Below are 56749 nucleotides of genomic sequence, written 5' to 3'. Positions count from 1 at the left end.
TAGTCATCGAAGAATTCCTCGATGGCCCAGAAGTTTCGCTGTTTGTTATTTGTGATGGCAAGCATGCCGTTCCGCTCTCACCTGCCCAGGACTTCAAGCGCATCTTCGATAATGATGAAGGTCCCAACACCGGCGGAATGGGTGCCTACTCACCGCTTGAGTGGCTCCCAGAGAACTTTGTCGAAGAAGTCATGGATCGTGTCGCCTACCCAACCCTGCGCGAAATGGAAAAGCGCGGCACCCCATTCACCGGTGTGCTGTACTGCGGCTTGGCGGTCACCAAGCGTGGTATTCGAGTTATTGAATTCAATGCTCGCTTTGGTGATCCAGAAACCCAGGCAGTACTGGCTCGACTCAAGACCCCATTGGGTGGCATTTTGCTGGCTGCTGCTAAGGGGCAGCTGGATGATGCAGAACAGCTGAATTGGTCGCCACAGACCGCAGTGGATGTAGTCATCGCCGCTGAGAACTACCCAGACACCCCAGTGAAGGGCGCGGTGATCTCCGGGTTGGAGGCAGCGAACGCACTGGAAGGCGTTCACGTGATGCACGCTGGCACCTCAGCCGATGCTGAGGGCAACGTGATCGTTTCTGGCGGACGAGTGTTGGCTGTGGTTGGTCTGGGAGATGACCTCGCAGCAGCTCGCAAGGCCGCCTACGCCGGTGTCGCCGAGATCAGCTGGGATGGTGCACAGTCGCGCACCGACATCGCGTTGAAGGCCGAACGCGGCGAAATTGTCGTCGCTGACCAAAGCAAGTAGAGGACGAAATAGTTATGGCAGGATTCCAGACCGAAGTACTCGACCTTGAAGGTTGGGACCACTTCTACTCCGGCAAGGTTCGTGACCTCTACGTGCCAGCAGGCACGAGCTTCGAGGAAACCGACAGAGTACTTGTTGTCGCTTCGGACCGCATTAGCGCCTTCGACTTTGTGCTCACCAGCGAGATTCCGGACAAGGGTAAGGTTCTCACCCAGCTGAGCCTGTGGTGGTTTGAACAGCTTGGCGACTTCGCCAATCACGTGATCTCCACCGACGTTCCAGCAGCCGTGGCCGGCCGTGCGATGGTCTGCAAGAAGCTGGAAATGTACCCGATTGAGTGCATCGCTCGTGGTTACCTCACCGGCTCTGGCTTGGCCGAATACAAGGTTTCCAAGACCGTATGCAGCCTGCCATTGCCCGACGGCTTGGTAGATGGTTCCCGCCTAGAACCAGCGTTGTTCACCCCCTCGGCTAAGGCCGAGGTAGGGGAGCACGACGAGAACATCACCTACGAGCAGACCGTTGAGCGCGTTGGCAATGATGTGGCTGAAGCCCTCCGGGAGAAGACCGTCGCTCTTTATGAGCAGGCAGAACATATTGCTCGTGCTCGCGGCATCATTCTGGCCGACACCAAGGTTGAATTCGGTGCTGATCCTGTCACCGGCGAAATCACCCTAGGCGATGAGGTACTGACCCCAGACTCTTCACGCTTCTGGGACGCCGCTGCTTATGAGCCAGGACAGGCCCAGCCAAGCTTCGACAAGCAGTTTGTGCGTGACTGGTTGACCAGTGACGCCTCGGGCTGGGATAAGAACTCTGGCGAGCAGCCTCCACAGCTACCAGCCGAGATCGTAGAGAAGACTCGCGCACGGTACATCGAAGCTTATGAGCGTCTCACCGGTCTAAGCTTCAGCGCGTAAAACTCTCTGGTAGTGACACAACTGCCCCTGTTGACTCAAGAAATTCTTGAGTCAACAGGGGCAGTTGTGTTTTTGTGGTGCCTAGACCAAGGAGTCTTTCCACGCCTTGTGCAAGGCAGCGAAGCGACCATCGCTGGCAATCAGTTGTTGTGGTGTCCCATCCTCAGTGATCTTGCCATCATGGACTACCAATACTCGGTCAGCGATCTGAACTGTCGATAGACGGTGGGCGATGATCAGCGCCGTACGGTTACCTAACAAGGTCTGCAATCCACGCTGAACCGCGCGTTCTGACGGGATATCCAGGGAGCTGGTCGCCTCATCCAGAATCAGTACCGCCGGATCCGCTAAGAATGCGCGGGCAAAGGAGATCAACTGCCGCTGTCCAGCGGAGACTCGACCGCCGCGTTTGTTGACGTCGGTGTCGTAGCCCTCGGGCAGGTTCAGAATGAACTCGTGGGCTCCTACCGCACGAGCAGCCTCCTGAATTTGTTCAAGGGAGGCGCCAGGCCTTCCCAGTGCAATGTTCTCGGCCACTGATCCGGAGAAGAGGAACGCCTCCTGGGTGACCATGACTACGTGCCGACGTAGTTCCTTATTCGAAAGCTCATTGATGGGCACAGAATCCAGTGTCAACGTTCCCGAACGTAGATCATAGAATCTGGCAATGAGCTTGGCCAATGTCGACTTACCTGCTCCGGTTTGCCCCACAACGGCTACCGTCTGTCCTGCTGGAATGTGCAGATCAAACTTATCCATGATGACCGGACCATCACCATAACCAAAGACAGCGTCCTTGAATTCCAGGTCACCAGCGACCTTTGTGATGCTCTGAGGCTGTCCTGGCTCGCGGACGGTGGGTTCTTCTTCAAGCAGTCCTGAAACCTTCTCCAAGGCCGCGGTTGCTGACTGTAGCGAGGAATAGAACATGGCAATATGCTCAACTGGCTGGAAGAGTCGCTTGGAAGCCAAGAGGATGGCCACCATGGCACCGACCTCCATAGAACCGTTGATGATGCGGAAACCGCCGTAGGCCAGCAGAGCAGCCACTGTCAGGTTGCCAATGAGAACAAGCCCGGGTTGCAAGATGCCAAAGAGATTGAACGAGCGCACCGAGTTATCTCGATATTTCTCGGCGATTTGTTGGTAGTTTTCGTCGTTGGCGCGTTCACGACGGAACGCCTTCACCGCACGAATGCCGGTCATGGTTTCTACGAAAGTCGAGATGACCTTGGCCGAGACAACGCGAGATTCTCGATACAAAACTTCAGAACGGCGTTGATACCAGAAGAAGAGCACCGCTACCGGTATGGCTGCGAGGCAGACGACGAGCCCGCTTTGCCAGTCCAAGAAGAAAATCGAAATCAACGTGAAAATGATGAAAACGCAGGAGGAAGCTAGCTCAGAGACACCCTGATCCAAGAGTTCTCGAAGGGTTTCCAGATCCGAAGTCTGTCGGGAAATGATGCGACCAGAGGTGTAGTTCTCATGGAATTCTAGACTCAGGCGCTGGGTATGACGGAAAACTTGTTGGCGAAGATCTAACAGCATTGCTTGGGATATTTTTGCCGCGGAGTTGATGTACCAAGCCAGTAAAACACCGCTGAGAATTGCACAAACAATGTAGCCGGCACCAGTCAGCCCGAGGGCCGCCCAGTTTCCTTCGCGAACCTGCGGCAAGGTCCAATCGATGGCGAACGCAATGATCACTGGCAACATCACTCGGGCAGCGTTCGAGACTAAAACTAGTACAACCGTGAGGATGAAGAGTTTTTTCTGTGGCAAGGCGAGGGCCGCCAACAGCCGGAAGGAGCGTTGACGTACGACCTTGCGTTCAGCGCCTGAGAGCTTGATGGAGTCCTCGTTGGCAACACCTAATGGTTTACTCATCGTGAGGCCTCCCCGGCGGTTGTAAGTTCCTCGTCATCCAGGCTGGCAATGACAAAACGGTAGTGCTCGTTTGTGCTCAGTAAGTGCGTGTGACTACCTACCGCATCGATACGTCCATCGCGTAATAGGGCTACTCGGTCTGCCAGCATCACCGTGGATGGTCTGTGTGCCACAATCAATGTGGTGGTTCCCGTTAGTACTTCCCGAAGCTTTTCGGTCACTAGTTCTTCGGTGCGAACGTCCAGTGCGGAGAGCGGGTCATCAAGTACTAACACGCTGGGCCGAGCTGCGATGGCTCGGGCCAGAGCAATGCGCTGTCGCTGACCGCCTGAGAGGGAGAGTCCTTCCTCGCCGATGAGCGTATCTACGCCCTGTGGTAGCGAATATGCGAAGTGCGCCTGGGCCACATCTAGCGCTTCGTCCAGCAAGGCTTGCCGTTCATCTTCAGTGAGGGATGCGGGCGCACCGAGCAAGACATTGTCTCGGATGGTCGTGGAGAACAAGGTGGTGTCTTCAAAAGCGACGGCAATTTCCGTGCGTAACTGATCAAGATCCCAATCTTTGACGTTCTGTCCATGCACTAAAACTTCTCCTGCGGTGGTTTCGTGCAGGCGTGGAATGAGGTTGAGAAGTGTTGATTTTCCTGAACCAGTGATACCGACTAAAGCCATAGTTTCACCGGGTCGAATCTGAAGATTGATATCGGCGAGGATCGGTCGGTGCGTTCCAGCGGTGTCGGGATAGGCAAAGCGGACATGATGCAGTTCTACGCTGCCATCGCGATGTTCTGGGCTGCTTGGATCTTCGGGGGAGACGATGTCATTGGTCGCGTCCATGACCTCAAAATGACGGTCTAGGGCGGTCTTGGTACTTAGGGTCATGCCCAACAGCATGCCCATTCCTTCGACCGGCCCAGCAATCACTGCGGCAATCGCGAAGTAGGCAACTAAAGCTCCGACGCTGAGAGTCCCGTTGGCGACTTGCGCGATGCCGATAATTAGACCAAGGCCCAAAATTGTTTCTGGCACAGCGACCACAGTGAGCAAGAAACTGGCCAGCGTCTTAGCCTTGGCGATTTCGGTTTCCTGCAAGGACTTAGCCTGGGAATTAAAACCTTCGTAAATATGTGGCCCGCGACCAAACGCCTTGATCACGCGGATGCCATGTACGGATTCTTCAACGGCGGTGGCCAAGTCGCCGGCTTGATCTTGGCTGAGTCGGCTGGCTGCGCGGTATTCATTGCGGAATCGGTAGGCCTTAATGGCAATGGGGATGGAGCCCAAAAAGTACAGCAGGCCTAAGATCCACGAATGCGTGAACATGAGGACTAAACCAGTGATGACGGTAACGGTCTCAACCACGAGCATCATGGCGCCGAAGGCCAGCCAACGCCGTAGCAACGAGAGATCTGACATGGAGCGGGAGAGTAGCTGGCCGGAGCCCCAACGTTCGTGGAAGGCGACTGGCAGGCGCTGAAGATGCTTATAGAACCGGATGCGCATCTTGGTTTCTAGCCCGGCAGCGGGGGTGAGTACAAATTGTCGACGCATGAAGATTAAGAATGCTTCAACGAATCCCAACGCAGCCACGATGGCAACGGAAATCCAGACCTCGGATGAGACACCGTCGCGGTGTAGTACGGAGTTCACTAGCCAGGCCAAAACCTGTGGGATGACTAGAGCTACGATGCCAGCACCAAGGGCGCACAAAAAACCGCAGAACAGTCGGGGGAGAATCGGCTTCACAAACGGATATAGCCGTTTCAACGTTGCGGAAAGCGGAACAGGATCTTTGGAATCGACCTTTTGTGCTTGCGCCACGGTACCCCGCATTCATCCAGAAGTTAGACAGAGCTTCAGCTTACCGTTAGTGGTTGAGAGAATTCAATCGATTTTCGGATATGGGAAAGAAATGCTTCAGATGAGGTTAAAGTGAATCCCGGTATCTCACGAGGATTCGTGAGATACCGGGATTCAAAAGGTGAGAGAGCGAACCTAGTTGCGTCCGGTTAGTGTCACCAAGATGGCTTCTGGTGGGCAAGCAAAGCGGATAGGTGCAAAACGCGATGTGCCTAAACCGGCCGATACGTTCAGCGGCACAGAGTTTCCAGCGTATTCCCAATCGCTAAGTCCGCGGGCACGCCAGTTTGGTAGGTCACAGTTTGAGACCAGCGCGCCGTAGCCAGGGATGCACACCTGCCCACCATGGGTGTGGCCAGCAAAGATGACATCTGCCTTCGCTTCTGTGAACTGGTCCAGCACGCGCTGGTACGGAGCATGGGTCAGGGCAATACGGACGTGCGGGGCCTGATTGCTGGTTGAAGAGCCACGTGGCCAGCCCGCGAAATGATCCCGGTCAATGTGCGGATCATCCACGCCGGTCAAGTCCAAGCGGAGTCCATTGAGCACCGTGGAATGCGAGCGGTTAGACATGTTGACCCAACCGGCAGCACCGAAAGCCCTGTGCATGTCTTCAAAAGCGAGTAGATCCCGCGAGGCAGGATTTGGAATGCCATTGGTGCGCCCAAAGTACTTGAACGGATTCTTGAGTCTTGGCGCGTAATAGCAGTTAGAACCTGGAACGAATGCACCAGGGAAAGCCATCAGTGGTTTTAAGGCTCTCAGGAGCGGAGGGATCCCATCGCGATGGCTGAGGTTATCTCCGGTGTTGATAACAAAATCAGGCTTCAGGTCAGCAAGCTCGCGCAGCCATTGGATCTTTACTTCTTGGCCAGGAATCATGTGGATATCCGAAAGGTGCAGCACCTTAATATCGGCTGCGCCTCGAGGCAGAATGTTCAAGGTTTCGCGACGAAGTCCAAATTTCTGCGTCTCAAGCATGCCGTAGCCAACTAACGCACCGCCAAGGGCTAATGCACCACCGGCAGCGAGAGCAGTAGTGCCAGCCGCATGACGCAGTGCTGCAGCAAATGTTTTGTGTTCAACCATGACCTGTCTGCCATCGTCCTTTCATGCCCTGAAGCAATCATTGGTGAAGTCCGCTATTGCCAATCTAGACCGAAGGCCGCGTTCAACCAAAGTTGAACGCGGCCTTCGTTGGAACTTAACTAGCCGTCGGATTTCTTTCCGTTGCCATTACCGTTCCCGTTACCGTTTCCGTTGTTCTTATTCGAATCGCTGCTATTGCTGCTCTTCGAGTCAGACTTTTGGTCGGTTGATTCCTTAGTGGAAGTAGTTGACTCACTCTTGGAATCTGATTCCTTCTTCGAATCCTCCGAATCGGACTTTGAATCAGACTTTGAGTCGCTGGACGAGGAAGAAGAGGATTCCTTGGTGGTCTCCTTCTTGACTACTGGTTTGCTGCGAGCAGAGCCGAAGCTGCTGCGATCGTATTCGAGCACTGCTTCTTCCATGAAGTCCACCCAGAGTGGAGCTGCATAGGTCGAAGAGTCAACCATCGCTGGAGCCTGCTTGTCGTTGATGATGGCTCCGTGCAAGGTGGTTTCTTCGTTACCGGTCTTGCCGTTCAGACGGCCAACCCAGGTAGCGGTGGAAATGCCGGTGGTGTAACCAACGAACCAGGTAGAGGTGGCGTAGTTGTTCGTTCCGGTCTTACCCGCGATAGGACCTGCAACTCTTCCCTTAGAAACTCGTTTGGTCGCGATTTTCTTTAGAGTGCCATTGAGGTCGGCGACATAGGTCGGGTCAATTTCTTGTGAGCACGATTCCTGAGGAACCTTGTACTCATTGCCGTCCTTATCCGAAACGCTGGTCATCGCACGTGGCTGGCAGAACTCGCCCTTGTTAGCGAAGGTTGCAAAAGCTGCAGCCTGCGATAGTGGGGTGATGTTGGCCGAACCAATGATGAACGATGGGTTCGCTGGGCTGATTGGACCAGGCTGACCATTATCGGCGTCCTGATCCAATACTCCTAGACGCTTGGTGTAATCAGCGATGGTGCACAAGTCAGTCTTGTAAGCTTCCTGAACTGTTGCCGAGTTAATGGACCAGTACAAACCGGTATCAACGGTCATGCGACGGTAGAAACCAGCCGAAGCGTTCTTCGGTTCCCACTTGGAGGTGTAAGTTGTTCCACCTGGCAAACAGGAAGCACGCCATTTATTCGCAGAGGTGAAGTTCTGCTTCTTCGCGTTGATGGTGTCGTACATGTGGTTGCCCTCGGTGAGCCAGGCAAGCGTGGTGTACGGCTTCATGGTCGAACCGCCCTGGAAGCCACCGGCGCCACCCTTCGAACGTTCAACAGCGAAGTTGTAGTACGTACTTGCGCCAGAGTCTTTGCTCTCTGGACCGTAAGTGGTGTTCTGCGCCATGGTCAGGATGTTTCCGGTACCTGGCTCCACGGAGACGACCGAAGAGTAGATGTCCTTGTTGGACTTAGCGTTTGGATCAATAGCGTTGCGAGCGTCGGCGGCAGCCTTCTTGTTCAGCGTGCTATTCAGCGTGGTCTTAATGGTCAGTCCGCCGCGGTACAGCAGGCCTTCGCGATCTTCCTTGGTTTTGCCGAAGGTATCATCGCTGAGAATCAGGTTAGTGACGTAGTCGCAGAAGTACGCGTTGTCACCAGCAGCCGAGCAGCCCGATGGGGAAGTGCTTGGCTTGAGTTCGAGGTCCGACTTAACTGCGGTGTCGTATTCCTTCTTCGTAATCGCGCCGGTGCGGTACATGTTGCCCAGCACCTTGTTGCGTCGATCAAGAGAACGTTCTGGGTTATTGATTGGGTTATAAACGTTCGGCAACTGAACCATGCCAGCAAGCATGGCAGACTGCTGGACGTTCAAGTCCTTAGCATCAATCGAATAGAAGCGCTGGGCCGCGGCCTGGACTCCGTACTCACGACCGGAGAAGAGCACCAGGTTCAGGTAGCCTTCAAGGATTTCGTCCTTGGACATTTCCTTTTCGATAGCTACCGCGTACTTCAGCTCGCGGATCTTTGCCGCATAATCCTTTTGACCCGAAATGGTCGATTCCTCAGAACCGGTCAGTTCCTGATTGTTCACCAGCAAGTTGTTCACGTACTGCTGAGTCAAGGTTGATGCACCGGAACGCGAGGTGGAGGTCAAGTTGCCCACGATGGCTCGTGCGATGCCCTTAGGGTCGACACCGTTGTGCTCGTAGAAGCGTTCATCTTCCACGGAGACGATGGCCTTACGCATATACGGCGAGATGTCATCAAGTTTCACGGGTTCGCGATTTTGTTGATAGAAAGTCGCGATGGTTTTTCCGTCGGCATCGAGGATCGTTGAAGGCTCCGAAATGGGGAGCTTTTCAAACGAGCTTGGGAGCGCGCTGACAATGTTGTTACCGGTGGTCAAACCGGTTTTAGCGATTGCAGCGACGGGCACAAGCATGCCTGCTGCGAGCACACCACACAGGGCGCTGATTCCGAAGAATGCAACGACTTTTCCCAGGGTGGTGGCGGTATCAAAAAAGGGGGACTTCTTGGCTGCCATACCCACTAGTTTACAAGGACGCGATAACGTATCCAGTATGACTAAATGGGAATACGCCACTTTGCCACTCTTGATCCACGCAACAAAGCAGATTTTGGACCAATGGGGGGATGATGGTTGGGAGCTTGTCACCGTAGTTCCTGGCCCTAACGGTTCATCGCCAGTGGCCTACATGAAGCGTCCAAAAGAGTAAACAAAACACACTTCCTTAAGGAGAGAAAGCCCATGCAAGAAGCGACTTCCTCGCGTGTCGAAGCACGTCTGAACGAACTGGGTTTCACCCTGCCAGGCGTAGCAAAGCCCGTCGCTGCCTACCTGCCAGCGGTCACCACCGGCAACTATGTTTACACCTCAGGTCAGCTTCCGCTGATTAATGGTGAACTCTCAGTTGTGGGAAAGGTCGGTGCAGAGGTTTCGGCCGAGGACGCTAAGGCTCAGGCGCAGGTTGCTGCGCTGAACGCCCTGGCTGCCATCAAAGCTGAAATTGGTGACCTAGATCGCATTAAGAGAATTGTGAAGGTCGTCGGATTCGTGTCGTCGGCACCTGAGTTCACCGGACAGCCTGGAGTCATCAACGGCGCCTCCGAATTCTTCGGTGAAGTACTCGGGGATGCCGGGCTGCATTCGCGTTCAGCAGTCGGCGTTGCCGTGCTGCCCTTGAATGCACCGGTTGAGGTTGAGGTCATCGCCGAATTTGAGTAGTTCATTTCAGCGGTCTTCTGCGCGGCCCGCAAAAGCTTTTCCTTGCGGGCCACGCAGTGGCATGGTGCGCAGAATCTTTGATCTGCCACCGCACCAGATCCCTACGGCCGAAAATTGGTTCAGTTTTGGTTCCCGCACTCCGCGAAGCCCACGCCGCGCCTCCTCAGTGTGCCTCGTAAGGGACTGTTCCAAAGGCGTGGAGACATACCTGACCTTTCGGCCCGGCGGCTCGCCACTAGGCAACGTAGCCTTTCCTGGTGGAAGCCATGAGGCCAGCGACCGAGATACCTACCAATGGTTTGGTCCTAGCCTGTCCCAATGGTCCAAACGCATGGACGTGCTTGACCAGCAGTTGGTCCAGGCACATATTGTTTGTGCCATTCGTGAGCTCTTTGAAGAAACCGGGATCTTACTGGCTGGCACCGATGAACAATCAATCATTGAAATGGCTGATCCTGAAGAGTGGATGAGCGCTCGCGAAGCGATTGCCGGTCAAGACCTTTCCTTCGACGAGTTTCTACGCCGTCGAGGTCTGGGGCTGCGCACCGATCTATTACGTCCTGTTGCGCACTGGCTCAATCCGAACTTTGCACTACGCAGGTTTGATACCTGGTACTTCGCCGCGACCGTCCCCAACCGTCAGGAAGCCTCGCTACTTCGCGGCAAAGGCAAGTGGGGACGCTGGCAAGTAGCCAGTCAGGTGCTGGCCCAACGCAATACCAGCGAACTAGGCGACCTTGTGGGGCAGCCAAATACCGTCGGACTCAACCTGTCACGCATTAGTTATCCGGCAGTGGAAATGATGTTGGAAGCCATGGCAGATGCCAATGGGGTCGTAGCATATTTGTCCCGGTCGCGTTCTTTGGATTTGAAACATCCTGACTTATTAGTGCGTGACGGTATTTATTATTTGGAAGTTTTGGGCTCAATGAGCGCCGAATCATCTCGACCGTGGCAAGCAACCGCTGGACATTAAAATACTGAGCTAATAATTACTGAGCTAAAACAACTTAAAAATAGTGTGGGCCGAATATCCAATTGGATATTCGGCCCACACTCTTTTGCTTGGGTTAGCGTGAACGCTGACGCAGACGCTGGATGTCTAGGATCACGACGGCGCGTGCTTCCAGACGTAGCCAGCCGCGCTGAACGAATTCAGCCAAAGCCTTGTTTACGGTTTCACGCGATGCGCCAACCAGCTGAGCTAGCTCTTCCTGAGTCAGCTCGTGAGCTACCAGGATGCCATCGGTTGCTGGGCGGCCGAAGCGGTCAGCAAGATCAAGCAGAGCCTTAGCAACACGGCCAGGAACATCGGAGAAGACCAAGTCCGCGAGGGACTCGTTGGTGCGACGCAGACGGGCAGCCAGAGCCTGTAGCAACTGGATCGAGACCTCAGGGGAGTTCAGGATCGCCTTGCGCATGTTCTCGTGGCTCAAGCCTGCCAGTCGGGTTTCCGACACAGCGGTGGCCGTCGCGTTACGTGGGTGTGGATCGAATAGGGCCATCTCGCCAAACAGTTCGCCTGGGCCAAGAACAGCAATCAGGTTTTCGCGACCATCCGAGGAGGTGCGACCCAGCTTAATCTTGCCCGAAACGATGAAGTACAGACGGTCGCCCTGATCGCCTTCACGGAACACCGATGCACCGCGGGACAGATCAACCTCGGTCAATTCTTCGGTGAGCGCGGCGAATACTTCATCACCAAGCGACGCAAACAGTGGCGCGCGACGCAGTACCTCGATATCCATTAAATCTCCTGTCAACAGTAGTAGGCGCTTACTTCATTGTGCCGTATTCAGTAACAATGTGACAGTTTCCACACGTGGTTTTACCGAGAAAATGTTGAACGTCACGCTCATTCGGCCAAAACTCGCGAATATGCTCGCAGAAATCCATCAGCTTCTAAGGGTACCTTGGGTTAATACAAAGTACTTGAACGCATTGGAGTCTTGGTGCTCGGAATTTTCAGCTGGCTCGACGTAGTCATCTGCGCTGTTTTGCTGACCTTTTTCATCATCGGGCTTCGACGCGGTTTTCTTTTGACCGTCGGCGACATGGTGGGTCTCATCCTTGGGGGCATTGCCGCGTTCTTTGCCATCCCGTTGGTTTCCACCTTCGCGAATAATCCGTGGTGGCGTGTCGCGCTGATGGTCGCCACCGCGGCGGTGCTGATCATCCTGGGCCAAGCTCTTGGACGAGTCATCGCCACCCGCATTCGTCACTGGATGAACGTCGACTTTTTACGCTCGGCAGACCGTATCGCCGGTGGTGTTCTATCGGTCCTGATTAGCGCCACAATCATTGGCGCGCTGGCGTTTTCGACCTCCAGCATGGGTATTCCACGACTGTCCTTGGAGATTGGTAAGTCCACCATGATCCAAGCAATTCGTAACGCGACCCCATCCTTCGTGAACTCAGCAATTTCTACGGCACGTTCGAAGGTCATCGCCGAAACCCTCCCGGCCTTCTTGGAGCCTTTTGCTCCTTCCGTGGACCAGCCGGTGGACACCGATTGGGAGGCCACCGACCTGCAACGCGCCGCCGCCCAGTCAGCAGCAAAAGTCTCTGGCACCGCGGTCCAATGCGGCGTTAACCTCACCGGTTCCGGGTTCGTGGTGGCACCAGAAATGGTGATGACTAATGCCCACGTGGTGGCCGGTTTAGGGTCCGCCACCATAGAGACCGGTCGTGATGAAGTTCACCGCGGAAAAGTGGTTTACTTCGATCCCGAGACCGATATCGCCCTGCTGTACGTCGAGGGCTTAGAGACTCCGGCCATTGAACTTGCCGACCATGACCTGACCCGCGGCGACGCCGCAGCGTTCATTGGTTACCCAGCCGGCGGACCACAACAAATTCGCAGTGCCTTGATTGCTTCGCGAGCCAATGTCTCGATTGCCAATATCTATGGCACTGACCCATCACGAATTTCCGTCTATCAGCTCACCGCCGAGGTCGCTCAAGGTAACTCCGGGGGACCATTGTTGGACGAGAGCGGCGAGGCCGTCGGGCTGATTTTTGCTAAGTCCCGCAGCGATGATCAGGTCGGATTCGCCCTGAGCCTCGAAGAAATGGAGCATGCCTTGGAGCTCGGCGGTTCGCAGCGCACCTCGGTGAAGACCGGGGACTGTATCGCCGACTAGCCGGGAACGCGGGCTACTTATTGAGCAGGTAGGCGAGTTGTTCTACCGCTAGTTTGTACCCGTTCACTCCGGCACCGACGATGATCGAGCTGGCCACCGGAGAAATGTACGAGTGGTGACGGAACGCTTCACGTTGGTGCACGTTGGAGATGTGAACTTCAATCAATGGCAATTGCACACCGCTGGCTGCATCAGCTAATGCGACCGAGGTGTGGGTGAAGGCCCCGGGATTCATCACGATGCCCACCGCGTTGGTGCGGGCCTCATGAATCGCATCGATGAGCACACCCTCATGGTTGGACTGAAGGGCGCGTAGCTCAAAACCGTGGGCCGTGGCGGTGTCGCGGGCGAGCTGTTCAACATCGGCCAAGGTGTCATGACCATAAATCTGCGGCTCCCGGGTTCCCAAGAGATTCAGGTTTGGGCCGTTCAGGAGCAAAATTGTGCGTGATGAGTTCTCAGTCATGGACTCAAATCTAGTGCAAAGCATCGGTAAGACTCGGGATTCTTTATTGATGAACGAGAAAACGCTGCCGTGGGGCAGAACGCTTTTAGCGTTCTGCCCCACGGCAGCCTCGTGAACTCAGCGAGAAGACTACTTGCCCATGGACTGAGCGATCTGGCTCATCACCGTTGAATCCGAGAGTGTGGTTGCGTCACCAACTTCTCGTCCTTCGGCCACATCCTTGAGCAGACGGCGCATGATCTTGCCCGAACGGGTCTTAGGCAGTTCGGGAACCACCAGCACATGCTTTGGCTTGGCGATTGGACCGATGTCCTTACCCACGTGGTTGCGCAGGGTCGCAATGACATCCTCGCCTTCTGCAGGCTCGCTCTGCAAGATGACGAAGGCGACCACCGCTTCACCGGTGGTTTCATCCTTGGCACCGACCACGGCGGCCTCGGCCACGTACGGGTGCGCCACTAGGGAGGACTCAATTTCGGTGGTGGACAGGCGGTGACCTGACACGTTCATCACGTCATCAACGCGGCCCAACAGCCACAGGTCACCATCGGCGTCCTTCTTCGCACCGTCACCGGCGAAGTACATATTATCGAAGCGCGACCAGTAGGTTTCCTTGTAGCGTTCCATGTCGCCCCAGATGCCGCGTAGCATGGCAGGCCATGGATCGCGGATGACCAAGAAGCCACCCTCGCCATCGGCCACCGAATTGCCAGCCTCGTCGACCACATCCACGCTGATACCTGGCACGGCGACCTGCGCCGAGCCTGGCTTGGTGTGGGTGACACCAGGTAGCGGAGCGATCATATGTGCGCCGGTTTCCGTCTGCCACCAGGTGTCAACAATCGGGGTCGGGTTCTCTTTACGTTCCCCGTTTTTGCCATTGTTGGTGCCGATAACATCGCGGTACCACATCCATGCCTCAGGGTTGATGGGTTCACCCACGGAGCCCAACACGCGCAGGCTGGACAGGTCGTAGCCATCGGGGATCTGCCGACCCCACTTCATGAAGGTACGGATGGCGGTAGGGGCGGTGTACAAAATGGAGACACCGTACTTTTCCACCAGTTCCCACCAGCGACCCTGATGTGGGGTATCCGGGGTGCCTTCGTACATCAGCTGGGTGGCACCGTTGATCAACGGTGCATAGGTGACGTACGAGTGACCGGTAATCCAGCCAATGTCGGCGGTGCACCAGTACACGTCGGTTTCTGGGTGCAGGTCGAAGGTATCGCGGTGGGTCACCGCACCCTGGGTGAGGAAGCCACCGGTGGTGTGCACGATGCCCTTAGGCTTTCCGGTGGTGCCCGAGGTGTACAGCACAAAGAGTGGGTGTTCAGAGTCGTGAGCGACTGCGGTGTGCTCGGTGGAAGCGTCGTCCACTACCTCGTGCCACCACTTATCCAAAGGACCGAATTCCACTGGCTGGGCGTTGCGCTTGACGACCAAAACATTCTCGACGGTGTGACCCGGTGCCGCCAGAGCTTCATCCACGGCAGCCTTCAGTGGTGACGGCTTGCCACGGCGCCAGGTGCCGTCGGCGGTGACCACAAGCTTGGCATCAGCGTCATCAATGCGGCTACGCAACGCATCGGCGGAGAAACCACCGAAGACTACCGAATGGATCGCTCCGATGCGGGCGCAGGCGAGCATGGTGATGACTGCTTCTGGGATCATTGGCAGGTAGACGGCCACGCGGTCACCCTTGGCTACACCCAGGGATTCGAAGGAATTGGCTGCCTTCTTAACCTCTTCGGTGAGCTGAGCATAGGTGTAGGAACGTGAATCGCCTGGTTCGCCTTCGAAGTAGATCGCAACGCGATCACCCAGCCCGTTTTCAACGTGTCGATCTAGCGCGTTATAAGCTGCGTTGAGTTTTCCGCCGACAAACCACTTTGAAACCGGTGCCTGCGACCAATCCAAGGTCTCGGTGAAATCGGTATCCCAGGTCAGTACCTTGCGGGCCTGATCTGCCCAGTATCCCAACCGGTCAGCCGCAGCTGCTTCGTAGCTGGCTGCGCTAGCGACGGCCTGGTCGCTGAATTCCTTGCTCGGGGCAAAGGAACGGGTTTCATTCGACAGGTTATCTAAGGTCTTCGAATCGCTCACGGGCTTCGCGTCCTTCCGCGTAGTCACAAATACTCTCTGTGATCAAAGTTACATGCTTTGCCGTCGCTGATTGTGGTTTGTGTCACGGGCAATGGGGATTTAGGGTAAATTCTGCGCCCAACGGTCAGCTCGCTGCGACGAATAGCATTCAATGCTGGTGTCTGAAGATGAAAAGTGAGCGTACCCATGACACGATCAATGCGTGGCGAATAAAGCAAAACTGGAAACCGAACTGGGTCTGAAGAGACGGGCCCGCAAGATCAATAGGGTACTGTCCGAAACCTATCCCTATGCGGTTCCCGAACTAGATTTTGAGAACCCTTTTGAGCTGCTGGTTGCCACGGTGCTCTCTGCACAGACGACCGACGTGCGGGTCAACGCGATCACCCCGGCACTCTTCGCCCGATTCCCCGATGCGCTAGCGATGAGCCAAGGCGAACGCAGCGAGATAGAAGAACTCATTCGTCCTACTGGATTCTTTCGCGCCAAAACCGACTCCTTGCTCGGACTTTCCGCCGCCCTGGTGGAACGTCATGACGGGCAAGTCCCGCCAAAACTAGAAGAACTGGTCAAACTCCCTGGCGTAGGACGCAAAACAGCCAACGTGGTGCTAGGCAATGCCTTTGGGGTTCCCGGCATCACCGTTGACACACACTTTGGGCGCCTAGCGAACCGCTTTGGATGGACCGATGAAACCGACCCGGTGAAAATCGAACATGCGGTGGGGGAGCTCTTTGAAAAGCGGGATTGGACGATGCTCAGTCATCGCGTGGTCTTCCACGGACGGAGGATCTGTCACGCCCGCAAACCGGCGTGTGGCGTCTGCCCGGTAGCTAAGCTCTGCCCCTCGAATGGAATCGGCGAGGAAATACCTGCCAAGGCAAAACAGTTACTTAAGTATGAGCTTGCTCCCGGGCGAGAAGAACTACTGGCAAAAATGCAGGCCGGTGCGACCCGGAGGCAACTGAGAGCCGAAGGGTATGGATTAGACGCATGAGCGCACGCAGCCAGTTGCAACAGGTGATTGCCAAACATCGGGTGAGCGCCGGGGCAACCCAGAAACTGCCCAATGAGTGGATCAGCATGAACGTGGAATCTAATGCTGTGCGTAAGGCGGCGGTGCTGATCCTCTTTGGTTCGGCCAGGGACACTGCGCTCGCCGATGGCGCTCAGGCTCAAGACCTTGACCTGCTCTTCGTCGAACGAGCCACCACCTTGCGCAAGCATGCCGGACAAATCGCATTCCCCGGCGGTGGCATTGATGAAGAAGACTCTAGCGTGGCTGCGGCTGCGTTGCGTGAAGCTTGGGAAGAAACCGGGGTAGATACCAACGGCATCGAAGTGCTCGGGCATTTGAGTGAAACCGAATTGCCGGTATCCAATTTCTTGGTCACCCCAGTCTTGGGCTGGTGGCATACCGAATCGAAGGTCCATGCCGTTGACCCGGCCGAAAGCGCCGGGGTGTTTCGTGCACCGGTAGCGCAACTACTGGATCCCAAGAATCGACTGACCGGGGTAGTACAGCGTAATCAGCAGAAGTTCACCTCGCCAGCCTTCGAATTTGAAGACCGAATCATTTGGGGCTTTACCGCGATTGTGCTTGACCGGCTTTTCACTGAGCTTGGCTGGACCCGACCATGGAACACTCACCGGGAACTGCAAATGGCCTAAGGCCCATGTTCCTATTTAGCGTCGGCATAATTTGAGGAAATGGCGACGCTCACCGGGAAGTGTGGTGAAGCAGCGCCAAAGAGGGTCCGGCCGGCAAGCAACGCCGCGTGCGCGATGAGTCGTTGAAGTTGATCGGCTAATTCGTTGGGGCATTCAAAGACAATTTCGTCATGCACAAAAAATACCTGCCGGCATACCTCACTCCACCCGGCCTGATGGATCAGGTGGCGGGCATGGCCCATCCATACCAAAGCCCATTCGGCAGCCGTAGACTGCACGACAAAATTCCGGGTGAAACGCCCGCGCGCCCGAGCAGCAGCATCGGCAGCTCGCTGGCTTGCCTCATCCGCGGTATCCCGTTGAGCTCTCATCCACTGCTCGTCAGCAGGAGGACAACCTCGTCCTAGGAAACTTCGAACTCCTTCTCCCTGTTGTCCCGCTGTTGCTGCCTGCTCCACAAAACGCATCGCCGTAGGAAAACTCTTGGTCAGTGCCGCTCCCACCGCACCACTGGCACCACCTCCGCCGCCATAAATCACGGAGAGCATACCCAGCTTGGCTTCTTGCCTGGTCGATACCAACTTGGCGTCCAAGAGCCACTGGTACAGGTCATCCTGCGCTCCGGCTTGCTGCAACTGCTGATCATTGGAAATTGCGGCAAGAATTCGTGGTTCCAGCTGTCGCCCATCGGCCACGACAAAGGTTCGGCCAGGCCCGGTTCGCACCACCTGGCGGATGGCATGAGGTAACTGCAAGGCGCCACCACCTGAGGCTGCCCAGCGTCCAGAGACCACCGTGCCCAAAACATAATGAGGGTGGAAACGAGAATTTTTCACCCATTGATCCAGCCACACATCGCCATGTGCGCTGGCAAGACGAGAGAGTTTCTTATACTCCAAAATTTGTTCAATGAGCGGATGCTTGATCTGTTCTAGCTCCCAGGCACGCACCGAACGCACTGCAAAACCTGCCTTATGTAAGGCCTTGAGCAGTTCCTGCGGGGAATCGGGATTCAAGCCAGGTGTCTTCAAAGCTAAAGCCAGCTCTTGAGCTTTGAGCGCCAACTTTGGAGGCCGTGCATACTCTGAGACTCGTTCACCGAGCTGCTCTCGGAGCAAGGCCCGATGCCCAGCTTCATCCCATGAAAGACCTGCATGTTCCATTTCGCAGGCGATCAGCGCACCCACCGATTCGGCGTGAATCAGTAATTCAAGGCGTTTGCGGGCCACCGGATCTTGGGGCAATGCCTGACGCTGTTGTGTGTACAGCTGGATAAGGTCCTCCAATGAGTCCCCGAAAGTTGGGGCGTCAAAGAGGGCATCTTGGTTGAAATGCTCTGTGGTTGTCTCAGAATGTTCAAGATCAAAATCGGGTATTTGTTTACCAGCCAACGGGGAGCGGTGCATGATCCGCTGCGCGAGGGACAGCACATGCGCTTTGGCGAGATATACGCCTGCGCTGAGCAACGGTGGCATCCACCCACTGGTACGTAGCATGGCCCAGCGAGGCTCAAATTCTGCTTCAATACTGGCAACTGTTGTCGCAAAGTCTTCGCGAGAGACGTGTACAAGGGGCCTTAGTCGTTGTGCCGACCCATGGTCGCGCAGATCGATCAGTGCGTAGCCATCGGGATCAGTCGCTAGAAAGGCAATGGCACTCATAACTACATTGTGCCGTGTCTTAAGCAGATATCCCCATTCGGTCCACTAGCTCCGCCCTCCCCAGTACACAGATGCCACGCTCAATAAATGAAATGGCTAACTGACACTCCATCGGCGATTGAGCCGAAGAAGAATACTCGTTTCGTGGTCACTGGGTTAGAAGACCTCAGGGCCGTCTTGCCCACGGAACAAGTTGCCAGAACCGAAAACGGGTCTGTTGACGAACCCCTATGCACAATAGTGAGCGGTGATCCACGCATCGTTGAATTATGTGCGGCTATTGCCGTCGGCGCGGCAGTACGCATCATTCAATGTACCGACCCAGATACGTTAGAGGCTGACATTGCCGGGCCCGTGCTGTGGGGAAGCGATATGGCTGAAGAAGCACACAACGACAAGCATAGGGTCGACGTCTTGGTCGGGCTTGAATCCGCAGCTAGTGGATTGTGGTCATTGGCCAGCAGATTCCCTCAAGCGCGAGTGGCTTTGCTACCTTCAGCCGGACAATGGCTCGGGGAATACCTTGGGCTGTGGGCCATGCGCGCCGGCCATGGCCACACCCTATCTTTGGGCGCCACCGCAGGCGGACTCGGAACTAGCACTCTTGCACTACTACTTGCCCACGCCGGAACGCTGAGTGGATTGCACAGCATTGTCATTGATATGGATCCACACTCTCGTAGCTTGTGGCCCAGGGCTACGAAACGGCCGCCAACAGGAATTGGTTGGGAAGAATTACGACTCTCTGGTGGAAGACTCGCCGCGCATCAATTAGCCGAAACCTTACCCCGAATAAGCAATACCTCTGTGCTGACTTGGTCGCAATCTAACGAGCATGACTTAGTAGAAGAACAACTGATGATTCGGTTACTGGCAGCTGCACGCCAAGGTTTTGACTTCGTAGTTTTAGATTCGGGGCGTTTTCCGCATCCGCAACAAACAGTGATTAATCAATTCATTGATCGGCAGGTATTCACTGCCAGTAGTTCTGCCCTTCCACGCCACGGCGAAGTGGTGCTCTGTGGGGAGCAGCGCGCGCGTTATGAAGCAAACATTGGCGTAGAAATAACTGGAGCATTCCCCTTTACTTCTCGCATCATCAAGGCGGAGCATCGTGGTGAACTATTCGATTGTTTCAAATCTCGCGGTCTGCGGCAGTCACTAGCTAACCTTTGCCTGCTTCCACAAGTTCAAGGGCAAATCTCATGAGCACAGCACGGCACAGCAAAGATAGTGGCGCGATCTCCACAGGGCACATACTCAACGCAAAAATTTTGGAATCCGTGCGGGAACGAGCATTGCAATCGGGAGGTCAACTCGACGCGATCGCTTTGGCCGGCGCAGTACACGACTCTGGAGTAACTTTGGGGTCAAAGGGTGCCGCCGAATCGTTGGAGACACTACAAAATGAAGTTGCGGGGCTATCAGTTTTAGAACCCTTCGCGAGAATCCCAGACGTCACCGACGTCCTTGTAGACGGTCTAGGGCAAGTTTGGACGGATTCACCGCGCGGTTTGGAGCTGATGGAGTTCAAGTTCGCTTCGGCTGAACGGGTAAGAGAATTGGCGGTCCATTTGGCTACGCTGGCAGGCCGACGCCTTGATGCAGCCAGTCCATTCATGGACATGAGTCTGAAAAACTATCGCGTACACGCGGTGCTTCCACCCATTGCCACCCAGGGGCCACTGATTTCGATTCGCGTAAAACATACAAGCCGGCTCAACCTCGAAGAAGTCTTACAGTTTTCGCTTCCGTTTTGGAATCGGCTTCTGCACGCCGTAATTCAAAAACAAATGAACTTCTTGGTCACTGGAGGAACGGGCAGCGGAAAAACAACGCTGCTTCAAGCAATGCTGGCGCAAAGCGACCCGCAACAACGACTGGTGGTGGTGGAAGACTCGCAGGAACTCCAAATCAATCATCCACACTCCGTCTCCTTGCAAACCCGCTCGGCGAACGTGGAAGCTGCCGGACTCGTACAACTGAAAGACCTCGTCATTCAGGCCCTACGCATGCGCCCAGACCGGCTCATAGTCGGAGAGTGCCGTGGGGAAGAAATTAGGGACTTTTTAGCAGCGATGAATACGGGCCATCAGGGCGCGGCCGGAACACTGCATGCAAATAACCCGGCATCGGTGCCCGCGAGACTTGCTGCGCTGGGCGCTTTGGCCGGTTGGAGTGTTCAAGCAACTTCCTTGCAAGCATCTAGCGCCTTAGACCTTGTGATTCACATGAGTCGTGGCGAGCACGGAAAACGCGGGCCAGTGGCTTTGGGCTGTCTAGAAACTGACGGGTCGGGACATATGGCCATGCGAACGCTCATTGACTTGAAGAGCCCCGAGCCAGTGACGAATCAGGATCAGCAGATTCTGGAACGTAAATTTGGTTCCGCTGTGGTCGCAGAATTACTGGCTCAGGTAGCTTGCCTCATCAATGCAGGAGAGCAATCATGATGATTCTGCTGCTCAGTGCCGTCGCACTTTACCTCTGGCTACCTAATGCTCGGAGTGCGAGGAATTTTTCGACGATCAGTTGGAAGAGCTGGCGAAATATTCATAGACCCGCACATCAGGAGAATCATTCCTTGAGCGAAGATGCGCGAGTAATTCGTGAACTCTCCGCCTTGCTTCGTAGCGGATTGAGCTTTCACCCCGCGGTAGACGCCCTGCTAGATGTGGAAAGCGATTCAGGAAATATTGTCCAGGCTCTCAAAGATCTCCAAGCAACACAACGATTGAACAACCAGAACGGTAACCGACAGGGAGAAGCAGCCCGGACCGAGCACTCAGCCGTGCAGCGTTTGCACTGGTGTTTACAGATTTCACAGCGAAGTGGCGCAAGCTTGGCCGAAGTCCTTGAACGTCTCGCCGAAGATTTGGAATCAGCCTTAGTCGCCCAGCAGTCTTTTGACGCTGCGATGGCAGGGCCAAAGGCCACGACAAAACTGCTCACCTGGTTACCACTGGTCGGTTTTGGCTTTGGTCTGCTTGTTGGGATCGACGTTCTGGGTACATTGGTTTCCTCATGGGCCGCGCAGCTGAGCGTCGCAGTTGGAGCCGCGCTCTGGGTCGCCAATAGGGTCTGGTGCCGACGTTTGATGCTTTCAACTTCAGCTCAGGCCCTGTCATGATTCTCCTGATCCTTCTATGTGCTGCGCTCGCCGGAGCATTAGCGGTCGGTGCAGGATCATCAGTTCAAGCTTCACGACGTGCCAACGGCGTTCAACACAAAGATAAGCATCAGCCCCAGCCCATCGAATTGGTGCTTGATCTGAGCGCTAGTCTCTTGGATTCGGGTATGCCAATCACCGAAATTCTCGATCTGCTAGGCAGCAGTATCGAACAGTGCAGAGTGTTACGCAGTGTCGCCCGGTGCTTAGAAATGAACCTGTCGTGGGACAAGGCGTGGGAAGCGGCGCCTGCGTGGTTGGGTCCATTGCAGAAAGCATTACTTTTTGCCCATACCACCGGCGCACCAGCGGCGGCTCTCTTACGCAATACTGCCGCCTTGCAGCGCCGAGAACACACTCAAAAAGTGGCTCGGCTTGGTGCGCAGTTCGGTACAAGACTTGTTCTTCCCTTAGGCGCCTGCGCCTTGCCAGCGTTCATCGCGTTGGGGGTTGTACCGCTAATTATTGCGCTGTTCCCCAGCATGTAATGTCCAGTGCCTGGCTCTATGGGGTTATACCCAGATCGTCATGAATTGGAACTGCAATAACCGCAAGTGCTCGACAGTGAAGATATCCCGTCAACGGCACTGATGCCACTGACAAAATTTCGAGAAAGGCCAAAACAATGAACCGACAATTCCGCGAGATCATGGACCAGCTCAGTGATGAGCAAGGTTCAACTACCGCCGAATTCGCAATGGTCACCCTAGCTGCCGTGGCATTCGCCGGTCTGCTGATCAGCATCCTCTCCAGCGGCGACGTTCGTGGAATGCTGATGGGCTTGATCACCAAAGCTTTGTCGCTGTAGGTCATGAAGCTCAGCGATGAGAGGGGTAGCAGCACCGCAGAATTTGCGGTGCTGTTACCCGCGGTCGCACTGATGCTCTCCCTGTTGTTGTGCTTTGGTGCGCTGGGGATTCAACAAATACAGGTACAACAAGCCGCAGGAGCCATGGCTAGGGAACTGGCTCGTGGTGAGGATCAGGCAACTGCCAGAGCCAGTGGAGTGAGGTTAGCGGGTAATAAAGCTAACTTCGCGATTGCCAATGGTGGCGGTTATTCAAAAGTTACCGTCCGTAAATCGGTTCAATTACCGATTGTTGGAAGCATCCAAATTCGTGGTGAAGCGAGCGTGGCTGTCGAATGAAGCAACAGATTTCGCGACTCAAGTCTGAACGCGGCAGCGGTACGGTGGTTACCACCGCCCTAGTGATTGTTGCTTTGCTACTGGCCGGAGCGTTACTTGCTTGGGTCGCTGCCGTGCACGCTGCAATGACTGCTGCTGCAGCGGCCGATTTGGCAGCATTGGCTGGGGCGGACACGGCACGCGGGCTGCGCGAGGGAAATCCTTGCAATGTCGCATCCTCCCTTGCCCAATCGAACAACGCGACGCTTGAATCCTGTCTTGTGGAAGCCGACGGTCAGACGGTAATAGTGTCTGCCAGGGTTCCCATATCTTTCCACGCCTTGGGGCTGGAACTGTATGCGGCGACGGCCAAAGCCCGTGCTGGGGCGCCACCGCTGGATCAGGCCGAGTCCGGCGGGACGAACGAATAGATTTAACGGTGGTGGCGAGGTTCTACATCGTCCAAGACGGCGCTGAGCAACAAAATCGCGCCCGCCTTATCCAAGGGATTATTGCGGTTGCCGCATTTTGGAGATTGAACGCAACTCGGGCAACCGCTTTGACATTCGCAGGATTCGATAGCGTCCCTCGTTGCTCGCACCCAGTCAGTGAAGCGTTCGAATCCTCGCTCGGCAAATCCGGCTCCACCAGGCTGAGCATCGTAGACAAAGATCGTTGGGTGCCCAGTGTCCATATGTAAAGCGGTGGAAACACCGCCAATGTCCCAACGGTCACTGGTTGCTACCAAGGGCAATAATCCGATCATTGCGTGTTCGGCAGCATGCAAGGCGCCCGGAAACTGATCCACAGTGAGTCCGGCTCGGATAAGGCGTTGCTCGCTAATGGTGAACCAGATGGATTTGGTATTCAGATCACGGGCTTCAAGTTCCAGTGGTTCCTCTGAAAGCACCTCATTGGAAGCAAGAGACTTTCGTTGGAAGGACACGACCTGGGTCGTGACGGTGACTTCACCGAAATGTATATTCAGATCGCGGTGGTTGCTTTCTCGTTCCTCGGCGACGACCGCAACGGTGGTTAGATCTCGTGCGGTGGTGTAGTAGTCGGGATTGACTCGTGTTACTAGTACTACGTGGTTTTGTTCATCGAGTTCTTCCACGTGATAGCTGGCACCCTGATGAACGTAGATAGCTCCGGGATGAGCTTGGTAATGAGTTTGTGGTGAATCCATGGTGCCCAGTAGAGCACCAGTTTCGGCATCGATGATATCGACAGGACCACCGCCATCAGCGCGGATGGAGAACATCGCTGCGGCATGTTGCGGGTGGGTCCAGAACCATCCGGCTGGACGACGTCGCAAATAGCCACGCTGCACGAGAGATTCCAACAGTTCTTCGGTGTGTGGTCCAAAGTGCTCAAGTTCCTCTGGCCGTAGCGGAGACTCTTGGGCCGCCGCGCAGAGATGGCCACTGAGCACATATTTATTGTGTGGATCAAAAACGGTAGCTTCAACACCCAAATCGAAAATGGCTTCCGGGTGATGGGCAAGATAGGTGTCTAGTGGATCTTCTGCAGCGACAAATATTGCCAATGCGTCCTGACCGGAACGCCCTGCACGACCAATTTGCTGGAAGAAGGAGGCGCGAGTTCCGGGCCACCCTGCCACAACTACAGCGTCCAAGCCGGCGATGTCGATACCCAATTCCAAGGCGGAGGTGGAAGTAACGCCGAGAAGCTCCCCGCTACGTAGCTGCCGTTCCACCTCTCTGCTTTCATTGGGTAGGTAGCCAGAGCGATAAGCAGCTAGTCGTACGGAGAGTTCCGGGGCGAAACGTTCTAGATGTTTCCGAGTTAGCGAAGCGATGGTTTCGGCGCCACGACGCGACTTGATGAACACAATGGTCCGGGTGTGATCAGCCATGAGATCAGTAAGGATCGAAGCGCTTTCTGCGATGGCAGTGCGTCGGATCGGTGCCCCGTTTTCTCCTCGATGTTCTGTCAGAGGAGGTTCCCATAAGCCGATGACTAGTTCACCACTGGCAGAGAAATCGTGGGTCACCGCTTTTGCCGGGGCACCGATGAGACGGCCAAATGATTCTTCCGGGTCTGAGCTGGTGGCGGAGGCCCCGATAAAAATGGGGGAGTTGCCGTAGTGGGCGCAGATTCTGCGTACGCGCCGCATCAGGTTAGCTACGTGAGCTCCAAAGACGCCTCGATACGAGTGGGCTTCATCAATGATGATGTAGCGCAGCCGTTTGAAGAATCGCGACCATGCCGGATGGTTCGGCATGATTCCACGATGCAGCATGTCCGGATTGGTGAACACGAAATTCGCGTGCTGGCGAACCCATGCTCTGGTTGCTTGGTCGGTATCCCCATCGTAGGCAGCAGCACGCACCCCGGGGACATCTAGGCTTTGTACCGCGGCGAGCTGATCAGCGGCGAGCGCCTTAGTTGGGCAGATATATAGCACTGAGGCGGCCGAGTCCGCATCGTTAAATCCACTATCTCGAGACTTAAACAGGATGTCCAAACTTGGCATCAAATAAGCCATGGACTTTCCTGAAGCAGTGCCAGTGGAGACGATGGTGTGTTGGCCCTCATGAATGAGATTGGCGGCTTGGGCCTGATGCAACCAAGGGCGCTGAATACCCAAGGCTTGAAAAGTTTGTACTAGTTCATTGCTGAGCCATTGTGGCCAATCGCTGGTGATTTCATCCTTGGCCGGTCGAGAACGCCGGTGAATGACAGCGTCGGGGTCATTAGTCCGGTCGTACGGATCCAATAGAGAACGTACTGACTTCACGTGGACGCCTTTCGGAACCAAGAATTACTGAAGTTAAAGACTATCGCCGTACCCAACGGTTTGTTGCGTTGGGTACGGCGATAGGAAAACTCTAGAAGGCTTAAGCCTTGAACATCACGACTTTACCGAGCGAAGTCCAGCCCAATGATGCGTACAACTGTTGCCCATCTACAGAGGCGATTAGTAGTCCTTCATCAACGTCATGTTCCTGTGCTAGAGAAGCCAGGGCACGCATGATCAAAGTACCTAGACCACGGCGACGGAAATCTGCTCCGGTGATGATTCGATCAAAAATGGCGAAGCCATCTACTGCTGAAACATGTCCTGAAGCCGCAACAACTTCTTGCTTGTCCTCAGGGTGAAGCGAAACATATGCGTGGGTGCCATCGCGTTCAATCTGGAAGACAAAGCCGTCTGCTGGCAGTGGGACCTCGACGTCATGTACCGCCAATTCGGTGACCATAAGTGCTTCGTCATCGGCCGTGACCTGCAAGCCAACTTCGTTGGCGATTGAGACTAGGTTTTCTGCCGAATCGTCGAAAGCTGTAAGTCGACGGTTAGGGTGCTTTTTGAGGGTCTCGGCGACCGCTGCTAGTTCCTCTTTTGACGGGCCGTAAATAACGTATTCCCAGTCTTCAGTGGTGTCGTGACGCAGGGCAGCATGGACTCGTCCCTCATTGCGAGTTTCATAGCCACGGGCTCCTGCCCAGCCGGTTACCCAGGTGCCGATCAGTTCATCGCTTGCGTTTGATGCCATATTTTGACCCTACCTTGTCTTTCCTAGGAATTTGCTGACATTGAACTAATCGTTGCCTAGTTGAAACTCTTGGACAACCGGAGTACTGGAAAATTCGGGAGAAATCAGTGTGACGTTGCTCTTTTACTCGGCGTTTCGCGCCCAAAAGCTACTAACATTGTATGGTGGCCATTCATCGCATTGTTCTGTATTACGCATTTACTCCGCTCCCAGACCCGGAAGCTATTCGCTTGTGGCAGCGTTCATTATTGGAACGTTGGGGACTGCGCGGACGAATCATCATCTCCAAAGACGGCATCAACGGTACCGTCGGTGGCGAGATCTCAGCCGTCAAAGCTTACGTCAAAGCTACGCGCGAGCTACCTGCGTTCAAAAAGATGGATATCAAGTGGTCCGAAGGATCCGCTGAAGACTTCCCTCGTATCTCCGTTAAGGTTCGCGATGAGATTGTTACTTTCGGCGCACCGGGCGAACTTGAAGTTGATGAGAACGGTGTAGTCGGTGGCGGTACGCACCTGCGTCCCGAAGAACTGCATGAATTGGTAGACGCCAAGAAGAAGTCCGGCGAAAAGGTTCACTTCTTTGACGGACGCAATGCTTTTGAAGCTCAGATCGGTAAGTTCAAGGACGCTATCGTCCCTGATGTTGACACCACCCGCGATTTTGTCGCAGAGCTCGACTCAGGCAAGTACGACCACCTCAAAGACCAGCCAGTGGTTACCTATTGCACCGGAGGCATCCGCTGCGAGGTGCTTTCTGCATTGATGGTTAAGCGTGGCTTCCAAGAGGTTTACCAGATGCAAGGCGGTATCGTCCGCTACGGCGAAAAGTATGGTGACGAAGGCTTGTGGGAGGGTTCCCTCTACGTATTCGATAAGCGTATGCACACCGAGTTCTCCGACAAGGCCGAGACCATCGGTAAGTGCGTCGGATGTGAAGGCCCCACGAATAAGTTTGAAAACTGTTCGAACCCAACATGCCGCAACCTACGACTTTTCTGCGAGGACTGCGCGAAGGACGAAACCCTTCGTCGTTGCCCAGATTGCAGCAGCGTCGACGCCTAAATAAGCGTTGAGTACTTAGCTCGGCATCACCCTTCAAAGAGGGTGATGCCGAGCTTTTTTGCGCTATGTAGTTGGTTGTGGCCACAATCCCACGGAAGCATCACGCACTTGAGAATCTTCGACTTCGGTGCGGTAAATTTTCAGTCCCCTGGCTTGATAATTCGGCAAGGCTGCGGGTCCATCGAGAGAACAGGTGTGAAGCCATACGCGCGCTACGGCTGGCAGCTGTGGCCACCGAGAGTGTAGTTCCCACGCTCGTTGAAGCGCTTCGGTGAGCATTACTGCTCCCAGACCATGACCGGTAGCTTCTGGGAAGAGGCCAAAGTAAAAGATTTCTACGTCGCTCGCGGTGGCTGTGGAGGTGGTGACCAGCTCAAAATAGCCTTTGGGTGAGCCATCGATGTACAGAACCCAAGTTTCTGATCCGGGGCGTCGCAAAACTTCGTCCCACTGAGCGCGAGTTGAATCCAACCGATCCGCCCAATTCAATTCACTGCCAACGCTTTGGTAGAGGAATCGAGAAAACTCGGGGCTAATCTCGGCCGCCAGCTCAATACGGGCATTGCTTGGCAAAGACCTGGTGGAAGGGATGACCTCACTGGGGCTTAGCTGCTGAAGATAGTTAACCGTCACTTGAGTCATGTCCATATCCTAATCTTGGCTGTGCGTCCTGACCTATCTGTTGACGGTTGCGTGACTAGGTAGAATTGAGACTGTGAATGCTGCTGAATTTTCTGCCCTGGACCAGACCCCGCAAAGTGCCGACCAACTGTTGCTTGACCTGCTTGAGAAGGACTTGAGCAATGTTGGCTACCGCTACGACAACGTCGCCCAGTTACTAGGCGAAGAAGCAGCTGCAGCCTTTGCTCGCGATCAGATTCACCCTGCATTGCGCATTCTTGATCGACAAAAACCAGACACCCCGTTGGTTACCGTGGTACGCCTATTTCAATTGGGCCAGACTGTAGCCAAGTCAGCCATAAACCTTGCGTTTAGTGAGCTGAAAACCGAAGGCTTGCTGAAGCTCGGATTGATAGAGGCGTGGGCCGATGGATTCCGTGCGACTGTGGCCTTGGCGCTGCACTCATCTGACGCCGACGGAGAACTTTGGGTTGCCCATGATCTTGGGGCGCACCAGCGCCCAGGGGTGCTGCGAACAGATCACGTGTTGGGTATCGGGCAAGCATCGCTGACTTTGGCACAGCTAACCATCCGTGCCGAGGTTGACCGCGCCTTGGACCTTGGTACCGGTTGCGGCATTCAGCTCTTTCACTTGCTGTCCCACGCCCAACATGTGACCGCCACGGATCTGTCCAAGCGGGCCTTGGGATTTGCTCGTTTTAACCTTTTGCTGAACCACCGCGTACTCAAGCTGGATCCGAAAAACCTTGAGTCTCGTGTCACGTTGTTACAGGGCAGCCTATTTGAACCGGTCGCCGGTGAGCGCTTTGACTTGATTGCCAGTAATCCTCCGTTCGTGATTACTCCGCGAAGTTCCACCGAGCGCGCAAAAGATCGATTCACTTACCGTGATGGTGGGATGGCAGGGGATCGCCTGGTTAGTACGCTCATCGAGCAAGCTCCGGAATTCTTGAATCCCGGGGGCTCGATGCAAATGCTCTCTAACTGGGAGATTCCTCGCCTAGATGACGATTCCAATACTGCTTGGGATGTACGAGTTCGCCAGTGGTTTGGTGATGAGCTTGATGTCTGGGTCATTGAACGTGAGCAGACTACCCCCAGTGGATATGCCGAGACGTGGCTTCGTGATTCTTCGCAGACTGAAGATCAAAACTCCTACGTTGCTGCCTATAACGCGTATTTAGACGATTTTGAATCACGCAATGTCGCAGCTATTGGCTTCGGACTGGTGTATTTCCGCCGCCCTGTGGGACAGGAAGCGGTGATTCAAAGCTACGAACAAATCACGCATCCTGTTGAACAGCCTCTGGCGCCCACCCTGCAGCGTGATATCGCTATGGCTGACGAGCTGGCTCGGGCGGGAGAAGAATTCAAACAATGGCATCTGCTTGTTGCTGATGATGTCACCGAAGAACGCCACCAGCGTCCCGGTGCGGAGCACCCAGGGGTGATTCTGTTGCGGCAGGGCGCAGGGCTGCGCAGGACCGAATTACTTGATACTGCACAGGCTGGATTCGTTTCTGCTTGTGACGGTGATTTGTCCGTGTTTCAGCTAGTCAATGCGCTAGAATCGTTGATCGGAGAAGGGCAGGAAGACTTCGCAGATCGGCTTTATGAAGCGGTGAAACGTCTCTTGCTACATGGCATGCTTCGTAAAATGTGAAACAAGCGCTAAAGTTTTTGCCTATGACACGCAACACAATTGAGGAACAGGCTGAAGGTGCCTCGACGATGGAGATCGATATTCCGCAGGTCGTCTCCATCACCGACCCACAAGCCATTCGAGCGTTGGCCCACGACGCTCGGCTGATCGTCTTGGATGAACTTTTTGCATCCCAGACCACACGCACCGCAACGGAGCTCGCCTCGTTGTGTGCGCTGACACCCAGCGCTATGAGCTACCACCTGAGAGCTCTAGAGAAATATGGGTACGTGATTCGTGCGGCCAGCGAAGGCGACGCACGTGAACGCAGGTGGCGAGCTGCCGGTGAACGTTTGGAATTGAACACTCAGATCGATTCCACCAACGCAAAAACCGCGTATCTCAACGTGCAATTAAACGCATTTAGAACTCGACTGAATGCTGAAGTGCAACGACGCGAGGCTGAAGCTAAGGCTGGAATTACTCCGGATCCGGATCGCCCACCCATGCTCACTAGTGGGTTGGTGTTCCTTTCCGAAGAAAAACAGCGTGAGTTCAACCGCAGAATGTTGGACCTTGTCTATGAGTACGAGGCCACAGCGACGGCCGAAGAACGCAGTATTGACTCTCGTCGTATGTTCTACTTAATCTCGTTGCTTCCCGAATATCAGACCTCCGGGGAGAGAACTACATAGAATGCCTCACTCAAACCGCAGCAATTCTTCGGTGTAAGATCATCGGGAAATGTGGCTATAGAGTAGGCACATAGAACGAAGCTGTGATGTCGGATTTAGTACGGGCCGGATAAAGGTCCTAAAAATCCGTACTGTATAAAGGAGTGCTGTGCCCCCCAAGGCCAAGGAAAAGACTGGTAAGAAACTCGTAATTGTGGAGTCTCCTGCCAAGGTGAAGTCTATCGCCAAGTATTTGGGCGAGGGCTTCGATGTTGACGCTTCGGTGGGGCATATCCGCGACCTTCCACAGCCCTCGGAACTTCCCACCGAGCTGAAGAAAACTTCGGTCGGTAAATTCGCTGTTGATCTGGATAACGACTTTGAACCGTATTACATGGTCTACCCAGATAAGAAGAAGCGTGTTTCTGAGCTGAAGGCCAAGCTCAAAGAAGCCGACGAACTCTACCTCGCAACCGATGCGGACCGCGAAGGCGAAGCCATCGCGTGGCACCTGTTGCAGGTACTCAAGCCCAAGGTCCCAGTTCGTCGTCTGGCCTTCACCGAAATCACCAAGGAAGGTATTGCGCGCGCACTGGATAACATGCGCGAACTGGATACCGACCTCGTTGATGCCCAGGAAACCCGCCGCGTCCTAGACCGACTCTACGGTTATGAAATCTCGCCGGTGCTTTGGCGCAAGGTGGCTCGCGGGCTCTCCGCAGGTCGCGTGCAGTCGGTAGCTACCCGCCTGGTTGTTGAGCGCGAACGCGAGCGTATGGCTTTCATCCCGGCAGGATACTGGGATGTTAAGGGTGACTTTGCTACCGCTGAAGGTGAAAGCTTCTCCGCGAAGCTTTCCTCCGTCGACGGTGCACGCGTCGCTTCTGGCCGTGACTTTGATGACCGTGGACAGCTCAAGAACTCGCGCACCAAGCTGGCACATCTTGACCAAGACTCTGCGCAGTCGCTGGTAGCGAATCTCTCGGATACTGACTTCGCTGTCACTTCCGTTGAAGACAAGCCTTACACCCGTCGCCCAGCGGCTCCTTTCACTACCTCAACGCTGCAGCAGGAAGCTTCTCGCAAATTGCGTTGGAGCTCGAAGATCACCATGCAGATCGCTCAGCGACTGTATGAAAACGGCTACATCACCTATATGCGTACCGACTCTGTGTTCCTGTCTCAGGAAGCTACGACCGCGGCACGCAAGCAGGCTACTGAACTTTATGGTGCAGACTCTGTGCCGGCTAAGCCTCGCGTGTACAAGGCCAAGTCAGACGCTGCGCAGGAAGCTCACGAAGCTATTCGTCCCGCTGGCGATATGTTCCGTCGCCCTAAGGACGTGCGCTCCTCCCTGTCCAAGGATGAGTACGCACTCTACGAATTGATCTGGAAGCGCACCGTTGCCTCTCAGATGGCCGATGCTAAGGGCTTTACCGCGACCATCAAGTTGCAGGGCACTGCCAGTGATCAGCGAGTCGCTGAATTCTCGGCCTCCGGTACCGTGATCACTTTCCGTGGTTTCCTCTCTGCCTACGAAGAAGGCAAGGACGAGCAAGCTCTGGAAGCAGCCGCCCAAGACGCAGAAGCCCGTTTGCCACAGCTATCAGTTGGCCAGCACCTCGCCGGTGATGAGCTGCAGGCTCTGGGACACGAAACGACCCCGCCTGCTCGTTACACCGAAGCTTCGATCGTTGCAGAGTTGGAAAAGCGCGAGATCGGTCGTCCATCGACCTACGCGCCAACCATTTCCACCATCATGGATCGTGGCTATGTGACCAAACGTGGTGGCGCACTGGTGCCAAGCTGGATTGCCTTCTCGGTAATTCGCCTCCTTGAAGAGCACTTTGCCAAGTACGTTGACTATGACTTCACGGCTCGCTTGGAAGATGACCTCGACGAAATCGCCAAGGGTCACCGTGCACGTACCGACTGGTTGAACCTTTTCTACTTCGGTAAGGGTGCGGATTCCGAGACTGAAGGCCTAAAGCATGTGGTCGATAACCTCGGCGACATTGATGCCCGCGCGATCAACTCGATTCGCGTTACCGACGACATCACCTTGCGTGTAGGCAAGTTTGGCCCATACCTAGAACGCGCCATCCCAGAGGGTGCTGAAGAAGGTACCGAGCCTCAGCGCGCCAATGTGCCAGAAGACTTGGCTCCCGATGAGCTGACTGCGGCGAAGGCTGAAGAGCTCTTTGCTACGTCGCAGGTCGCTGAAAAGGAACTGGGCAATGACCCAGAAACTGGTCGCAAGATCGTGGCCAAGGATGGTCGGTACGGTGCGTATGTCACCGAGATCATTCCAGAGCCAACGGCCGAGGAATTAGCTGCTCTGCCTGTTGAGTACTACAAGAACGGCAAGCCGAAGCCACCAAAGAAGCCTGCCAAGATCAAGCCACGCACCGCCTCGTTGTTCAAATCGATGAGCGTGGAAACGGTGACTTTGGAGGATGCGCTCAAGCTGATGAGCTTGCCACGCATTGTGGGTGCTGACGCTGAAGGCGAAGAAATCACCGTTCAGAACGGTCGTTTTGGCCCATACCTGAAGAAGGGCAGCGATTCACGATCCATCGAAAGTGAAGAGCAGATCTTCACGATTACCTTGGATGAAGCCCTGGAGATTTACTCCCAGCCAAAGCAACGTGGCCGTCGTGCTGCGGTGCCACCACTGGCCGAGTTCGGAGTGGATCCAACCAGCGAGAAGAACATCGTGGTCAAGGATGGTCGCTTCGGCCCATACATCACCGATGGGGTCACCAACATTACTGTTCCGCGCGGAACGTCGTTGGAAGAGCTGACTCGAGAGCGTGCCATCGAGCTGTTGGCCGATAAGCGTGCGCGTGGCCCGGTCAAGCGCACCGCGAAAAAGGCGCCGGCTAAGAAGGCTCCGGCCAAAAAAGCCCCAGCCAAGAAGACCACAGCAAAAACGACCACCGCAAAAAAGACTGACTAACAGTTCTTGCACGGCCTAATGAGGAGCGCACCATGAGACTAGGTGTCCTGGATATCGGTTCAAATACCGTTCACCTTTTGCTCGTCGATGCATACCCAGGAGCCCGCCCGGTTCCTTACGCGTCGCACAAGCGCCCGCTGTCCTTGGTGCGCTACCTCAATGAATACGGCGCAATCACCGATGAGGGCCAGCGGGAATTGATCTCATTTATCAATGAGGCGGTAAAGTTCGCTGGCAGTCATCAGGTGGAAGACTTTATGGCTTTTTGTACCTCGGCAATTCGCGAATCGTCCAATGGTGCCAGCGTGCTGGACCGGGTAAAAAGCGAAACCGGCGTAAGCCTGATGGAACTGACCGGTGAAGAAGAAGCCGGGATGACTTTCTACTCGGTACGTCGCTGGTTCGGGTGGTCCTCGGAATCAATCCTCAACCTTGATATGGGTGGCGGTTCGCTGGAGCTTGCGTGGGGTACCGATGAATTTCCTCAGACGGCCTACTCGGTTCCATTGGGCGCTGGCCGCTTGACTCGCGAATGGCTACCCAATGACTTGCCTTCCATCAAGGAAGTCAAAGAATTGCGCATGTACGTCCGTGACGTGCTCAACGATCCGACGACTGAACTGCGCCAGTATGGGAAACCAACATTGGCAACTGCTACCTCAAAGACTTTCCGTTCATTAGCGCGTATCACCGGCGCGGCACCTAGCGACGAAGGTCCTTACGTCAAGCGCGTGCTCAACCGTGAGGCACTGAAAATTTGGACTAACCGTCTGACGGCCATGAGCTGGTCTGAACGGGCTGAATTGCCGGGTGTCTCCGAAATTCGTGCACCTCAACTATTGGCTGGAGCCATCGTTGCGCATGAAGCAATGAGCGCTTTGAAACTGAAAACCGTACGTATCTGCCCTTGGGCTATTCGTGAAGGTTTGATGTTGCGACGTTTTGATCACGTGATGTTTGACTCTGCGACACCGCTCAGTAGTAGCGTTGGAGTGGGAGAGGTTGCCTTGGCACATGAGAAACATCAGTTTCTGTCTGAGCCGAGTAACTAAACTTTCTCGGTGATACAGGTGTCCCGCTGAAGATGGGTCGCGGTAACAGGAGGCAAGGCATGGAAGACCAGAAGAGTTCTTATAAGGTGCCGGTCACCTTATCCAGCGCATCAGTTTATCCGCTGAGCGTTCATGATGCCTTCGCAATGGCCAAAGACGTTGGATACGACGGTATCGAAGTTTTAGTGACCGGAAATGCTGCGAGTCAGTCGGCAGGTGCACTCAAAGAATTGATGGACAAGTACCAACTGCCCATCATGGCTATTCACGCACCAACCTTGTTGCTCACCCAGCAAGTCTGGGGTTCTGCATGGGCAAAAGTTGAGCGTTCGGTGATCCTTGCACAAGCTGTGGGTGCTAGCGTTGTTGTGGCACACCCGCCCTTTAGATGGCAAGGCTCTTACGCTGAAGGATTTGGTGAGGGCGTGCAACGCCTCATCGATACCACCGGTATGAAAATTGCCGTAGAAAACATGTATCCGTGGCGTGCTCGAGGCCGTGAAGCCAAGATGTATCTTCCACACTGGAACCCGGTTCCTGAGTCATACCAACACGTGACCTGGGACTTCTCCCATGCGGCCATCGCCAACATGGATTCTCGGCAGGCGGTCGAAGATCTAGGTGATCGACTGGCACACGTACACCTGTGCGATGGTTTGGATAACGGAAAAGACGAACACCTCGTACCCGGTTTGGGAACCCAGCGGGTGGCCGAATCCTTGCAATATTTACGTGATGTTGCCTGGAAGGGAACCATGGCCGTGGAAGTTTCCACGCGAAAGGCCAAAAACGCGGGCCAGAAAGAAGAATGGCTGGGAAAGACCCTCGAATTTGCACGAGAGCACTTATCTACCAGCCCTGAGCGCGATCCAATGAAACAATGAACTTATGAGTGAAGCAACAAAAAACCTGAAACTGTCCTTCCTCGGTGCCGGTTCAATGAACGGTGCCATCCTTCGTGGCATTGTCGCTTCGGGTCATGACCCCAAGCTGATCACTGCAACTCTGCGTAGTGACAAGCGTGCTGCGGAGCTTCGCGAACTTGGTATCAACGTACTGGTCAGCGATCAAGATGCTGAAGCCAACGCCAAAGCGGTCGCACAAACAGACATCATCTTCCTTGGCGTAAAGCCGGTGGGGATCACTGATCTCTGCGATGAGATCTCCGGCGCATTGAGCCCGGATAAGGTGGTTGTGTCTGTCGCAGCAGCCATCACCCTCGACAGTATGCAGTCACACCTGCCTGCTAACCAGCCGGTCATTCGTTCCATGCCGAACACCCCGTTGATGGTTGGCGCTGGAGTTGTTGGCTTGAGCCCGGCACAAAGCGTCAGCGAAGAACAGACCAAGCTGGTGACCGAGCTGCTTTCTGGCTCCGGCGACGTCCACGTCATCGATGAAGACCAGCAGAACGCTCTGTCAGCGATCTCCGGTTCAGGACCGGCCTATGCCTTCTACCTGGCTGAAGCGATGGCTAATGCTGGTGTGGCCATGGGCTTGGACGAAAAGCTGGCCATTGACCTAGCTCGGGCTACCGTCGCGGGTGCGGGCAAAATGCTCTCTGACCCACAGGCTGTCCCAGGCGAGCTGCGTAAGGCCGTCACGAGCCCTAAGGGGACCACAGAACAGGCCATCAAGACCTTCGACGAGCAGGGCATTCCGAAGATCATCGCTGCCGGCACGCAGGCAGCTGCCGCCCGGGCAGCACAGTTGAGCGAAGAGCTTGGCTAGAGCCTCTCAACGCAATTAACTAGAAAATCGTGGTCGGTACCCACTTCTTGAACGAAGGGGTACCGACCACGATTGTCTTTTGTGCAGAAATTAGGGCCGAGCGGCAAAACGCTCGAGGAGATCCACGTGCCCCGAAACGATCAAAACGTCTCGACGAGTCACGATGGTGTCAGGCACTGCATAGGTGAAATCTTCACCGGGAGACTTCACACCAACGATGGTCACGCCATACTTTGAACGGACCTGGGACTGGGCCAGCGTGAACCCCTGGGTTTCCTTGGGTGGATACATTTTGACGATGGCGAATCCGTCATCAAATTCAATGAAGTCCAGCATGCGTCCGCCAACTAGGTGCGCAGCACGCACACCGGCATCAGCCTCGGGATAAATCACGTGATTGGCACCGATGCGGGTCAAGATCTTGCCATGCGAGGGAGTGATGGCCTTGACCCACAAGTGCTCAATGCCAAGATCCACAAGATTCACCGTGATCAGCACGGAAGACTCGATCGAGGTACCCACACCAACAACAGCAGAAGAGAACTCCTGAGCACCGAGCTGACGCAGAGCATCAATGTTCGTAGCATCGGCCGCTACGACGTGGGTTAGGGTGCTAGCCCATTGCTGAACCAATTCGGGGCTACGCTCAATGGCTAGGACTTCTCGTCCCTGCTTGACTAGTGTTTCAGCCACCGAGGCACCGAACCGACCCAGACCAATGACCAGGACTGGGGCATTGTGATCAATATTCTTGTCAGCCAATGAGTGGCCTTTCTTCTGGAAGTTTGAATAGTGAATTACGGTGTCGCATGGTCAATGCGCTGGCTAGGGTAATACTGCCGATACGACCGGCAAACATGAGAACACTAAGTACATATTTACCTGCAGGAGGCATCTCCTGAGAAACGCCGGAGCTCAAACCCACGGTGGCGAATGCTGAGATGGATTCAAAAAGTGCCCGAGAGAATCCCACCGATTCATCGATGGTGACCAAGGCACCAGTAGCCACCATGACGAGGGAAGCACCCATGGCGACCACAGAGATCGCAACACGCATGGTGCCTTGGGGAATCTGGCGTCCAAAAGCCTTCACGTCGGTATCGCCTCGAACCTCTGCCAGGATGGCCAAGAACATCACGGCGATGGTGGTGACCTTGATACCGCCAGCGGTCGAAGCCGAACCGCCACCTGCGAACATGAGAGCGTCGGTCAGCAAGACCGTGACCTGATGAATATCGTTCTGATCAACAAGATTGAAGCCGCCAGAACGTGTCATCGTCGAAGCGAATAACGCATGTATGATCTTGTCGCTCACGGACATCTCACCCAGAGTCCGTGGGTTAGACCATTCAAAAACGAGCCATAAGAAGGCTCCAGCGAAGAGCAAGATCGTGGTGACCAGCATGGTCAGCTTGGTATGCAGGTTCCATTTCTTGACGTTGAACTTATGGGCCAACAGGACCATGATCACCGGGAAACCCAAAGAGCCAATAAAAACTCCGCCCATCAAAGGGATGAGGATCCACAGGTCAGTTTCATAGGGAACCAGGCCATCGGAGTGCGGGGTGAAACCAGCATTGTTGAATGCTGACACCGCGTAAAAGATACCGTGCCATATGGATGACAGGACGCTTTCGCCCAAGATGTAGAAGCGGGGGATGAGCAAAAGCGCGATAAGCCCCTGAAGACTGATGGCGGTCAGGATGACAATGCGCAACAGCGAACTAACCTCGCCCAGCGCGGAAGCCCCGGAACTATCCATGGACTTTTGAGCCATGAGCTTGGCACGAACGCCAAGCTTTCGAGAGACTGCCAGCGACATGATGGATGCCAAGGTCAGAATGCCCAAACCGCCCATGAAAGTTGCAATAAGCATGATCAATTGTCCGAGGAATGACCAATGGGCAGCGGTCGAAACCGTTGTGAGACCAGTGACGCAGACGGCGGATACTGCCGTAAACAGTGCATCGTGCAGTGGCGTGGCGTCTCCCGACGCCGAGGAAAACGGGGCAGCGAGCAATGACGTGAAGATCGTGATGGCCAGAACGAACACGCCGAGGGTTAAGCGTGCGGGGGAGCGCACTGTGAAGTCAGCAATGGACATGCGGAACTTTAGCCATCTTTTACGACGTCGTTCGCGCAGTTCAGCTGCCTGGGCCCGAGGGCCTAGATCACTGGCAGTGCTCATCTGTAACTCGCTGTTTCTTCGGGACAAGTGGATAACAAGGGTGGAAGTTGAAGTCCTCCTAGTAATTTACGCGTTTCGGGCGCCAAACGCTTGCCTTCTGACTTTAGAGAATCGCTACGTCGTCAAATGAACCACGAATTCATGAGTTGCATCACTATCGGGTAGCCTGAAAAAGTGTTAGATCCACAACAGGCCCCACGACCAACGATGGTCATGTGGGATGAAGAGTATCTGAAATATAAATTCAGCGACTGGCATCCCATGCACCCTTCCCGACTTGAACTGACGCATCGGCTCAGCTCAGAACTGGGAGTACTGAGCGCCGACAACGTGAGCATGCATGTGCCCGAGATTGCCAGCGATGCAGTACTTAGGACAGTTCACGAGCAGGACTACATCGATCAGGTGCGGCGTGTTAGTGATGATCCATCACTCATAGCTGAAGAATACGGTCTTGGCACCGAAGATGATCCAGTGTTTGCTGGAATGCACGACGCGGCTAGTCGCATCGTTGGCGGTTCGGTGATCGCGGCCCAAGCCATTATGGATCAGAGCACAGTACGGGCAGTGAACTTTGCCGGTGGCATGCACCATGCCGCCAAGAAAAAGGCGAGCGGCTTCTGCATTTACAATGACGCGGCCGCCGCGATCCGGCGCATGCTGGATAACGGTGCTCAACGGGTGGTCTACATTGACGTTGACGCTCACCATGGGGATGGCACCGAATCTATTTTTTGGGATGACGAACGAGTCCTGACGATTTCATTGCATGAGTCCGGGCTATCCCTGTTCCCGGGAACGGGATTTGCCAATGAAATTGGCGGACAGAATGCCCAGGGCAGCGCAGTGAATGTTGCTTTGCCTGCGATGACCGGGGATTCGGGATGGATGCGTGCCTTCCATGCGATAGTTCCGCAATTGGTTCATGCCTTCAAACCAGAAATTATTGTGTCTCAGCATGGTTGTGATGCCCATCGAGATGATGACATGACCAATTTGAAGTTATCGGTTGATGCGCAGCGCCAGGTCGCACTCGATATCGCCCAACTGGCTGACGACTTGTGCGAAGGACGATGGCTTGCCACCGGTGGTGGTGGATATAACGTCACCGCTGTGGTGCCGCGAACTTGGACTCATCTAACAGCCATCGTCGCCGGAAAGCCTGTACCTCTTCGCACGTATGTGCCCGAGACTTTTCGCCGATACGTTCTTGAGCGCTACGGCCGGGCTATGCCGTATCTGATGGGTGAAGACGCGCAACTGTGGTGGCGCAATTGGGAAGTTGGTTATGACCCTGCTGACCCTGTAGACCGAACGATAATTGCTACACGTAAGGAAGTCTTTCCACTCTTCGGTCTTGACCCATGGTTTGACTAAGCGCAGATAAGTCAGCCGAAATTACTCGACGGTTGAATTTCATGACGGAACGGGCCACGTAATCAATGGCCAGATGGTCATATGCCGTTAGGGTTATGTATGTGGCAATTGATGAAGTTTTTTCGGCGTTGGCAGAGCCAACCCGTCGCAAGATAATCGAAGCGCTCAAGAATGAGCCTAAAGCCGTAGGCACTCTGGTGACTGAACTGGAGATTTCTCAGCCTACGGTCTCAAAGCATTTAAAGGTGTTGCGTGAAGCGCAGCTGGTCAGCATGGCGGCCGCCGGCCAACGCCGTATCTACAGCATTGACACTGCGGCTTTGGAAGATCTCGTACATTGGTGCGCCGATTTAGTGCCGGCCCCAGAGAGTGACGAGCAGATCGATGTTCAGACTTCGAATTCGAGTGCTCAAGTTTCCCCTGCCAACCCGACCGCCCAGCAAATCAGTCGAAGCGTTGGGCGAGGGCTGGAGCAAGTTACTGGTCGTGCGCAAGAATTCTTGGAGCGGCTTCCTCGTTTTGGACGACGTCGTTAGCCAATTGTTCAACTGACGCGGACACGGTCAGGCAATATGGTCAGTGATTTACGTTACGACCATATTTCTGATTTATAACAGAAAATTTTTCTTCACGGTGCTCCGCGTGGCATTCTCGTGTGCGGGGCAGTGTCGTCGGGTGTGAGGTTCCCCGGACGCATGTTCCTGTCCCGCATGATGAGGAGAGAAACTTGGATAAGCACTTAGCTACGATTCGCGACGAAGTGTTCCGTCGCAATCCTGGAGAAGCAGAATTCCACCAGGCAGTCACCGAAGTATTCGAAAGCCTTGAAGCTGTTTCGCTTAAGCACCCTGAATACGCCGAGGCCGCCATTCTGCAGCGCTTGTGCGAACCCGAGCGACAGATTATTTTCCGCGTCCCTTGGGTGGACGACGAGGGACGAGTCCAGATCAACCGTGGTTTCCGCGTTGAATTCAACTCGGCACTGGGCCCATACAAGGGTGGTCTACGATTCCACCCTTCGGTTTACCTGGGCATCGTTAAGTTCCTAGGCTTTGAACAGATCTTCAAGAACTCTTTGACCGGTATGCCAATCGGTGGCGGTAAGGGTGGCTCGGACTTTGACCCACGAGGCAAGTCTGACGGAGAAGTAATGCGTTTCTGCCAGTCCTTCATGACTGAGCTGTACCGCCACATTGGTGAGTACACAGACGTTCCTGCAGGTGACATTGGTGTAGGTGGCCGCGAAATCGGTTACCTCTTCGGCCAGTACAAGCGCATCACCAACCGCTACGAATCCGGAGTTCTCACCGGTAAGGGCCTAAGCTGGGGCGGTTCATTGGTTCGCCCAGAAGCTACCGGCTATGGCGCTGTTATCTTTACCGAAGAAATGCTTAAGACTCGTGGTCAGTCCTTCGACGGCCAGCGCGTCATTGTTTCGGGTTCGGGAAATGTGGCAATCCACGCCATCGAAAAGGCACAGAGCCTCGGCGCCAAGGTCGTTACCGCCTCGGACTCCGCTGGATTCATCGTCGATGAGGGTGGCATCGATCTAGAATTGCTGCGTCAGATCAAGGAAGTTGAACGCGGACGCATTTCTGAGTACGCAGAACGCCGTGGCACCAGCAAGGTCAAGTACGTTGCCGGTGGCAGCGTATGGGACATCGCGGGCACCGTCGCATTGCCATGTGCTACCCAGAATGAGTTGGGCGAAGAGGCTGCCAAGAAGATGGTTGCCGCAGGCACTATCGCCGTTGCAGAAGGCGCCAACATGCCAACTACTGCACAGGCAACTGCTATCTTCCAGGACGCCGGGGTGCTGTTTGGCCCAGGTAAGGCTGCTAACGCCGGTGGCGTTGCAACCTCCGCCTTGGAAATGCAGCAGAACGCCAGCCGTGACTCGTGGAGCTTCGAGCACACCGAGCGCCGTCTGAGCGAGATCATGGTCGGCATTCACGACAGCTGTGCTGCCACCGCCGATGAGTACGGTATCCCAGGTAACTACGTCGCCGGTGCGAACATCGCAGGCTTCGTCAAGGTTGCTGATGCCATGCTGGCCCAGGGCGTCATCTAAGAAATAGTTCGCGTCTCAATCCGTACGTCGTGCCTCATTGAGTTGAGGTTTGGCGTGCGGATTGTCTCGTTTAAGCAACAAAGTTCTGATTCTGAAGAGTCCTGAAGTGTTTCGTGATGCAAAAGTTACTAAAGTGCGATTAGACTAGGACAAAGCGAACGTGAACCAGATCGCCGATGTTGATCCAAAGTCGTGTAAGTTCACCTTCGCTAGTAACGCGACGAAATAGAGATCAGCGTCAGGAGAATATCCCGCATGACGGATAAACAGAATTTTGCAGGAGCCCGTTTCATGACGGTGGCCGAAGTGGCTGACATGATGCGTGTTTCCAAAATGACGGTTTATCGGCTGATTCACGCAGGCGATCTGCCTGCCGTTCAGTTCGGCCGCTCCTATCGCGTTCCAGAGAACGCTGTGGAATCTTACCTCAGCGCTGCGGCCATTGATCCGCAGCACGGTACCGGTTCATACGGTCGATAGTCCGCGCGATGGTCAGAGCATGGCCGAAAAGCGGGTAATCTATTAAGGAACGTTTAACGTCCGGTCAACCTTGCCCTCTTGCTTTAGTGCAAGCGGAAGCTTAAGGTTGACGCATTTAATTAGTTTGTGAGGAACCATTATGGGCTCTGTTATCAAGAAGCGCCGCAAGCGTATGTCCAAGAAGAAGCACCGCAAATTGCTTCGTAAGACTCGCCACCAGCGTCGCAATAAGAAGTAAATATACTTCGAGCACGTTGCCGCTAGGCAATCATCGCCACCGATTCGCAGTTCACCTGCAAACGGTGGCGATTGCTTTATCCCTACGACCTTGTACGGCCCGCTAGGAGCCGGAACGGCGCAGAATTGAGCGTCTAGCAGCCCACAAGGCTCCAAACACGCCAGCGGCCCGTAGACCGAATTTTGCGGCGCGTTGGCCGGTGCGGAAGTCATAAACCTGCCAGCCACGACGCTTGGCGTAGGAACGTAGACGCGCGTCTGGATTAATGCAGACCGGGTGACCAACTGCTTCGAGCAGGGGAACGTCGTTATAAGAATCCGAGTACGCCCAGGAACGCGAGAGAGAGATCCCGCGGTCTTTGGCCAGCGACCTTACTGCCTGCGCTTTTTCAGCGGCATGCAAGATGGGACTGGCCAACGCTCCGGTGTATAAACCATCCCGGCTTTCCACCACAGTGCCTAATGCGCCGGAAAGTTCGAGACGATTTGAAATGACATTCGCCACTTCTAGGGGAGTGGCCGTGACCAGCCATACCTCCCGACCCACACGTAAATGTTGCCGGGCAATGGCCACCGTTCCGGACCACAGCTTCGGTTCAATGTATTCGTCATAGATTTCATTGCCGATTTGTTCAATATCGGCAACCGGGATGCCACGCACCATCATCAAGGCGCGGTCTCGAATCTGATGGATATCTCCCAAATGTTCACCGCGCGCGGCGAAGCGCAATTGCTTTAACGCGAACCAGAGGATCTCTCGGAACTGAAAGAAGCGATGTTCATGAAGCTTTCGCGCGAGCAAATACAGTGAAGCACCACGCACCAGGGTGTTGTCCACGTCAAAAAAGGCGGCAACGGTTCCTTGAGCCTGTGTCGAGGCCGGCGAGGTGTTGTTATCGATGGAAGGCATTTGATCCAGTTTATTTCATCGTAAAGTTCAAGTGAGGTTACGGCTCGTGAGATTATAGTCAGGTGAGTACATTGCATCAGATTCAGCTGTTAGTTCGTAAAGATTGTCATCTTTGTCATGCTGCAAGAGCGACGGTTGCTGAGGTAACGAGCCGCTTGAACATGGAATTTTCGGAACTTGATATTGACGAGCATCCAGAACTTCTGAGCAAACACCACGAGGAAGTGCCAGTGTTGTTTATCGATGGGCAGGTTCGAGATTTCTGGACCATCGATCCGCAACGGCTAGAACGTCTGCTGAGCAACTAACCGCAGCAGTAAAGAATGACGATGTGTTGTGCTCGAGTAGCCCATTGGAAAGTGCAGGAGAATCAAGATGTCTGAGCTTGAAGCTCGTGTCCTGCCTGAAGCCACATTGGCTCGACTCACACAGTATTTGCGTGCTTTAAATGCTTTAGAAGCTCAAGGCTTAGAGCGCACTAGTTCCGGAGTGCTGGCTAAAGAAGCCGGCGTGAACCCATCGATTCTACGCAAAGACCTTTCATGGCTTGGCTCCTACGGCACCCGGGGCGTCGGCTATGTTGTGCGTGAATTAGCCGAACACATCAGCAGAACCCTAGGCCTGAACCAAGACTGGAAAGTCGCCATCCTCGGCGCCGGTAACCTCGGACGCGCGCTCAGCGGTTACGCCGGATTCACCTCACGTGGTTTTAACGTCAAAGCCATCTTGGACGTGGACCCAGCTCTCATCGGTGAGCCCGTTGGTGCACTACGTGTTGAACCCATCAGCGAACTCGCCACGGTGGTGGCCCGCGAAGAAATCAATATCGCGGTGCTCGCGGTCCCGGGCGATGCCGCCCAAGACTTGGTTGACTCATTAGCGGACCTGTCGGTGCGTTCAGTACTGTCCTTCGCTCCTAAGCCACTGAAAGTTCCAACTGGTATGAACCTGCGCAGGGTTGATCTGTCTACAGAACTTCAGATCTTGGCCTACCTAGCGGTTCAAGGCTAAATCCAAGCAGATAAACCAATAGCGTTGTTCTTTCGTCAGTTTTGACGAAAGAACAACGCTATTTTTGGCTATGGACGAGCTATCGGTTTAGCGGTAGCCAGCGCGACGTGCCATACGACGTTGTGCAATGTATTCCGATGACGGACGCAACCACGCGAAGACTACACCGGCGATGCCGAGCAAGATCCCGATGATGTAGACCGCGTTCAGGGCACCGGCCTCGCTGTCAGCGTACATGCTGATCATCGGCACCGTGGAGAACAGACCGAAGAGCGAGAGTACAGCCAAGATCGTGGCAATGACACGCATGGCTCCGACACCACGGCCAACAAAGAAACCAACCAAGAAGTACAGGATGACCGAAATAACGGCCCCCACCAAAGCAAAGCTGGACAACATGGTGTTGGCCTGTGAAATGAAAGCCTCAGGGCTGCTCATCATCTGCTGCAAGGTAGGGTCCTGAGCCATCTCAGGCGTGGACTGCATTTGTGATTGTAATTCTGGCTCAATCAATGACCACTGCGTGGAAATCATGTTGCCAAACATGTTGGAGGTAGAAATCATCCAACTGGCGATCGCGCCCACGACTCCTGAAAGCAGAATCAGCAAGAAGGAAATCTGCAGAGTCTTCGGACGCTCTTTGGGTGCCTGAACTGCAGCGTAACCGCCCTGATTTGGGTACTGGTTAAAACCAGGTGCCATCGGAGACTGCCCGTAAGGGTTCTGCTGGTACGAGGAAGGCTGTTGCGCGTATGGGTTTTCACCATACGGGTTCGGGGCCGGGTTCTGAGCACCTGATTCCGGGTTATATGGCTGGCCCGGTTGGTTCGGATCGTAGTTGCTCATAATTCATCATCCTTTGGGTCGAATTACCTTTATTACTAAGACTAGTGGCACAGCTTTGTGAGCAAGCCCTCCGAAAGGATGGTTTTTCCATATGGGAATCCCATGCATGCGCTGTGAATAGTTGATGGTGGACACAATATGGCGGTTTCGCACTGAATCTTTGAGACACTGGACTCATGCCTTTAACGACCGTCCATTTGTTGCGCCATGGGGAAGTTTTCAACCCTGACCGTATCCTCTACGGACGGATCCCCGGTTTCGGACTCTCGGAGCTGGGTTTCAAGATGGCTGATGCTGCTGGTGAATTCTTCGCACAGCGTCAGGCCGAGGGAGCCAATGTGGTTCGGCTCGTGGCGTCTCCATTGATTCGTGCGCAGCAGACTGCCGCACCGACCAGTCAAGCTTTGAACCTTCCGATTCATTCTGATGACCGAGTCATTGAAGCCGGCAACAAACTTCAGGGCTTATCCAAGGTTGCTGACCATCTACGCCAGCCAAAGTACTGGCCACTATTGGTCAACCCACTCAAGCCTTCATGGGGTGAGCCTTACGTTCAGCAGGTGCAGCGCATGCGTGAAGCGATGGATGACCACCGTCGTACTGCTGTTGCCGAACACGGTGCTGATGCTGAGGTCATCATCGTGAGCCACCAGTTGCCGATCTGGGTGACCCGACGGGACGCCGAAAATAAGCCGTTGTGGCACGATCCGCGGCAACGCGAATGCACCCTCGCCTCTATTACCAGCTTTGATTTTGACGGGGACGAATTAGTTTCCGTGCGGTACACCGAACCATGCCCCGAGCTATTGGCCGGTGCCGCAAATATTCCAGGAGCCTAAGGAAATGACTAGTCCTGTGCCTAATCCTCGTGATCTGAGCCGACGCACCATGCTGCGTTCGCTGATGGTAGCTGCCGCCATCGTCCCCCTGGCAGCATGCAGTGGCAAGGAAGATACCTTGACCGCACAAGCTAATAGTGGCGATGGCAAAAACTACATCGCTGGCGATGGCGCCGTTGAAGAATACGAAGTTGCCAAACGCAGTGATCCTGTAGAGCTCAAGTCAAAGACGTATCACGGTACTGACGTTGATTTCAGCGATTGGCAGGGCAAGCCAATTGTGATGAACTTCTGGTATGCCGCCTGTGCACCTTGCCGGATTGAAGCACCGGATCTGAAGAAGCTGGCCAACGACTTTGGCGATAAGGTCGAATTCATCGGTATCAATGTTCGCGACGAAGCTGAAGCCGCGAAGGCCTTCGAACGAACCTTTGATCTTCCCTACGAATCAATTCAGGACACCAACGGTGATGTACAGTTGGCCATGACCAAGTACGTGCCACTGCAGGCAGTCCCGTCTACCTTGGTTTTGGACCGTGAGGGTCGCGTTCGCGCGCGAATCATTGGCGCCGTTGAACCTGGCACCTTGAAGTCGCTGATTGACACCGCCCTGACCGAGAAGTTGTGATCTGGACGGTGACTTCTAATCCATTTGCCGACATCGTCTTAGACGGGTCGCTCTTGCTTGCTGCGCCCGTGGCGCTATTGGCAGGTTTGGTATCTTTCCTTTCTCCCTGCGTGCTGCCATTGGTGCCCGGATACCTTGGATATGTCACCGGTCTGACCGGTGCCGATTTGAAAGAGCACCGTCGCGGCCGTGTCGTCTTGGGGATCTTGCTCTTCGTTTTGGGATTCTCGGTGGTCTTCATTGCCGCAGGCGTCCTCTTTAGCCAAGCGACCGCCTGGTTGAGGTTTAACGGTTCCTGGGTCACCCAAATCTTGGGACTCGTTGTTGTGTTCATGGGCATTGTGTTCATGGGCGGATTCTCCTGGATGCAACGAGATCGCAAAATTCACAAAAAACCACCTGCAGGTCTATGGGGAGCACCGGTTCTTGGCCTGACCTTTGGGCTTGGCTGGGCCCCGTGTATCGGTCCAACCTTGAGCGCCGTGTTGATTATGTCGACGGGAACTGATGCCAATGTGGCCCGAGGTACCCTCCTGACGGTGTTCTATTGTCTGGGACTCGGTCTGCCATTCATCCTCATTGCACTGGGATTGCAACGTGGAATGCAGGCACTGGCGTTCTTCCGAAAACACCAGTTGTTCATCATGCGTTTTGGCGGCGCATTGCTCATCGCACTGGGCGTGGTCATGATGACCGGCCTGTGGGGATCATGGGTTTCGGAACTGCAAAACTGGTTTGCCAATGAAGTGAGGTTGCCAATTTAATGGCGAAACAACAACGGAAAATCAAAGGGCACCAGGACGCCCCAGCGCTAGGATTCGTAGGGTTCATGCGCTGGATCTGGACCCAGCTGACCTCGATGCCAACAGCATTGTTCTTGCTATTGTTGCTGGCCGTGGCCGCAGTACCGGGTTCAATTTTCCCGCAGCGCGCATCAAATCCAGAGACGGTCGTGCAGTATCTGGATCAGCACCCTGTCGCAGGTCCTTGGCTTGACCGATTCCAGATGTTTGAGGTGTATTCCTCCGTCTGGTTCTCCGCCATTTACATCCTGCTGTTCGTTTCCCTCGTCGGCTGTATCGTCCCGCGTGTGAAGAAGCACGCTCAGGCCTTGCGCACCCCTCCACCACGTACTCCGGCACGTCTGGACAGGCTGCCACAGTACGCGTCCCATGAAATCCTTGAAGGCGAGTCGGACACTCCCGACGATGATCAGATCATTGATGACTCATTCAAGATTCTGAAAAAACGCGGCTACCGTGTGGAACGTCGTGAAGATGCCAGCGGCCGCTCGGTCTCGGCGGAACGCGGGTACACCCGTGAAATCGGTAACTTGGTGTTCCATATTTCCCTGATCGGTGTCCTTGTTTCTGCCGCAGTTGGTGGCGCATTTGGATACACCGGCCAGCGTGTGCTGGTCGAAGGGGAGACCTTCGTCAACTCGCTGGTTGCCTACGATTCATTCACCCCTGGCACGACTTTTAACGCCGATAAGTTGCCAGGTTATTCGGTGAAGCTGGACAAGTTCGACATTGTTTTTGACCGTGAATCCGAATCACACTTTGGCCAGCCACTAGACTTCACCGCGCATGTTGAGGTCCGCAAGACCGCACAGTCTGAGCCGGAAAAGCAGGACCTGAAGGTCAACCACCCACTGCGCATCAACGGTGCTGACGTGTACCTGGTGGGTAATGGCTACGCACCGGTGATTACTGTGCGCGATGGTAAGGGCAATATCGCTTACTCGGGTCCGGCCGTATCAGTTCCACAGGACTCGGTTTACACCTCGATGTTCGTACTGAAGGTTCCCGACGCAGTCCCGGACCAGCTGGGCTTCCAGGGCTTCTTGCTGCCAACCGCACTGGTTGACGAGAACGGTTTCGGCATTTCGGGCGACCCTAATGCTATTAACCCGCAGTTGCACCTAAACTCCTTCTACGGCGATTTGGGTCTGGATAGTGGTAATCCGCAGAACGTGTTTGTGCTGGATACCGACAAGATGACCAAGCTGAACAGTCGTGAACTCGATACCGGTGGCATCATCCTCGAAGCTGGACAAACCTATGAACTGCCGGACGGTAAAGGTAGCATCAGTTTTGACGATCTCAAGCGCTACGTGGCCTTGGACGTGAACTATGATCCGGGCAAACTTCCTATCGGCATCTTTGCGGCCCTGGCCTTGCTCGGATTGGGAGTCTCATTGTTCACTCCACGTCGTCGAGTTTGGGTCAAGCTGAAGCACGAAGACGACAAGCGTAAGATCGAATATGCATTGTTGACACGTGGCGAAGATCCGCGCCTGGAACGCGAAGCAGCAGAACTACAGAAGATCTTTGACAAGGCTTGGCCACTGGCAAGCCAGGAGCAGAACCAAGGAGCAGTAAATGGGTAACGCTGGGGCATTAGCACCAATTAATGAATCGCTGGGTGAATACAGCCAGCTATTCATGCTGCTGGCAGCCATGGTCTATGGAGTGGTCTTCATTGTCTTTGCCTTGGACCTGGCAAAAACCAACAAGTCGATCTCCGAAATGGATTCCGCAGCGCTCAAGCGCGACGAAGAATTACTTGTTGGAGCTAACGGCGCCGTTGCCGGTGCGGGCCGCAAGCGTCGCGGTGTGGCCGAACGTGCCGATAACATCAGCGATGACATCGTGACCGACAAGATGACCTACACAGAGTTCTCATCCAAGCGTCCGATGGCTCGCATCGCAGTGGTCCTGATGTGGCTGGCCGTGGCTCTGCACGGTTTCGGTGTCGTCTCTCGTGCACTGGCAGCCCACCGCGTGCCGTGGGGCAACATGTACGAGTTCTTGACCACCGGTGCTTTCCTGGTGGCCTTGGTGTACCTGGTGGTGCTGATCTTCAAGGATCTGCGCTTCATGGGAACATTCATTTCTGGTCTCGTGACCTTGATGCTGTGCGCTGCAACCATCGGATTCCCAACACCTGTGGGTCACCTGGTTCCTGCCCTGCAGTCGCCATGGATCGTCATCCACGTTTCCATCGCCGTACTGTCCTCGTCACTGTTTGCCATTAGCTTTGCCATGAACGTACTTCAGCTGATGCAGCACTCGCGTATGAACCGACTGTCCGCTGGACTCAGCGACAGGCTTCCGTTCATGCGTGTTGTTCCCGGTGCTGGCGCATTGGAGAACTTCGCTTACCGTATCAACACCATCGCGTTCGTCATGTGGACCTTCACCGTGATGGCCGGAGCTATCTGGGCTGAAGCCGCCTGGGGCCGCTACTGGGGCTGGGACCCGAAGGAAGTTTGGTCCTTCGTGATCTGGGTTGTTTACGCAGGTTACCTGCACGCACGCGCCACCGGTGGTTGGACCGGTCCGCGTTCGGCGTGGCTGTCGATTGTCGGCTTCCTGTGCGTCGTCTTCAACTTCACTATCGTAAACATCTACTTCAACGGCCTACACTCTTACGCCGGAGTCTAAGTCTTAGACAAAGCTTAAGACGTAATGAGCGATACCCCGCCTCGGCGGGGTATCGCTCATTACGTTTAATTCAAAGCATTCAGAGGAAAGCTACATGGCCCGGAAGTAGCGGTACTTCACGGGGCAAGACTAGGGTCCGGAGACAGAACAGATACTGTCACAAGCCTCTAAAGGTAGTTTCTAGGCCTTCGTATCCGGTGAGTCACTGTCAGTGTCCTCGGACTTGTGGGAGGGCTTCTCAGCGCCCGAAGCGCGATTGGATTCTGGTTCGGATGCAGAATCATCATTCTTCTTATTTTTGGCCTGGGAATTGAGTTCTTGCTCACGAGCCTTGGACTCTGCTTCGCGTTGTTGCTGGCGACGCCAGACTTCTAATTGGCGCAAGAAATCTTCATCGTCGTCGGGAGCCGTTTGCTGTGCGCTTGGCTGATTGGCGGTGCTCGCAGGGCGACCCAGAATGAACCATAAGACTGCGCCCACCAGTGGCAGGACGATGATGACCGCGAACCATGCTGACTTCGGCAAGGAACGCACGAGATGCTTCGGCGCACGGCTGCATTCGATCAAGGTGTAAATCATCAATGCGACCGAAACTACTGCTGCAAATATAAAGAAGCGGACCATGATTCCATTCTAGTGATAATCCTGTTCACAGCTTCATCGGTAGACTTGAAGCTATGCAGTTTCTGAAATATACAGTTCTTCGTCTAGGCATATTCTGCGTGGTGTTCCTAGGTCTGTTCCTTGGCCTGAACTGGCCAATCTTCGTCTCCGGAATTATTGGCCTGATTTTTGCCTTCGCCGTTGCCTACTTGTTCTTCAACAAGCTACGCCTCAAGGCCAGTGAAGATGTGCGTAAGGCTTTCAATAAGACCTCCGCGAATAAGACCAACAAGCAGCTGGCTGAAGAGGCGATCGAGGACGAATACGACGAAGCACAACGAAAGATGCAGCCACCTGCCGAGTAAATACTGGTTGGTGCTTGAACAGTGTGAGCGAGGAAGTCAGCACTGCAGAGTTCAAAGGAAAAAGCCTTGGTTTCTCAGTCCCTAAACGGACTGAGAAACCAAGGCTTTTTGCGTGTGAACGCTTGACGCTAGTTAGAACCACACATCAAGAATGATTGCCAAGGCAAACAAGACTGCATAAACCATGTTCAAGATACCGGTCTGTTTGAGGACCTGTACGAGCTTTGGAAGTTGGGGTTCACGCAGCATGAGCATGGACGGTGCGATAGCTGGGACGAAGGTAATAAGTACCAGCCACATCCAAGGGAAAGTTCCAGTAGATAGCAAGGGCAACAAGATAGCTATCGTGAGCATAACTACGTAGCTGAGTCGGGCGTTATTTTCCCCGAGACGAACCGCAAGAGTAATCTTCCCAACCTCTTTATCAGTGGGAATATCACGCACGTTATTAGCCATCAGCAGGGCGCAACCAATCAGACCCGTACCAATGGCACCCCATAACGAGGTCAGCGTCAGCTCGTTGATCTGGGTGAACGTCGTGCCTAAGGTTGCGACCAGGCCGAAGAAGATGAAGACATAAATATCTCCTAGGCCTCGGTAGCCGTAGGGGTTCTTACCTCCGGTGTACCCCCATGCGGCAAATATCGCAGCCACGCCGACGAGCAACAGTGGCCACGATGCCGAAATGATGACCAGAGCCAAACCGAATACTGCGGCAAGACCAAAGCAACCAAAGGCAACATTGCGCACGTTTTTCGGATCGGTGAGTTTGGAACCGGTCAGACGCAAGGGGCCAACTCGGTCATCGTCAGTGCCGCGGATGCCGTCGGAGTAGTCATTGGAGTAGTTCACACCAATTTGCAGTAGCAGTCCGACCAGCAAGGCGAGAACAAAACGCAACCAATGAATGGTTCCTGTTTCGCCCAGGGCGGCCGCGGTGCCGATAACAACCGGGGCAATGACGATAGGCAAGGTGCGCAGGCGTGCACCCGAAACCCATTGGGAAAGTGTGGCCACTTTCAGTCCTTTCAGGGCAAAAGAAAAATCGTACCCTCTAGTTTCCCGCGATTATGCAGGCAAGGCGAATCGAGACTACTCGTGAACCGCTAATTCATCAATGATCAACCGGCGGTCGAACTTACCATTAGGAAGCAGAGGTAAGCCGTGTGGATAGTGGCGCACATGCTTGGGAACAGCTTCTTTGCCCAGCGTTCGGCGTACCGCGTCGAAGGCATCGTCCGTTTTTGTAGGGCCGGAATAAGCCAGACCGACACTCTGACCCCACTGTGGATCAGGTACGGAGACGACGAGAGTTTGGGTGAAGAATTCTTCGAGCAGCCCTTCAATCTTGGAAGCTGAAAGTTTGATCCCACCGGTGTTGATGACATCATCAATGCGTCCGACGATACTTAGTCTTTGCCCGTCAACGGTGCCTAGATCATCGGTCACGTACCAACGACGTCCTTCGCTATGGACAAAGTGTTCGGCCGTGGCTTCTGGAGCATTGGCATAACCATCGGCCAGCATCGGTCCAGAAACCCAAATGCGTGAGTCATGCTCAGCCAGTTGCACTCCAGGAAGTGCCGTGCCGTTATAAACCAGCCCACCCGAAGTCTCTGAAGACCCATAGGTTTGGAAGATCTTCAGCCCGTGGTGGCGTGCGCGTATCAGCAAGTCTTTGCTGGCGCGGGCGCCACCAAGCAGGATGACATCAAAACGTTTGAGCGTCTGAAGAGTTTCCGGGTCTGGACTATCGAGCAGTCGCGCCAACTGGGTTGGCACCAGTGAGGTCAGTCGATGAGTTTCTACCATCTGGTTGGCTGCTCGGGTGAACTCGGAGGCGGAGAAGCTACCGTCTAGGTCCATGACCACCGGCTTGGTTCCAGCGAACAGGGAGCGCGTGAGTACACTGAGCCCAGCGACATAGTGCACCGGGAGCGCCAATAACCATTGACCTTCAAACCCAAGGAATTCTGCGGTGGCTTGGGCGCTAGAGGCTAGTGCCTGAACGCTCAAGACGGTGCGCTTGGCACGACCAGTAGATCCGGAGGTGCGTACCACGACCATGGGATTTTCGAACCCGGGCAGGTCTTGGTCGTGAAGATACTCAATGCGCCAGCCTGTGCTGGTGGTGTCGTCGGCAATAACTTCCAGTGCCGGTCCGTTGTCATTGGCGACGTTAGCCAATGCGGCAAGCAGTTCTTGATGCAGTGCGTCCATAGAGTCGTCCTTGTGCCGGCGCCGCCGCTTAGAAGTAGTAAGGGTAGTCGGACCAGTCGGGGTCGCGTTTGCCTAAGAACGCGTCGCGTCCTTCTACTGCTTCATCGGTCATATACGCCATACGAGTGGCTTCACCGGCGAAGACCTGCTGTCCAGCGAGCCCGTCATCGGCCAGATTGAAGGCGAACTTCAGCATACGAATGGCCTGTGGGGACTGCTTGGCAATGTCCGCTGCGTATTCCAAGGCAACTTCTTCAAGCCGCTCGTGGTCCACCGATTCGTTGACAGCGCCCATGCGGACCATATCGTCTGCGGAGTATTCACGGGCGAGGAAGAAGATCTCACGCGCGGTCTTCTGTCCCACCTGGCGGGCCAGCAGCGCGGAGCCGTAACCGGCATCAAAAGAACCTACGGTGGCGTCGGTCTGCTTGAACTTTCCGTGTTCCTTGGAAGCGATCGTTAGGTCGGAAACCACGTGCAAGGAGTGTCCACCGCCAGCGGCCCAACCGTTGACGACGCACAAGACAACCTTCGGCATGGTGCGCATCAGGCGCTGTACTTCAAGAATGTGCAGACGTCCGGCGCGGGCGGGATCGATCGATTCACGGGTCTCACCCTCGGCATAGCGGTAGCCGTCGCGCCCGCGAATACGCTGGTCACCGCCGGAGCAGAACGCGTGTCCTCCATCCTTGGGCGAAGGACCATTGCCGGTGAGTAGCACCGTGGCAACATTGCTGGTCATGCGCGCATGATCCATGGCTCGATAAAGCTCATCCACGGTATGTGGGCGGAATGCGTTGCGTACCTCGGGGCGGTCAAAGGCGATGCGCACCGTTGGTAGATCACGCAGGATGTTGCCTTGGGCATCACGTTCTACCTGGCGGTGGTAGGTGATGTCGGTGAAATCGAATCCTTCAACCACGCGCCAACGCACGGGATCAAAGACATCGGAAACCTTCTGGGGCACTGCGGAATTATTCTGGCTACTCACCCTATGAATGCTAGTCGGTTTCCGCCCGATCTCTAAGAATCTGAAAATTCCTGTAGCCTTCGACTTTATTATTGAACGAATGGTCGGTAAGTTTAGGTGTTGAGGATCACTGAACAGTTTTGGCCAAAGGAGCACAAATGACTGAAGCATATCTCGTCGGCGGGACCCGTACCCCGGTAGGACGCTACGGTGGAGCGCTCAGTGCAGTGCGCCCCGATGATCTAGCCGCGCTGACCATTCGGACTCTCGTTGAAGAATCTGGCATCGATCCGTCAGCGGTTGATGAAGTCATTCTCGGTAATGCAAACGGCGCGGGGGAAGAGAATCGCAATGTCGCTCGCATGGCTTCATTGCTGGCCGGTCTGCCGGTGAGTGTGCCGGGCATTACCGTCAATCGTTTGTGTGCTTCTGGAATGAGCGCCATTACGATGGCTAGCCACATGATCAAGGCTGGTGCTGCGGACGTGGTGATCGCAGGTGGCGTGGAGTCAATGTCTCGTGCACCATGGGTCATGGAAAAACCGGATAAGGCTTTTGCTAAGCCCGGAGCGGTATTCGATACCTCCATTGGCTGGCGCTTCACCAATCCACAATTCCTCTCTGGTGAGCTCTCCCGTGATGGCAAAGCGACCTTCTCCATGCCAGAGACTGCCGAGGAAGTGGCGCGTGTTTACGGAATCTCCCGCGAAGACTGCGACCGGTTTGCGGTTGATTCTCATGCCAAAGCCATAGCTGCGATTGACGCTGGGCATTTCAAAGATGAAATAGTGCCGGTGACCGTAAAGCATCGTAAGGGCGAAACCATCGTAGATACTGATGAAGGTCCGCGCCCTGGAACCAGCATGGATGTTCTGTCCGGGCTTCGGCCAGTGGTTCGTGGCGGCGAAGTCGTTACTGCCGGGAACGCGTCCTCGCTTAATGACGGGGCCTCGGCGATTCTGGTGGTCTCCGAACGGGCCCTGAAGAAGTACTCATTGAACGCTCGCGCCCGAATTGTTGACGGACAGTCTGCAGGTCTGGAACCAGAGATCATGGGTATGGGACCGGTGCCGGCCACTAACAAGGTTCTTGATCGTGCCGGGCTAACGATCGGTGAGCTCGGAGCCATGGAGATCAATGAAGCCTTTGCAAGCCAATCCCTGGCCAGCATCCGTGAACTTGGGGTGGACCCACAGATCGTGAACCGTGACGGTGGAGCGATTGCGCTAGGACATCCTTTGGGATCAAGCGGTTCGCGAATTGTCATCACCCTTTTGGGCCGGATGGAACGTGAGTTGGCAACAGCAGAGCGTAAGCTCGGCGTGGCTACCATGTGTGTTGGCGTTGGGCAGGGATCTGCCATCTTGCTGGAAGGGGCCTAAAGATGGCGAGTTTCGAGACCGAGTTTCAAACGCTTCTTGCCAGTGAAACCGAGGACCGGCTGTGGATTCGGTTGCATCGCCCGGAGGTGCGTAACGCCATTGATCAAACCATGGTCGATGAGCTGCATGCCGTGTGTAGTTATCTAGAAAAGAATCCGAAAGTTCTGATCTTGGCAGGGACTGCCAGCCAAGCACCCAGCGATCAGAATCCAAAGGGGGCTAAGGGAATCTTTGCTTCCGGCGCGGATATTTCACAGTTACGTGAGCGTCGCCGTGATGACGCGCTCGCCGGAATCAATTCCGGGATTTTTGACCGTATCGCCAAACTACCTATGCCGGTGATCGCAGCTCTCGACGGGTTCGCTCTAGGTGGTGGTGCCGAGCTGGCTTACGCGGCAGACTTCCGTATTGGTACCCCAGAATTGCGCATGGGTAACCCCGAAACCAACCTGGGCATCATGGCAGCAGCCGGGGCAACCTGGAGGCTCAAAGAGCTCGTAGGCGAGCCCTTGGCCAAGGAAATCCTTTTGGCTGGCAAGGTGCTTACCGGTGAGCAGTGCTTGGCAGCAAACCTGATTACCGAGTTGCATCCTGCGGCAGAGCTAGAACAAGCTGCAAATGCGTTGGCAGATCGCATCGCGTCACAAGACCCATTGGCCGTTCGGATCACCAAATCGGTATTCCATACCCCGCGCGAAGTCCATCCGGTGATCGACACCCTTGCGCAAGGAATGCTCTTTGAATCGCAGGCTAAGTTTGACCGCATGCAAGATTTTCTTGATCGAAAGAAGAAGTAACTATGAGTGCAAGTAACAGCATCGCATCAGGTCAACTTCCACAGA

57 protein-coding genes (2 of these 57 only partly in view) are annotated in these 56749 nt (G+C 54.8%); 38 read left to right on the top strand and 19 right to left on the bottom strand.

Annotation, left to right across the window (positions count from 1 at the left end):
* Together purD and QMQ05_RS12400 are read left to right on the top strand one after the other, a co-directional pair.
* Window positions 1–761, top strand: partial view of a phosphoribosylamine--glycine ligase gene (purD, locus tag QMQ05_RS12405; RefSeq protein ID WP_345474740.1) — the 3' portion only. 526 nt of this gene lie to the left of the window's left edge; the window shows 761 of its 1287 coding nt (coding positions 527–1287); its start codon lies beyond the left edge, outside the window; its stop codon occupies window positions 759–761.
* 14 nt (window positions 762–775) lie between these two features.
* Window positions 776–1681, top strand: a complete 906-nt coding sequence (locus tag QMQ05_RS12400) for a phosphoribosylaminoimidazolesuccinocarboxamide synthase (RefSeq protein WP_345470431.1) — start codon at window positions 776–778, stop codon at window positions 1679–1681.
* 81 nt (window positions 1682–1762) lie between these two features.
* Here the strand turns inward: QMQ05_RS12400 and QMQ05_RS12395 are convergent, their stop codons facing one another.
* The 4 genes from QMQ05_RS12395 to QMQ05_RS12380 all read right to left on the bottom strand — a co-directional run bounded on the left by QMQ05_RS12395 (window position 1763) and on the right by QMQ05_RS12380 (window position 9002).
* Window positions 1763–3571: an ABC transporter ATP-binding protein gene (locus QMQ05_RS12395; RefSeq protein ID WP_345470429.1), complete on the bottom strand. Its 1809-nt coding sequence runs from the start codon at window positions 3569–3571 to the stop codon at window positions 1763–1765.
* On the bottom strand, window positions 3568–5403 hold the full coding sequence (locus tag QMQ05_RS12390) for an ABC transporter ATP-binding protein (protein WP_434063144.1): 1836 nt from the start codon (window positions 5401–5403) through the stop codon (window positions 3568–3570). Before QMQ05_RS12390 ends, QMQ05_RS12395 begins: the two co-directional genes overlap by 4 nt.
* Window positions 5404–5565: 162 nt before the next feature.
* Window positions 5566–6519 carry a metallophosphoesterase gene (locus QMQ05_RS12385; protein WP_345470427.1) on the bottom strand — a complete coding sequence of 318 codons (954 nt, stop codon included), beginning with the start codon at window positions 6517–6519 and terminating at the stop codon, window positions 5566–5568.
* Between the two features lie 119 nt (window positions 6520–6638).
* A complete protein-coding gene (locus tag QMQ05_RS12380) occupies window positions 6639–9002 on the bottom strand; it encodes a transglycosylase domain-containing protein (RefSeq protein ID WP_345470425.1) in 2364 nt (787 codons plus the stop codon).
* 37 nt (window positions 9003–9039) lie between these two features.
* On the opposite strand from QMQ05_RS12380, the gene QMQ05_RS12375 reads away from it, so the two are divergent.
* The 3 genes from QMQ05_RS12375 to QMQ05_RS12365 all read left to right on the top strand — a co-directional run bounded on the left by QMQ05_RS12375 (window position 9040) and on the right by QMQ05_RS12365 (window position 10680).
* The gene (locus tag QMQ05_RS12375; RefSeq protein WP_098945512.1) at window positions 9040–9195 is read left to right on the top strand and encodes a hypothetical protein; all 156 of its coding nucleotides are present in this window, start codon (window positions 9040–9042) and stop codon (window positions 9193–9195) included.
* A 32-nt stretch (window positions 9196–9227) separates the two neighbouring features.
* The gene (locus QMQ05_RS12370; protein ID WP_058255023.1) at window positions 9228–9704 is read left to right on the top strand and encodes a RidA family protein; all 477 of its coding nucleotides are present in this window, start codon (window positions 9228–9230) and stop codon (window positions 9702–9704) included.
* Window positions 9705–9765: 61 nt separating this feature from the next.
* On the top strand, window positions 9766–10680 hold the full coding sequence (locus QMQ05_RS12365; protein WP_434063143.1) for an NUDIX hydrolase: 915 nt from the start codon (window positions 9766–9768) through the stop codon (window positions 10678–10680).
* Window positions 10681–10774: 94 nt separating this feature from the next.
* Here the strand turns inward: QMQ05_RS12365 and QMQ05_RS12360 are convergent, their stop codons facing one another.
* Complete coding sequence (locus tag QMQ05_RS12360) at window positions 10775–11452, bottom strand: Crp/Fnr family transcriptional regulator (RefSeq protein ID WP_022874282.1); 678 nt, start codon at window positions 11450–11452, stop codon at window positions 10775–10777.
* Between the two features lie 204 nt (window positions 11453–11656).
* Here QMQ05_RS12360 and QMQ05_RS12355 point away from each other — a divergent pair, with 204 nt between their 5' ends.
* Window positions 11657–12847: a MarP family serine protease gene (locus QMQ05_RS12355; RefSeq protein ID WP_345470418.1), complete on the top strand. Its 1191-nt coding sequence runs from the start codon at window positions 11657–11659 to the stop codon at window positions 12845–12847.
* 13 nt (window positions 12848–12860) lie between these two features.
* Here QMQ05_RS12355 and aroQ read toward each other — a convergent pair whose 3' ends face one another.
* Window positions 12861–13313 (bottom strand): type II 3-dehydroquinate dehydratase, encoded by a 453-nt coding sequence (aroQ, locus tag QMQ05_RS12350; protein ID WP_345470416.1) that lies wholly within the window; start codon window positions 13311–13313, stop codon window positions 12861–12863.
* A gap of 129 nt (window positions 13314–13442) precedes the next feature.
* Window positions 13443–15419, bottom strand: a complete 1977-nt coding sequence (gene acs / locus QMQ05_RS12345; RefSeq protein ID WP_345470414.1) for an acetate--CoA ligase — start codon at window positions 15417–15419, stop codon at window positions 13443–13445.
* A gap of 202 nt (window positions 15420–15621) precedes the next feature.
* Between acs and nth the strand changes: the two genes are divergently transcribed.
* Window positions 15622–16416: an endonuclease III gene (gene nth, locus QMQ05_RS12340; RefSeq protein ID WP_345470412.1), complete on the top strand. Its 795-nt coding sequence runs from the start codon at window positions 15622–15624 to the stop codon at window positions 16414–16416.
* Complete coding sequence (locus tag QMQ05_RS12335) at window positions 16413–17090, top strand: NUDIX hydrolase (protein WP_345470410.1); 678 nt, start codon at window positions 16413–16415, stop codon at window positions 17088–17090. Before nth ends, QMQ05_RS12335 begins: the two co-directional genes overlap by 4 nt.
* A gap of 11 nt (window positions 17091–17101) precedes the next feature.
* Here the strand turns inward: QMQ05_RS12335 and QMQ05_RS12330 are convergent, their stop codons facing one another.
* Window positions 17102–18751: a bifunctional 3'-5' exonuclease/DNA polymerase gene (locus QMQ05_RS12330; protein ID WP_345470408.1), complete on the bottom strand. Its 1650-nt coding sequence runs from the start codon at window positions 18749–18751 to the stop codon at window positions 17102–17104.
* A gap of 240 nt (window positions 18752–18991) precedes the next feature.
* Between QMQ05_RS12330 and QMQ05_RS12325 the strand changes: the two genes are divergently transcribed.
* From QMQ05_RS12325 to QMQ05_RS12295, 7 genes are all read left to right on the top strand, one after another.
* Window positions 18992–19960: a hypothetical protein gene (locus tag QMQ05_RS12325; protein ID WP_345470406.1), complete on the top strand. Its 969-nt coding sequence runs from the start codon at window positions 18992–18994 to the stop codon at window positions 19958–19960.
* Complete coding sequence (locus QMQ05_RS12320) at window positions 19957–21204, top strand: TadA family conjugal transfer-associated ATPase (RefSeq protein WP_345470404.1); 1248 nt, start codon at window positions 19957–19959, stop codon at window positions 21202–21204. Before QMQ05_RS12325 ends, QMQ05_RS12320 begins: the two co-directional genes overlap by 4 nt.
* 131 nt (window positions 21205–21335) lie before the next feature.
* Entirely contained in the window at window positions 21336–21881 is a 546-nt protein-coding gene (locus tag QMQ05_RS12315; RefSeq protein ID WP_345470402.1) for a type II secretion system F family protein, read from the top strand.
* The gene (locus QMQ05_RS12310; RefSeq protein ID WP_345470400.1) at window positions 21878–22408 is read left to right on the top strand and encodes a type II secretion system F family protein; all 531 of its coding nucleotides are present in this window, start codon (window positions 21878–21880) and stop codon (window positions 22406–22408) included. Before QMQ05_RS12315 ends, QMQ05_RS12310 begins: the two co-directional genes overlap by 4 nt.
* Window positions 22409–22545: 137 nt before the next feature.
* Window positions 22546–22728 (top strand): DUF4244 domain-containing protein, encoded by a 183-nt coding sequence (locus QMQ05_RS12305; RefSeq protein ID WP_334121776.1) that lies wholly within the window; start codon window positions 22546–22548, stop codon window positions 22726–22728.
* Window positions 22729–22731: 3 nt separating this feature from the next.
* The gene (locus tag QMQ05_RS12300; RefSeq protein WP_345470396.1) at window positions 22732–23067 is read left to right on the top strand and encodes a TadE family type IV pilus minor pilin; all 336 of its coding nucleotides are present in this window, start codon (window positions 22732–22734) and stop codon (window positions 23065–23067) included.
* Entirely contained in the window at window positions 23064–23477 is a 414-nt protein-coding gene (locus tag QMQ05_RS12295) for an Rv3654c family TadE-like protein (protein ID WP_345470394.1), read from the top strand. The genes QMQ05_RS12300 and QMQ05_RS12295 overlap by 4 nt, the downstream gene beginning before the upstream one ends.
* A 2-nt stretch (window positions 23478–23479) precedes the next feature.
* On the opposite strand, the gene QMQ05_RS12290 is transcribed toward QMQ05_RS12295, so the two are convergent.
* Window positions 23480–25810: a DEAD/DEAH box helicase gene (locus QMQ05_RS12290; RefSeq protein WP_345470392.1), complete on the bottom strand. Its 2331-nt coding sequence runs from the start codon at window positions 25808–25810 to the stop codon at window positions 23480–23482.
* A gap of 100 nt (window positions 25811–25910) precedes the next feature.
* A complete protein-coding gene (locus tag QMQ05_RS12285) occupies window positions 25911–26567 on the bottom strand; it encodes a GNAT family N-acetyltransferase (RefSeq protein ID WP_345470390.1) in 657 nt (218 codons plus the stop codon).
* A gap of 164 nt (window positions 26568–26731) precedes the next feature.
* Here QMQ05_RS12285 and QMQ05_RS12280 point away from each other — a divergent pair, with 164 nt between their 5' ends.
* A complete protein-coding gene (locus QMQ05_RS12280) occupies window positions 26732–27631 on the top strand; it encodes a rhodanese-related sulfurtransferase (RefSeq protein ID WP_345474738.1) in 900 nt (299 codons plus the stop codon).
* A gap of 63 nt (window positions 27632–27694) precedes the next feature.
* On the opposite strand, the gene QMQ05_RS12275 is transcribed toward QMQ05_RS12280, so the two are convergent.
* Entirely contained in the window at window positions 27695–28273 is a 579-nt protein-coding gene (locus QMQ05_RS12275) for a GNAT family N-acetyltransferase (protein WP_345470388.1), read from the bottom strand.
* Window positions 28274–28346: 73 nt separating this feature from the next.
* Here QMQ05_RS12275 and QMQ05_RS12270 point away from each other — a divergent pair, with 73 nt between their 5' ends.
* The 6 genes from QMQ05_RS12270 to proC all read left to right on the top strand — a co-directional run bounded on the left by QMQ05_RS12270 (window position 28347) and on the right by proC (window position 36331).
* Window positions 28347–29936 (top strand): DUF7059 domain-containing protein, encoded by a 1590-nt coding sequence (locus QMQ05_RS12270; RefSeq protein ID WP_345470386.1) that lies wholly within the window; start codon window positions 28347–28349, stop codon window positions 29934–29936.
* Between the two features lie 23 nt (window positions 29937–29959).
* Window positions 29960–30610 (top strand): ArsR/SmtB family transcription factor, encoded by a 651-nt coding sequence (locus QMQ05_RS12265; RefSeq protein WP_058255129.1) that lies wholly within the window; start codon window positions 29960–29962, stop codon window positions 30608–30610.
* A gap of 148 nt (window positions 30611–30758) precedes the next feature.
* Window positions 30759–33548, top strand: a complete 2790-nt coding sequence (gene topA / locus QMQ05_RS12260) for a type I DNA topoisomerase (RefSeq protein ID WP_345470383.1) — start codon at window positions 30759–30761, stop codon at window positions 33546–33548.
* A 32-nt stretch (window positions 33549–33580) separates the two neighbouring features.
* Window positions 33581–34600, top strand: a complete 1020-nt coding sequence (locus QMQ05_RS12255) for a Ppx/GppA phosphatase family protein (RefSeq protein WP_345470381.1) — start codon at window positions 33581–33583, stop codon at window positions 34598–34600.
* Window positions 34601–34659: 59 nt separating this feature from the next.
* Entirely contained in the window at window positions 34660–35484 is an 825-nt protein-coding gene (locus QMQ05_RS12250; RefSeq protein ID WP_345470379.1) for a sugar phosphate isomerase/epimerase family protein, read from the top strand.
* Between the two features lie 4 nt (window positions 35485–35488).
* Window positions 35489–36331 carry a pyrroline-5-carboxylate reductase gene (gene proC / locus QMQ05_RS12245; protein ID WP_345470377.1) on the top strand — a complete coding sequence of 281 codons (843 nt, stop codon included), beginning with the start codon at window positions 35489–35491 and terminating at the stop codon, window positions 36329–36331.
* Between the two features lie 90 nt (window positions 36332–36421).
* Here proC and QMQ05_RS12240 read toward each other — a convergent pair whose 3' ends face one another.
* Together QMQ05_RS12240 and QMQ05_RS12235 are read right to left on the bottom strand one after the other, a co-directional pair.
* Window positions 36422–37093, bottom strand: a complete 672-nt coding sequence (locus QMQ05_RS12240) for a potassium channel family protein (RefSeq protein WP_022874258.1) — start codon at window positions 37091–37093, stop codon at window positions 36422–36424.
* Window positions 37086–38519 (bottom strand): TrkH family potassium uptake protein, encoded by a 1434-nt coding sequence (locus QMQ05_RS12235; RefSeq protein WP_345470373.1) that lies wholly within the window; start codon window positions 38517–38519, stop codon window positions 37086–37088. The genes QMQ05_RS12240 and QMQ05_RS12235 overlap by 8 nt, the downstream gene beginning before the upstream one ends.
* A 207-nt stretch (window positions 38520–38726) precedes the next feature.
* Here QMQ05_RS12235 and QMQ05_RS12230 point away from each other — a divergent pair, with 207 nt between their 5' ends.
* From QMQ05_RS12230 to QMQ05_RS12210, 5 genes are all read left to right on the top strand, one after another.
* Entirely contained in the window at window positions 38727–39896 is a 1170-nt protein-coding gene (locus tag QMQ05_RS12230) for an acetoin utilization protein AcuC (RefSeq protein ID WP_345474736.1), read from the top strand.
* A 95-nt stretch (window positions 39897–39991) separates the two neighbouring features.
* Window positions 39992–40432, top strand: coding sequence for an ArsR/SmtB family transcription factor (locus tag QMQ05_RS12225; RefSeq protein ID WP_345470371.1), 441 nt, complete (start codon window positions 39992–39994; stop codon window positions 40430–40432).
* Window positions 40433–40623: 191 nt separating this feature from the next.
* Window positions 40624–41967, top strand: coding sequence for an NADP-specific glutamate dehydrogenase (gdhA, locus tag QMQ05_RS12220; RefSeq protein ID WP_345470369.1), 1344 nt, complete (start codon window positions 40624–40626; stop codon window positions 41965–41967).
* A gap of 255 nt (window positions 41968–42222) precedes the next feature.
* Window positions 42223–42447: a helix-turn-helix domain-containing protein gene (locus tag QMQ05_RS12215; protein WP_022874253.1), complete on the top strand. Its 225-nt coding sequence runs from the start codon at window positions 42223–42225 to the stop codon at window positions 42445–42447.
* Window positions 42448–42586: 139 nt separating this feature from the next.
* Window positions 42587–42685 carry a 30S ribosomal protein bS22 gene (locus QMQ05_RS12210; protein WP_005504750.1) on the top strand — a complete coding sequence of 33 codons (99 nt, stop codon included), beginning with the start codon at window positions 42587–42589 and terminating at the stop codon, window positions 42683–42685.
* Between the two features lie 102 nt (window positions 42686–42787).
* On the opposite strand, the gene QMQ05_RS12205 is transcribed toward QMQ05_RS12210, so the two are convergent.
* The gene (locus QMQ05_RS12205) at window positions 42788–43594 is read right to left on the bottom strand and encodes an HAD family hydrolase (protein WP_345470366.1); all 807 of its coding nucleotides are present in this window, start codon (window positions 43592–43594) and stop codon (window positions 42788–42790) included.
* Between the two features lie 62 nt (window positions 43595–43656).
* Here QMQ05_RS12205 and QMQ05_RS12200 point away from each other — a divergent pair, with 62 nt between their 5' ends.
* Both QMQ05_RS12200 and QMQ05_RS12195 read left to right on the top strand, forming a co-directional pair.
* Window positions 43657–43902, top strand: coding sequence for a glutaredoxin family protein (locus tag QMQ05_RS12200; RefSeq protein ID WP_074439761.1), 246 nt, complete (start codon window positions 43657–43659; stop codon window positions 43900–43902).
* A 67-nt stretch (window positions 43903–43969) separates the two neighbouring features.
* Window positions 43970–44605, top strand: coding sequence for a redox-sensing transcriptional repressor Rex (locus QMQ05_RS12195; RefSeq protein WP_345470364.1), 636 nt, complete (start codon window positions 43970–43972; stop codon window positions 44603–44605).
* Between the two features lie 87 nt (window positions 44606–44692).
* Here QMQ05_RS12195 and QMQ05_RS12190 read toward each other — a convergent pair whose 3' ends face one another.
* Window positions 44693–45451, bottom strand: coding sequence for a hypothetical protein (locus QMQ05_RS12190; protein ID WP_345470362.1), 759 nt, complete (start codon window positions 45449–45451; stop codon window positions 44693–44695).
* Between the two features lie 176 nt (window positions 45452–45627).
* Here QMQ05_RS12190 and QMQ05_RS12185 point away from each other — a divergent pair, with 176 nt between their 5' ends.
* The 5 genes from QMQ05_RS12185 to ccsB all read left to right on the top strand — a co-directional run bounded on the left by QMQ05_RS12185 (window position 45628) and on the right by ccsB (window position 50367).
* Window positions 45628–46290, top strand: a complete 663-nt coding sequence (locus tag QMQ05_RS12185) for a histidine phosphatase family protein (protein WP_345470360.1) — start codon at window positions 45628–45630, stop codon at window positions 46288–46290.
* 4 nt (window positions 46291–46294) lie between these two features.
* Window positions 46295–46918 (top strand): TlpA family protein disulfide reductase, encoded by a 624-nt coding sequence (locus QMQ05_RS12180; RefSeq protein ID WP_345470358.1) that lies wholly within the window; start codon window positions 46295–46297, stop codon window positions 46916–46918.
* 8 nt (window positions 46919–46926) lie between these two features.
* Window positions 46927–47682: a cytochrome c biogenesis CcdA family protein gene (locus QMQ05_RS12175; protein WP_345470356.1), complete on the top strand. Its 756-nt coding sequence runs from the start codon at window positions 46927–46929 to the stop codon at window positions 47680–47682.
* 65 nt (window positions 47683–47747) lie between these two features.
* Window positions 47748–49310 (top strand): cytochrome c biogenesis protein ResB, encoded by a 1563-nt coding sequence (gene resB, locus QMQ05_RS12170; protein WP_345470354.1) that lies wholly within the window; start codon window positions 47748–47750, stop codon window positions 49308–49310.
* Window positions 49303–50367, top strand: coding sequence for a c-type cytochrome biogenesis protein CcsB (gene ccsB, locus QMQ05_RS12165; protein ID WP_345470352.1), 1065 nt, complete (start codon window positions 49303–49305; stop codon window positions 50365–50367). Before resB ends, ccsB begins: the two co-directional genes overlap by 8 nt.
* A gap of 180 nt (window positions 50368–50547) precedes the next feature.
* Here ccsB and QMQ05_RS12160 read toward each other — a convergent pair whose 3' ends face one another.
* Window positions 50548–50991, bottom strand: a complete 444-nt coding sequence (locus tag QMQ05_RS12160; RefSeq protein ID WP_345470350.1) for a PLD nuclease N-terminal domain-containing protein — start codon at window positions 50989–50991, stop codon at window positions 50548–50550.
* Window positions 50992–51089: 98 nt separating this feature from the next.
* Here QMQ05_RS12160 and QMQ05_RS12155 point away from each other — a divergent pair, with 98 nt between their 5' ends.
* Window positions 51090–51335, top strand: coding sequence for a DUF4229 domain-containing protein (locus tag QMQ05_RS12155; protein ID WP_345470348.1), 246 nt, complete (start codon window positions 51090–51092; stop codon window positions 51333–51335).
* Between the two features lie 132 nt (window positions 51336–51467).
* On the opposite strand, the gene QMQ05_RS12150 is transcribed toward QMQ05_RS12155, so the two are convergent.
* The 3 genes from QMQ05_RS12150 to QMQ05_RS12140 all read right to left on the bottom strand — a co-directional run bounded on the left by QMQ05_RS12150 (window position 51468) and on the right by QMQ05_RS12140 (window position 54546).
* Window positions 51468–52352 carry a 1,4-dihydroxy-2-naphthoate polyprenyltransferase gene (locus QMQ05_RS12150; protein WP_345470346.1) on the bottom strand — a complete coding sequence of 295 codons (885 nt, stop codon included), beginning with the start codon at window positions 52350–52352 and terminating at the stop codon, window positions 51468–51470.
* Window positions 52353–52427: 75 nt separating this feature from the next.
* Window positions 52428–53555 carry an AMP-binding protein gene (locus QMQ05_RS12145; RefSeq protein ID WP_345470344.1) on the bottom strand — a complete coding sequence of 376 codons (1128 nt, stop codon included), beginning with the start codon at window positions 53553–53555 and terminating at the stop codon, window positions 52428–52430.
* Window positions 53556–53583: 28 nt separating this feature from the next.
* Complete coding sequence (locus QMQ05_RS12140) at window positions 53584–54546, bottom strand: 1,4-dihydroxy-2-naphthoyl-CoA synthase (RefSeq protein ID WP_345470342.1); 963 nt, start codon at window positions 54544–54546, stop codon at window positions 53584–53586.
* Window positions 54547–54683: 137 nt separating this feature from the next.
* Between QMQ05_RS12140 and QMQ05_RS12135 the strand changes: the two genes are divergently transcribed.
* The 3 genes in view from QMQ05_RS12135 to QMQ05_RS12125 are tightly spaced (at most 2 nt apart) and all read left to right on the top strand, a layout consistent with a single transcriptional unit that may run on beyond the window.
* Window positions 54684–55907 carry a thiolase family protein gene (locus QMQ05_RS12135; protein WP_345470340.1) on the top strand — a complete coding sequence of 408 codons (1224 nt, stop codon included), beginning with the start codon at window positions 54684–54686 and terminating at the stop codon, window positions 55905–55907.
* 2 nt (window positions 55908–55909) lie between these two features.
* Window positions 55910–56704 (top strand): enoyl-CoA hydratase/isomerase family protein, encoded by a 795-nt coding sequence (locus QMQ05_RS12130; RefSeq protein ID WP_345470338.1) that lies wholly within the window; start codon window positions 55910–55912, stop codon window positions 56702–56704.
* A 2-nt stretch (window positions 56705–56706) separates the two neighbouring features.
* On the top strand, window positions 56707–56749 hold the start of the coding sequence (locus QMQ05_RS12125; RefSeq protein ID WP_345470336.1) for a 3-hydroxyacyl-CoA dehydrogenase family protein. Its footprint extends 830 nt past the window's final position; only the first 43 of its 873 coding nucleotides appear in the window; its start codon is at window positions 56707–56709; the stop codon falls past the right edge of the window.

The sequence above is a fragment of the Glutamicibacter sp. B1 genome, assembly GCF_039602135.1.
GTDB lineage: Bacteria > Actinomycetota > Actinomycetes > Actinomycetales > Micrococcaceae > Glutamicibacter > Glutamicibacter ectropisis.
The sequence above is the reverse complement of the archived record's forward strand: the minus strand, read 5'-3'. Positions and strand labels throughout refer to the sequence as shown.

Bases quoted from the DNA above. Each gene is read 5' to 3' on its own strand.
- QMQ05_RS12255 (WP_345470381.1), top strand. From the start codon at position 33,581: ATGAGACTAGGTGTCCTGGATATCGGTTCAAATACCGTTCACCTTTTG.
- QMQ05_RS12130 (WP_345470338.1), top strand. From the start codon at position 55,910: ATGGCGAGTTTCGAGACCGAGTTTCAAACGCTTCTTGCCAGTGAAACC.
- ccsB (WP_345470352.1), top strand. From the start codon at position 49,303: ATGGGTAACGCTGGGGCATTAGCACCAATTAATGAATCGCTGGGTGAA.
- QMQ05_RS12195 (WP_345470364.1), top strand. From the start codon at position 43,970: ATGTCTGAGCTTGAAGCTCGTGTCCTGCCTGAAGCCACATTGGCTCGA.
- resB (WP_345470354.1), top strand. From the start codon at position 47,748: ATGCGCTGGATCTGGACCCAGCTGACCTCGATGCCAACAGCATTGTTC.
- QMQ05_RS12225 (WP_345470371.1), top strand. From the start codon at position 39,992: ATGTATGTGGCAATTGATGAAGTTTTTTCGGCGTTGGCAGAGCCAACC.
- QMQ05_RS12210 (WP_005504750.1), top strand. From the start codon at position 42,587: ATGGGCTCTGTTATCAAGAAGCGCCGCAAGCGTATGTCCAAGAAGAAG.
- QMQ05_RS12390 (WP_434063144.1), bottom strand. From the start codon at position 5,403: ATGCGGGGTACCGTGGCGCAAGCACAAAAGGTCGATTCCAAAGATCCT.
- QMQ05_RS12180 (WP_345470358.1), top strand. From the start codon at position 46,295: ATGACTAGTCCTGTGCCTAATCCTCGTGATCTGAGCCGACGCACCATG.
- QMQ05_RS12395 (WP_345470429.1), bottom strand. From the start codon at position 3,571: ATGAGTAAACCATTAGGTGTTGCCAACGAGGACTCCATCAAGCTCTCA.
- QMQ05_RS12250 (WP_345470379.1), top strand. From the start codon at position 34,660: ATGGAAGACCAGAAGAGTTCTTATAAGGTGCCGGTCACCTTATCCAGC.
- QMQ05_RS12375 (WP_098945512.1), top strand. From the start codon at position 9,040: ATGACTAAATGGGAATACGCCACTTTGCCACTCTTGATCCACGCAACA.
- QMQ05_RS12300 (WP_345470396.1), top strand. From the start codon at position 22,732: ATGAAGCTCAGCGATGAGAGGGGTAGCAGCACCGCAGAATTTGCGGTG.
- QMQ05_RS12145 (WP_345470344.1), bottom strand. From the start codon at position 53,555: ATGGACGCACTGCATCAAGAACTGCTTGCCGCATTGGCTAACGTCGCC.
- QMQ05_RS12335 (WP_345470410.1), top strand. From the start codon at position 16,413: ATGAGCGCACGCAGCCAGTTGCAACAGGTGATTGCCAAACATCGGGTG.
- QMQ05_RS12385 (WP_345470427.1), bottom strand. From the start codon at position 6,519: ATGGTTGAACACAAAACATTTGCTGCAGCACTGCGTCATGCGGCTGGC.
- QMQ05_RS12370 (WP_058255023.1), top strand. From the start codon at position 9,228: ATGCAAGAAGCGACTTCCTCGCGTGTCGAAGCACGTCTGAACGAACTG.
- QMQ05_RS12360 (WP_022874282.1), bottom strand. From the start codon at position 11,452: ATGGATATCGAGGTACTGCGTCGCGCGCCACTGTTTGCGTCGCTTGGT.
- QMQ05_RS12275 (WP_345470388.1), bottom strand. From the start codon at position 28,273: ATGACTCAAGTGACGGTTAACTATCTTCAGCAGCTAAGCCCCAGTGAG.
- aroQ (WP_345470416.1), bottom strand. From the start codon at position 13,313: ATGACTGAGAACTCATCACGCACAATTTTGCTCCTGAACGGCCCAAAC.
- QMQ05_RS12295 (WP_345470394.1), top strand. From the start codon at position 23,064: ATGAAGCAACAGATTTCGCGACTCAAGTCTGAACGCGGCAGCGGTACG.
- QMQ05_RS12135 (WP_345470340.1), top strand. From the start codon at position 54,684: ATGACTGAAGCATATCTCGTCGGCGGGACCCGTACCCCGGTAGGACGC.
- QMQ05_RS12320 (WP_345470404.1), top strand. From the start codon at position 19,957: ATGAGCACAGCACGGCACAGCAAAGATAGTGGCGCGATCTCCACAGGG.
- QMQ05_RS12215 (WP_022874253.1), top strand. From the start codon at position 42,223: ATGACGGATAAACAGAATTTTGCAGGAGCCCGTTTCATGACGGTGGCC.
- QMQ05_RS12285 (WP_345470390.1), bottom strand. From the start codon at position 26,567: ATGGCATCAAACGCAAGCGATGAACTGATCGGCACCTGGGTAACCGGC.
- QMQ05_RS12305 (WP_334121776.1), top strand. From the start codon at position 22,546: ATGAACCGACAATTCCGCGAGATCATGGACCAGCTCAGTGATGAGCAA.
- QMQ05_RS12185 (WP_345470360.1), top strand. From the start codon at position 45,628: ATGCCTTTAACGACCGTCCATTTGTTGCGCCATGGGGAAGTTTTCAAC.
- QMQ05_RS12310 (WP_345470400.1), top strand. From the start codon at position 21,878: ATGATTCTCCTGATCCTTCTATGTGCTGCGCTCGCCGGAGCATTAGCG.
- QMQ05_RS12190 (WP_345470362.1), bottom strand. From the start codon at position 45,451: ATGAGCAACTACGATCCGAACCAACCGGGCCAGCCATATAACCCGGAA.
- QMQ05_RS12235 (WP_345470373.1), bottom strand. From the start codon at position 38,519: ATGAGCACTGCCAGTGATCTAGGCCCTCGGGCCCAGGCAGCTGAACTG.
- QMQ05_RS12205 (WP_345470366.1), bottom strand. From the start codon at position 43,594: ATGCCTTCCATCGATAACAACACCTCGCCGGCCTCGACACAGGCTCAA.
- QMQ05_RS12230 (WP_345474736.1), top strand. From the start codon at position 38,727: ATGGTCATGTGGGATGAAGAGTATCTGAAATATAAATTCAGCGACTGG.
- QMQ05_RS12365 (WP_434063143.1), top strand. From the start codon at position 9,766: ATGGTGCGCAGAATCTTTGATCTGCCACCGCACCAGATCCCTACGGCC.
- QMQ05_RS12400 (WP_345470431.1), top strand. From the start codon at position 776: ATGGCAGGATTCCAGACCGAAGTACTCGACCTTGAAGGTTGGGACCAC.
- QMQ05_RS12265 (WP_058255129.1), top strand. From the start codon at position 29,960: ATGACACGCAACACAATTGAGGAACAGGCTGAAGGTGCCTCGACGATG.
- QMQ05_RS12160 (WP_345470350.1), bottom strand. From the start codon at position 50,991: ATGGTCCGCTTCTTTATATTTGCAGCAGTAGTTTCGGTCGCATTGATG.
- proC (WP_345470377.1), top strand. From the start codon at position 35,489: ATGAGTGAAGCAACAAAAAACCTGAAACTGTCCTTCCTCGGTGCCGGT.
- QMQ05_RS12330 (WP_345470408.1), bottom strand. From the start codon at position 18,751: ATGAGTGCCATTGCCTTTCTAGCGACTGATCCCGATGGCTACGCACTG.
- QMQ05_RS12380 (WP_345470425.1), bottom strand. From the start codon at position 9,002: ATGGCAGCCAAGAAGTCCCCCTTTTTTGATACCGCCACCACCCTGGGA.